The sequence below is a fragment of the Mesorhizobium sp. Arg314 genome, assembly GCF_053714275.1.
Genome location: NZ_JBSKBP010000034.1, coordinates 1 through 55,477, shown reverse-complemented (window position 1 = coordinate 55,477; position 55,477 = coordinate 1). Strand labels below are relative to the sequence as shown.

At 63.9% G+C, this 55,477-nt stretch carries 55 protein-coding genes and 1 tRNA gene (1 of these 56 cut by a window edge); 35 read left to right on the top strand and 21 right to left on the bottom strand.

Translation table 11 applies throughout. From position 1 onward, the window contains the following. Nucleotides 1–609, top strand: partial view of a YihY/virulence factor BrkB family protein gene (locus ACWGS9_RS26765; protein ID WP_454508064.1) — the 3' portion only. It extends 243 nt beyond the left edge of the window; the window shows 609 of its 852 coding nt (coding positions 244–852); its start codon lies off the left edge, out of view; the stop codon is at nucleotides 607–609. Nucleotides 610–813: 204 nt separating this feature from the next. On the opposite strand, the gene ACWGS9_RS26760 is transcribed toward ACWGS9_RS26765, so the two are convergent. Further along, nucleotides 814–1,707, bottom strand: coding sequence for a DMT family transporter (locus ACWGS9_RS26760; protein WP_454508063.1), 894 nt, complete (start codon nucleotides 1,705–1,707; stop codon nucleotides 814–816). 156 nt (nucleotides 1,708–1,863) lie between these two features. On the opposite strand from ACWGS9_RS26760, the gene ACWGS9_RS26755 reads away from it, so the two are divergent. Then, on the top strand, nucleotides 1,864–2,151 hold the full coding sequence (locus ACWGS9_RS26755; RefSeq protein WP_454508062.1) for a hypothetical protein: 288 nt from the start codon (nucleotides 1,864–1,866) through the stop codon (nucleotides 2,149–2,151). A 183-nt stretch (nucleotides 2,152–2,334) separates the two neighbouring features. On the opposite strand, the gene gluQRS is transcribed toward ACWGS9_RS26755, so the two are convergent. After that, a complete protein-coding gene (gene gluQRS, locus ACWGS9_RS26750; protein WP_454508061.1) occupies nucleotides 2,335–3,210 on the bottom strand; it encodes a tRNA glutamyl-Q(34) synthetase GluQRS in 876 nt (291 codons plus the stop codon). A 148-nt stretch (nucleotides 3,211–3,358) separates the two neighbouring features. On the opposite strand from gluQRS, the gene ACWGS9_RS26745 reads away from it, so the two are divergent. Then, nucleotides 3,359–4,018, top strand: a complete 660-nt coding sequence (locus tag ACWGS9_RS26745) for a DNA-3-methyladenine glycosylase family protein (RefSeq protein WP_454508060.1) — start codon at nucleotides 3,359–3,361, stop codon at nucleotides 4,016–4,018. 111 nt (nucleotides 4,019–4,129) lie between these two features. Then, on the top strand, nucleotides 4,130–4,687 hold the full coding sequence (locus ACWGS9_RS26740; protein WP_140809359.1) for an HNH endonuclease: 558 nt from the start codon (nucleotides 4,130–4,132) through the stop codon (nucleotides 4,685–4,687). A 230-nt stretch (nucleotides 4,688–4,917) separates the two neighbouring features. On the opposite strand, the gene ACWGS9_RS26735 is transcribed toward ACWGS9_RS26740, so the two are convergent. Together ACWGS9_RS26735 and ACWGS9_RS26730 are read right to left on the bottom strand one after the other, a co-directional pair. Continuing rightward, a complete protein-coding gene (locus ACWGS9_RS26735) occupies nucleotides 4,918–5,436 on the bottom strand; it encodes a disulfide bond formation protein B (protein ID WP_454508059.1) in 519 nt (172 codons plus the stop codon). Nucleotides 5,437–5,460: 24 nt separating this feature from the next. Further along, complete coding sequence (locus ACWGS9_RS26730) at nucleotides 5,461–6,051, bottom strand: YqaA family protein (protein ID WP_454508058.1); 591 nt, start codon at nucleotides 6,049–6,051, stop codon at nucleotides 5,461–5,463. A gap of 337 nt (nucleotides 6,052–6,388) precedes the next feature. Between ACWGS9_RS26730 and ACWGS9_RS26725 the strand changes: the two genes are divergently transcribed. The 3 genes from ACWGS9_RS26725 (at nucleotide 6,389) to ACWGS9_RS26715 (ending at nucleotide 8,843) form a co-directional block, all read left to right on the top strand. Further along, a tRNA-Leu gene (locus ACWGS9_RS26725) sits at nucleotides 6,389–6,473 on the top strand. Nucleotides 6,474–6,563: 90 nt separating this feature from the next. Then, complete coding sequence (locus tag ACWGS9_RS26720) at nucleotides 6,564–8,027, top strand: tyrosine-type recombinase/integrase (protein WP_454508057.1); 1,464 nt, start codon at nucleotides 6,564–6,566, stop codon at nucleotides 8,025–8,027. A gap of 72 nt (nucleotides 8,028–8,099) precedes the next feature. Continuing rightward, entirely contained in the window at nucleotides 8,100–8,843 is a 744-nt protein-coding gene (locus tag ACWGS9_RS26715; protein ID WP_454508056.1) for a hypothetical protein, read from the top strand. Nucleotides 8,844–8,849: 6 nt separating this feature from the next. On the opposite strand, the gene ACWGS9_RS26710 is transcribed toward ACWGS9_RS26715, so the two are convergent. Both ACWGS9_RS26710 and ACWGS9_RS26705 read right to left on the bottom strand, forming a co-directional pair. Beyond that, nucleotides 8,850–9,065: a DUF982 domain-containing protein gene (locus ACWGS9_RS26710; protein ID WP_454508055.1), complete on the bottom strand. Its 216-nt coding sequence runs from the start codon at nucleotides 9,063–9,065 to the stop codon at nucleotides 8,850–8,852. 16 nt (nucleotides 9,066–9,081) lie between these two features. Next, nucleotides 9,082–9,246 carry a hypothetical protein gene (locus tag ACWGS9_RS26705; protein WP_454508054.1) on the bottom strand — a complete coding sequence of 55 codons (165 nt, stop codon included), beginning with the start codon at nucleotides 9,244–9,246 and terminating at the stop codon, nucleotides 9,082–9,084. A 259-nt stretch (nucleotides 9,247–9,505) separates the two neighbouring features. Between ACWGS9_RS26705 and ACWGS9_RS26700 the strand changes: the two genes are divergently transcribed. From ACWGS9_RS26700 to ACWGS9_RS26675, 6 genes are all read left to right on the top strand, one after another. After that, on the top strand, nucleotides 9,506–10,063 hold the full coding sequence (locus ACWGS9_RS26700; protein ID WP_454508053.1) for a recombinase family protein: 558 nt from the start codon (nucleotides 9,506–9,508) through the stop codon (nucleotides 10,061–10,063). Between the two features lie 508 nt (nucleotides 10,064–10,571). After that, entirely contained in the window at nucleotides 10,572–11,378 is an 807-nt protein-coding gene (locus ACWGS9_RS26695) for a ParB/RepB/Spo0J family partition protein (RefSeq protein ID WP_454508052.1), read from the top strand. Between the two features lie 89 nt (nucleotides 11,379–11,467). After that, nucleotides 11,468–12,250 carry a hypothetical protein gene (locus ACWGS9_RS26690; RefSeq protein WP_454508051.1) on the top strand — a complete coding sequence of 261 codons (783 nt, stop codon included), beginning with the start codon at nucleotides 11,468–11,470 and terminating at the stop codon, nucleotides 12,248–12,250. A 470-nt stretch (nucleotides 12,251–12,720) separates the two neighbouring features. After that, the gene (locus tag ACWGS9_RS26685) at nucleotides 12,721–13,161 is read left to right on the top strand and encodes a hypothetical protein (RefSeq protein ID WP_454508050.1); all 441 of its coding nucleotides are present in this window, start codon (nucleotides 12,721–12,723) and stop codon (nucleotides 13,159–13,161) included. A gap of 101 nt (nucleotides 13,162–13,262) precedes the next feature. Then, nucleotides 13,263–13,619, top strand: coding sequence for a hypothetical protein (locus ACWGS9_RS26680; RefSeq protein WP_454508049.1), 357 nt, complete (start codon nucleotides 13,263–13,265; stop codon nucleotides 13,617–13,619). Nucleotide 13,620: 1 nt separating this feature from the next. Next, the gene (locus ACWGS9_RS26675) at nucleotides 13,621–13,875 is read left to right on the top strand and encodes a hypothetical protein (RefSeq protein ID WP_454508048.1); all 255 of its coding nucleotides are present in this window, start codon (nucleotides 13,621–13,623) and stop codon (nucleotides 13,873–13,875) included. Between the two features lie 388 nt (nucleotides 13,876–14,263). Here the strand turns inward: ACWGS9_RS26675 and ACWGS9_RS26670 are convergent, their stop codons facing one another. The 7 genes from ACWGS9_RS26670 to ACWGS9_RS26640 all read right to left on the bottom strand — a co-directional run bounded on the left by ACWGS9_RS26670 (nucleotide 14,264) and on the right by ACWGS9_RS26640 (nucleotide 20,437). Next, nucleotides 14,264–15,427, bottom strand: a complete 1,164-nt coding sequence (locus ACWGS9_RS26670; protein WP_454508047.1) for a YVTN family beta-propeller repeat protein — start codon at nucleotides 15,425–15,427, stop codon at nucleotides 14,264–14,266. After that, nucleotides 15,424–16,257, bottom strand: a complete 834-nt coding sequence (locus tag ACWGS9_RS26665; RefSeq protein WP_454508046.1) for a creatininase family protein — start codon at nucleotides 16,255–16,257, stop codon at nucleotides 15,424–15,426. Before ACWGS9_RS26665 ends, ACWGS9_RS26670 begins: the two co-directional genes overlap by 4 nt. 23 nt (nucleotides 16,258–16,280) lie before the next feature. Continuing rightward, entirely contained in the window at nucleotides 16,281–17,561 is a 1,281-nt protein-coding gene (locus ACWGS9_RS26660; protein WP_454508045.1) for a GNAT family N-acetyltransferase, read from the bottom strand. Continuing rightward, a complete protein-coding gene (locus ACWGS9_RS26655) occupies nucleotides 17,561–18,964 on the bottom strand; it encodes a lipopolysaccharide biosynthesis protein (protein WP_454508044.1) in 1,404 nt (467 codons plus the stop codon). The genes ACWGS9_RS26660 and ACWGS9_RS26655 overlap by 1 nt, the downstream gene beginning before the upstream one ends. Nucleotides 18,965–19,275: 311 nt before the next feature. Next, nucleotides 19,276–19,728 (bottom strand): hypothetical protein, encoded by a 453-nt coding sequence (locus tag ACWGS9_RS26650; protein ID WP_454508069.1) that lies wholly within the window; start codon nucleotides 19,726–19,728, stop codon nucleotides 19,276–19,278. A 174-nt stretch (nucleotides 19,729–19,902) separates the two neighbouring features. After that, a complete protein-coding gene (locus ACWGS9_RS26645; RefSeq protein WP_454508043.1) occupies nucleotides 19,903–20,112 on the bottom strand; it encodes a hypothetical protein in 210 nt (69 codons plus the stop codon). A 52-nt stretch (nucleotides 20,113–20,164) separates the two neighbouring features. Beyond that, complete coding sequence (locus tag ACWGS9_RS26640) at nucleotides 20,165–20,437, bottom strand: DUF4242 domain-containing protein (protein ID WP_454508042.1); 273 nt, start codon at nucleotides 20,435–20,437, stop codon at nucleotides 20,165–20,167. A 242-nt stretch (nucleotides 20,438–20,679) separates the two neighbouring features. Here ACWGS9_RS26640 and ACWGS9_RS26635 point away from each other — a divergent pair, with 242 nt between their 5' ends. Beyond that, a complete protein-coding gene (locus ACWGS9_RS26635) occupies nucleotides 20,680–23,265 on the top strand; it encodes a helix-turn-helix transcriptional regulator (RefSeq protein WP_454508041.1) in 2,586 nt (861 codons plus the stop codon). A 122-nt stretch (nucleotides 23,266–23,387) separates the two neighbouring features. On the opposite strand, the gene secA is transcribed toward ACWGS9_RS26635, so the two are convergent. Beyond that, entirely contained in the window at nucleotides 23,388–26,120 is a 2,733-nt protein-coding gene (secA, locus tag ACWGS9_RS26630; protein ID WP_454508040.1) for a preprotein translocase subunit SecA, read from the bottom strand. Nucleotides 26,121–26,383: 263 nt separating this feature from the next. Between secA and ACWGS9_RS26625 the strand changes: the two genes are divergently transcribed. Then, nucleotides 26,384–27,310, top strand: coding sequence for a peptidylprolyl isomerase (locus ACWGS9_RS26625; protein WP_454508068.1), 927 nt, complete (start codon nucleotides 26,384–26,386; stop codon nucleotides 27,308–27,310). Between the two features lie 60 nt (nucleotides 27,311–27,370). Here the strand turns inward: ACWGS9_RS26625 and ACWGS9_RS26620 are convergent, their stop codons facing one another. Further along, complete coding sequence (locus tag ACWGS9_RS26620; RefSeq protein WP_454508039.1) at nucleotides 27,371–27,964, bottom strand: TetR/AcrR family transcriptional regulator; 594 nt, start codon at nucleotides 27,962–27,964, stop codon at nucleotides 27,371–27,373. Nucleotides 27,965–28,152: 188 nt separating this feature from the next. Between ACWGS9_RS26620 and argJ the strand changes: the two genes are divergently transcribed. The 5 genes from argJ to ACWGS9_RS26595 all read left to right on the top strand — a co-directional run bounded on the left by argJ (nucleotide 28,153) and on the right by ACWGS9_RS26595 (nucleotide 31,367). Next, entirely contained in the window at nucleotides 28,153–29,394 is a 1,242-nt protein-coding gene (gene argJ, locus ACWGS9_RS26615) for a bifunctional glutamate N-acetyltransferase/amino-acid acetyltransferase ArgJ (RefSeq protein ID WP_454508038.1), read from the top strand. Then, complete coding sequence (locus ACWGS9_RS26610; RefSeq protein WP_454508037.1) at nucleotides 29,394–30,173, top strand: GNAT family N-acetyltransferase; 780 nt, start codon at nucleotides 29,394–29,396, stop codon at nucleotides 30,171–30,173. The genes argJ and ACWGS9_RS26610 overlap by 1 nt, the downstream gene beginning before the upstream one ends. Further along, nucleotides 30,170–30,592, top strand: a complete 423-nt coding sequence (gene mutT, locus ACWGS9_RS26605) for an 8-oxo-dGTP diphosphatase MutT (RefSeq protein WP_454508036.1) — start codon at nucleotides 30,170–30,172, stop codon at nucleotides 30,590–30,592. Before ACWGS9_RS26610 ends, mutT begins: the two co-directional genes overlap by 4 nt. Nucleotides 30,593–30,758: 166 nt before the next feature. Then, complete coding sequence (locus ACWGS9_RS26600) at nucleotides 30,759–31,076, top strand: hypothetical protein (protein WP_454508035.1); 318 nt, start codon at nucleotides 30,759–30,761, stop codon at nucleotides 31,074–31,076. Nucleotides 31,077–31,187: 111 nt separating this feature from the next. Next, complete coding sequence (locus ACWGS9_RS26595) at nucleotides 31,188–31,367, top strand: Flp family type IVb pilin (RefSeq protein WP_454508034.1); 180 nt, start codon at nucleotides 31,188–31,190, stop codon at nucleotides 31,365–31,367. Nucleotides 31,368–31,399: 32 nt separating this feature from the next. Here ACWGS9_RS26595 and ACWGS9_RS26590 read toward each other — a convergent pair whose 3' ends face one another. Beyond that, nucleotides 31,400–32,272, bottom strand: coding sequence for a methyltransferase domain-containing protein (locus ACWGS9_RS26590; RefSeq protein WP_454508033.1), 873 nt, complete (start codon nucleotides 32,270–32,272; stop codon nucleotides 31,400–31,402). A 65-nt stretch (nucleotides 32,273–32,337) separates the two neighbouring features. Between ACWGS9_RS26590 and ACWGS9_RS26585 the strand changes: the two genes are divergently transcribed. The 4 genes from ACWGS9_RS26585 to ACWGS9_RS26570 all read left to right on the top strand — a co-directional run bounded on the left by ACWGS9_RS26585 (nucleotide 32,338) and on the right by ACWGS9_RS26570 (nucleotide 34,765). After that, nucleotides 32,338–33,138: a ComF family protein gene (locus ACWGS9_RS26585; protein ID WP_454508032.1), complete on the top strand. Its 801-nt coding sequence runs from the start codon at nucleotides 32,338–32,340 to the stop codon at nucleotides 33,136–33,138. A gap of 72 nt (nucleotides 33,139–33,210) precedes the next feature. Then, on the top strand, nucleotides 33,211–33,474 hold the full coding sequence (gene grxC, locus ACWGS9_RS26580; protein WP_320214125.1) for a glutaredoxin 3: 264 nt from the start codon (nucleotides 33,211–33,213) through the stop codon (nucleotides 33,472–33,474). Between the two features lie 2 nt (nucleotides 33,475–33,476). Continuing rightward, nucleotides 33,477–34,343 carry a carbon-nitrogen hydrolase family protein gene (locus ACWGS9_RS26575; RefSeq protein WP_454508031.1) on the top strand — a complete coding sequence of 289 codons (867 nt, stop codon included), beginning with the start codon at nucleotides 33,477–33,479 and terminating at the stop codon, nucleotides 34,341–34,343. Beyond that, a complete protein-coding gene (locus tag ACWGS9_RS26570; RefSeq protein WP_454508030.1) occupies nucleotides 34,340–34,765 on the top strand; it encodes a DUF1178 family protein in 426 nt (141 codons plus the stop codon). Before ACWGS9_RS26575 ends, ACWGS9_RS26570 begins: the two co-directional genes overlap by 4 nt. A gap of 161 nt (nucleotides 34,766–34,926) precedes the next feature. Here the strand turns inward: ACWGS9_RS26570 and ACWGS9_RS26565 are convergent, their stop codons facing one another. Then, a complete protein-coding gene (locus tag ACWGS9_RS26565; protein WP_454508029.1) occupies nucleotides 34,927–35,412 on the bottom strand; it encodes a MarR family winged helix-turn-helix transcriptional regulator in 486 nt (161 codons plus the stop codon). A gap of 93 nt (nucleotides 35,413–35,505) precedes the next feature. Between ACWGS9_RS26565 and ACWGS9_RS26560 the strand changes: the two genes are divergently transcribed. Together ACWGS9_RS26560 and ACWGS9_RS26555 are read left to right on the top strand one after the other, a co-directional pair. Next, complete coding sequence (locus ACWGS9_RS26560) at nucleotides 35,506–36,438, top strand: DMT family transporter (protein WP_454508028.1); 933 nt, start codon at nucleotides 35,506–35,508, stop codon at nucleotides 36,436–36,438. 214 nt (nucleotides 36,439–36,652) lie between these two features. Continuing rightward, nucleotides 36,653–37,156, top strand: a complete 504-nt coding sequence (locus ACWGS9_RS26555; RefSeq protein WP_454508027.1) for a flavin reductase family protein — start codon at nucleotides 36,653–36,655, stop codon at nucleotides 37,154–37,156. A gap of 23 nt (nucleotides 37,157–37,179) precedes the next feature. Here ACWGS9_RS26555 and ubiG read toward each other — a convergent pair whose 3' ends face one another. Next, on the bottom strand, nucleotides 37,180–37,929 hold the full coding sequence (gene ubiG, locus ACWGS9_RS26550) for a bifunctional 2-polyprenyl-6-hydroxyphenol methylase/3-demethylubiquinol 3-O-methyltransferase UbiG (RefSeq protein WP_454508026.1): 750 nt from the start codon (nucleotides 37,927–37,929) through the stop codon (nucleotides 37,180–37,182). Nucleotides 37,930–38,073: 144 nt separating this feature from the next. Continuing rightward, entirely contained in the window at nucleotides 38,074–38,244 is a 171-nt protein-coding gene (locus ACWGS9_RS26545) for a hypothetical protein (RefSeq protein WP_454508025.1), read from the bottom strand. 204 nt (nucleotides 38,245–38,448) lie between these two features. Here ACWGS9_RS26545 and ACWGS9_RS26540 point away from each other — a divergent pair, with 204 nt between their 5' ends. From ACWGS9_RS26540 to ACWGS9_RS26505, 8 genes are all read left to right on the top strand, one after another. Beyond that, on the top strand, nucleotides 38,449–39,702 hold the full coding sequence (locus ACWGS9_RS26540) for an aspartate kinase (RefSeq protein WP_320214116.1): 1,254 nt from the start codon (nucleotides 38,449–38,451) through the stop codon (nucleotides 39,700–39,702). A gap of 83 nt (nucleotides 39,703–39,785) precedes the next feature. Beyond that, entirely contained in the window at nucleotides 39,786–42,056 is a 2,271-nt protein-coding gene (gene ptsP / locus ACWGS9_RS26535) for a phosphoenolpyruvate--protein phosphotransferase (RefSeq protein ID WP_454508024.1), read from the top strand. 10 nt (nucleotides 42,057–42,066) lie between these two features. Further along, a complete protein-coding gene (gene prfA, locus ACWGS9_RS26530) occupies nucleotides 42,067–43,146 on the top strand; it encodes a peptide chain release factor 1 (RefSeq protein WP_454508023.1) in 1,080 nt (359 codons plus the stop codon). Then, nucleotides 43,139–44,008, top strand: coding sequence for a peptide chain release factor N(5)-glutamine methyltransferase (prmC, locus tag ACWGS9_RS26525; RefSeq protein ID WP_454508022.1), 870 nt, complete (start codon nucleotides 43,139–43,141; stop codon nucleotides 44,006–44,008). The genes prfA and prmC overlap by 8 nt, the downstream gene beginning before the upstream one ends. A gap of 340 nt (nucleotides 44,009–44,348) precedes the next feature. After that, nucleotides 44,349–45,356, top strand: a complete 1,008-nt coding sequence (locus ACWGS9_RS26520) for a DUF4167 domain-containing protein (protein WP_454508021.1) — start codon at nucleotides 44,349–44,351, stop codon at nucleotides 45,354–45,356. A gap of 225 nt (nucleotides 45,357–45,581) precedes the next feature. Further along, nucleotides 45,582–48,188 (top strand): ATP-dependent chaperone ClpB, encoded by a 2,607-nt coding sequence (gene clpB, locus ACWGS9_RS26515; RefSeq protein ID WP_454508020.1) that lies wholly within the window; start codon nucleotides 45,582–45,584, stop codon nucleotides 48,186–48,188. A gap of 167 nt (nucleotides 48,189–48,355) precedes the next feature. After that, nucleotides 48,356–48,721 carry an MmcQ/YjbR family DNA-binding protein gene (locus ACWGS9_RS26510; protein WP_320310404.1) on the top strand — a complete coding sequence of 122 codons (366 nt, stop codon included), beginning with the start codon at nucleotides 48,356–48,358 and terminating at the stop codon, nucleotides 48,719–48,721. Between the two features lie 134 nt (nucleotides 48,722–48,855). Next, nucleotides 48,856–50,394 carry a L,D-transpeptidase family protein gene (locus tag ACWGS9_RS26505; protein ID WP_454508019.1) on the top strand — a complete coding sequence of 513 codons (1,539 nt, stop codon included), beginning with the start codon at nucleotides 48,856–48,858 and terminating at the stop codon, nucleotides 50,392–50,394. Here ACWGS9_RS26505 and ACWGS9_RS26500 read toward each other — a convergent pair. Beyond that, nucleotides 50,368–51,000 (bottom strand): TMEM175 family protein, encoded by a 633-nt coding sequence (locus tag ACWGS9_RS26500; protein ID WP_454508018.1) that lies wholly within the window; start codon nucleotides 50,998–51,000, stop codon nucleotides 50,368–50,370. The genes ACWGS9_RS26505 and ACWGS9_RS26500 overlap by 27 nt on opposite strands. Before the next feature lie 414 nt (nucleotides 51,001–51,414). Here ACWGS9_RS26500 and ACWGS9_RS26495 point away from each other — a divergent pair, with 414 nt between their 5' ends. Further along, a complete protein-coding gene (locus tag ACWGS9_RS26495; protein ID WP_454508017.1) occupies nucleotides 51,415–52,968 on the top strand; it encodes an MFS transporter in 1,554 nt (517 codons plus the stop codon). 98 nt (nucleotides 52,969–53,066) lie between these two features. Here ACWGS9_RS26495 and ACWGS9_RS26490 read toward each other — a convergent pair whose 3' ends face one another. Next, entirely contained in the window at nucleotides 53,067–55,046 is a 1,980-nt protein-coding gene (locus ACWGS9_RS26490) for a peptidoglycan DD-metalloendopeptidase family protein (protein ID WP_454508016.1), read from the bottom strand. Nucleotides 55,047–55,477: the final 431 nt, after the last annotated feature.

Genomic DNA, 55,477 nt, shown 5'->3' with positions numbered 1-55,477 from the left:
GTGCAGAACGTGCTGACCGTGCGGCGCACCGACCTTCTGACCTATGGCGTGCTGCTTGCAGCCTATTTCGCGTCGAACGGCATCGAGGCACTGCGCACGTCGCTCAACCGCGCCTACCGGGTCACCGAGACGCGCGGCATCATCCACCGCAGGGTGCAGAGCATCATCTTCGTCCTGATCGCCACCGCCTGCTTCCTTGCCGTCAGCGTGCTTCTGGTGTTTGCGCCGCTCTTGGCGCGGCTCGCGGAAGCGCAACTGGAATGGATCAAGCCCTATATGGGCACAATCACCATCTGGCGCTACGTGGTCGCCTCGACGGTCATCGTCATCGGGCTGTTCTCGGTGCATATCTGGCTGCCGGCCGGCAAGCGCCGCTTCGTCTCGATCATACCGGGCATCGTCTTCACGCTGATCGCCTGGCTGGTAGGGTCGACGATCTTCGCCACCTATCTCGACCATTTCTCGTCCTATGTGACGACCTATGCCGGACTCGCCTCGATCATGATCGCGGTCGTCTTCCTCTACATCATCTCGGCGATTTTCATCCTGGGCGGCGAGCTCAATGCCTCGATCAGCCGCTATCTGGAGGCGCGGGCGCGCGTCGGTTGAGATGTGTCGATATTCAGGTGAGGCCGGTCTGCAAACGGCGGCTTCCTGCGCTTCCGGTGCTCACGTACCTCAGTAGGCTCCGCTCCGGCCTTCGCCGGCCGAAGCCCTCATAAGTGTTTCCGCCCTATGAAGGCTACGGCCGGCGTAGGCCGGTTCTCGGACGCCACCCTTTTCGACACGGCCTGACCTGAATCTCAACACATCTCAGGTGGAGATCTTCTCGGATATGGTCTTAGGCCGAGCGGTCGCGAGAGCCACGCCAAGCGTGGCGATCGCCATGCCGGCGATCTGCAGCAGATTGAGCTGCTCGTTGAAAAGCACCCAGGCAATGATCGCGGTAACGGCCGGCACGAGGTAGAACAGGGAAGCGACCTTCGACATCTCGCCGTCCCGGATCATCACCATCAACAAAAATATGGCGCCGATCGACAGCACCAGGACCAGCCAGGCCATGGCAAAGATCAGCTCGCCGTTGACGGTGATGATGCGTGTCTCGAAGGCGAGCGAGCCCAGGATCATCACGGCGGAGCCGCCGACATACTGCCACATCGTTGCCGACACCAGATCGCCGCCGGAGGCATAGCGCTTCTGCCAGATGGTGCCGGCGCTCATGCCGAGCACGGAGACCAGCGAAGCCGTCAGCGTCGCCGGCGTAACGCCGCCGCCCAGCATCCCGAGCTTTGGCCACAGCACGATGACGACGCCAAGCAGCCCGACGGCAAGGCCGGCCCAATGGCGCGGCAGGATCGCCTCGCCGAGGTACTTTCCGGCGAGCACGGCGGTGACCAGCGGCTGCAGGCCGACGATCAGCGCCGAGAGGCCGGCCGGCATGCCTCTGTGGATCGCCCAGAAGACGGCGCCGAGATAGACGCCATGCATGAGGACGCCGGCCACCGTCGCGTGCAACGCCTCTTCGCGCGTCGCCTTGCGCGAGCCAAGCAGCACGGCGAGGCCGGCAAACAGGATCGCCGCCATCACGAAGCGAATGGCAAGAAAGGTGAAGGGCTCCGCCCAGGGCATGGCGTAGCGCGCGCCGATGAAGCCTGTCGCCCACAGAACGACGAAGGAGGCGGGAATGAACCGCTTGATGCTCTGCATTGGGGGAGGCTGCCGGGGTGAACGGTTGATGACGGCAATTGCTCTAATGCCGTTCAATCCCGCAAGCAAAACGAAACGGTTGATCCATAAGCTAAGTCGAATTCAACAAACCGTGCCAAGAGGGGCATGGCGCATCGCCGCGCCATGGTGTGAGGCATGTTTTTGCATCTCGACACGACCTGGCTCTTGTTCGCCTTCGCGATCATTGCCGCTTTCGGCTTCTTCTTCGGCACTGCGCTCGACGCGATCATGAAGGAGAGCGGCTTCGGCCCGACCGGCAACACGCTGTTGTTCATCTCCGGTTTTTTTGTCGCGGTGGTGGTCGCCAACAAGCATGGCATCAGCCTGAACGATCCCAAGCTGGCGGTTGCCTATGGGCTCGGCGGCGCATTTGCCTTCATCAGCGTGCTGGCGCTGATCAAGGCCGGGATGGCGCGCCTCTAGCCAGTGCGTCGATATTCAGGTGAGGCAGGCCTGCAAATGGCGGTCTCCTCCGCTTCCGGCCTTCGCCGGCCGAAGCCCTCGTAAGGGTCTCCGCCCTATGAAGGCTACGGCCGGCGTAGGCCGGTTCTCGGAACCCACCGTTTTCGACTCGGCCTGACCTGAATCTCAACGCACAGGAACCGGCTAAAAACCAATCAATCTTCTGATGTCCCGCTGTGGCATGCCAGCCTGCCTCAGCGCGGCAAGACCGGTGTCCTTGAAGCTTTTGGACAGTTTCCTGCCGTCCGGGCCAAGAATCAGGCGGTGGTGGAAATAGCGTGGCTGCGCAAGGCCGAGCAGTTCCTGCAACAAGCGCTGCACCCCGGTCGCCGAATAGAGGTCCTGGCCGCGCACGACATGGCTGACGCCCTGCAGCGCGTCGTCGACGACGACGGCGAGATGGTAGCTGGTCGGGATGTCGCGGCGGGCGACGATGACGTCGCCCCAGGCCTGCGGTTGTGCTTCGATTGCTCGCGTCGCCGACATCGTCTCGTCGGTGAATTCGGCCCATGACAGGCCGGCCGAGACGCGCGCCATCGCCGTCTCGATATCAAGCCGCCAGGCGAAGGGCATGTTCTCGGCGATCCGCCGCTTGCGCTCCCTGGCCGGCAGGGCCTTGTCGAGCGACGGGTAGAGCGGCACGCCGTCCGGATCGTGAGGCCAGTCGCGGCCGCGTTTCCCGGTCTCGGCGATGAAGGCGCGGATTTCGCCCCGGCTCATGAAGGCCGGATAGACGAGTTCCTCGGCGATCAGCCGGTCAAGCACCGCCCGGTATTCGGCAAAATGTTCGGACTGGCGGCGCACCGGCCGTTCCCAGTGCAATCCCAGCCATTCGAGGTCGCGCAAAATGCCGGCTTCGAATTCGGGCGTGCAGCGGGTGATATCGATATCCTCGATGCGCAACAGCATCCGTCCGCCTGTTTGCGCCGCCATCTGCCGGTTGAGCAGGGCCGAGTAGGCATGGCCGAGATGCAATTCGCCGTTGGGGCTCGGCGCGAAGCGGAATGTCAGGAGCGTCATCTCTCAAGCGGCATTCGGGTTGAAAGGCGCTTCCGCCGGTTGATAGTTAGAGACGTTTGGAAATTCTGCTCCGGCCGCCAGAGCGAATTTCCAAACAATCTCGTTAGCCATCAATTGCCACTTCGCGGGCGCCCTGGGAACAAGCAACGTGCAACGCATCGCCTCGCTCGACGACATTGCGGCAGGGCTCGACGCGCTCTGCCGGATCGATCCGCGGCTGGCGACCGTGCGCGGCAGGGCGGGCGAGGTGCCGCTGCGGCTGTCGGAACCAGGGTTTCAAAGCCTTGCCTCGATCATCGTTTCACAGCAGGTGTCGCGTGCGAGCGCCGACGCCATCTTCGGCCGGCTGGTCAGACTGGTCGATCCGCTGACGCCGGAAGGGATCCTTGCCGCCGGCGAGGACATATTTCGCGAGGCCGGGCTGTCGCGGCCGAAGCAGCGCGGGCTGATTGCGGTCGCCGAAGCGGTTGCCGGCGGGCTCGATCTCGATCACCTCTGTACGCTGGACGCCGGCGAGGCGATCGCTGCGATGACCGCCGTGCCCGGCATCGGCCCATGGACGGCGGAGTGCTATCTGCTGTTTGCCGCCGGCCATCCCGACGTGTTCCCTGCGCGCGACGTCGCGCTGCAGACGGCGGTCGGCCATGCACTCGGCATCGACCCACGTCCGCCCGAGAAAGTGCTTATCCGGCTGGCCGAATCATGGAGCCCCTGGCGGGGTGTCGCGTCGCGGCTTTTCTGGGCCTACTATCGGGAATTGAAGGGCAGGGACGCGGCGCCTCCCGCCGAAATGGTCGAAAAAGCATGAAAATCATGCGTTTTTAGAGGTTTCGGCGAGAGACAATCCGCTTCACATCCCTGTCATGTCGGGCTTACAGTATCCGCGCCGATCGGTTCTGGAACGAAGGAGGCAAAGGACGTGACGGTCGCCGTATCTCCGGATGGGCTTCCCGCGCTGGTGCTGAATGCGGACTACCGTCCGCTCAGCTATTACCCCCTGTCGCTCTGGTCGTGGCAGGACGCCATCAAGGCTGTCTTCCTCGACCGGGTCAACATCGTCGCCGAATACGAGCACGCCGTCTCCTCGCCGACCTTCTCGATGAAGCTGCCGAGCGTGGTCAGCCTCAAGGCCTATGTGAAGCCGTCGCGGCATCCCGCCTTCACGCGCTTCAACGTCTTCCTGCGCGACCGCTTCCAGTGCCAGTATTGCGGCACGCCTGAGGATTTGACATTTGACCACGTCGTCCCGCGCCATCGCGGCGGGGCGACGACCTGGGAGAATGTCGTCGCCGCCTGTTCGCCTTGCAATCTGAGGAAGGGCGGCATGATGCCGGCCCAAGCCAAGATGTGGCCGCTGCAAAAACCCTATCAGCCGACGGTGCACGACCTGCACAACAACGGCCGGCTGTTCCCGCCCAACCATCTGCATGAAAGCTGGATGGATTATCTCTACTGGGATGTCGAACTCGAACCTTGAGATCGTTCGAGAATTCGTGAGGCTGGCCGTCTGGAGCGATTGTCTGCGCTTCCGGCCTTCGCCGGCCGAAGCCCTCATGAGTGGCGTGGTAATAAATTAAGGCTACGGCCGGCGTAGGCCGGTGCTCACGGACCTGAATGTCCGCTGCGCTTCGGTTCTCGACAATCACTCCATACGACTCAGCCTGACGAATTCTTTGAACGATCTCGCGGCGGCGCGCTGGTGCTGGCTCAATCGCGCGACAACGCGCTGCGGAAGGCGACGGCGGCGAGGACGAGGCTGGCGATGGCGTTCCAGCCGGCGAGCGACAGGCCGAGGATGCGAAGAGCGGCCTTGTCGCAGGAGGGCGGCACGAACTTGTCGAGCGCGTCGAGCACGCCCTTGCCGCCGGTGTCGACCGGACCGGCGCCGGCGGTGCAGTCGGCCGGGCCCTGCCACCAGGCCCATTCGACGCCTGAGTGGTAGACGCCGAGATAAAGGCCGTAGAGCATCAAAAGGCCGCCGATCGCCAGCAGGCCGCGCGTCACCCAGGCCGGCGCGCGCAGCATCGAGGCGATCACCGCCAGCAGCATAAGCGGCACGCCGATGTAGTAGGGCGTGCGCTGCTCGAGGCAGAGATGGCAGGGGATGTAGCCGCCGATATACTGGAAGGCGAGCGCCGAGCCGACCGTCGCGGCCATGGCGACGGCAAGAAAGAGCGCCGCGCGCGTGCGCTGGCGTCCGGTGTCGGCATTCATGGTCGCGGTCATCGATGGGGATCCGTTGTTGCGTCGCTATCCGTGGGCGTATCTGACGAGGATATAGAGCAAAATCAGGGCAGCGGCGCCGGCGCCGACAATCAGTCCCAAGCGCTTTTCGATGAACTCCTTGATCTCTTCGCCATAGCGGCGCAGCAGCCAGGCAAGCAGCAGGAAACGGGCGCCGCGCGCTACGATCGCTAGCCCGATGAAGAGCAAGAGATTGACGCCGATGACGCCGGACAGAATCGTCACCACCTTGATCGGCGGCAGATGGGCCGCGCCCGAGGTGATGAGCATCAGGATGATGAAGCCGACGCCGGACGAGGTGCGCAGCGCCTCGAACTCGTCATACTTGCCGTAGAATTCGAGAATCGGCTTGGCTACCGCCTCATAGGCATAGTGGCCGATGAACCAGCCGGCGATGCCGCCGAGCACTGAGGCGACTGTGGCAATCAGCGCGTAGCGATAGGCGCGCTGGGGTTTCGCCAGTGCCATCGGCAAAAAGAGCACGTCGGCCGGAACGAGGAAGACCGAGCTTTCGACGAAGGCGATGAAGGCCAGCCACCATTCGGCCGACTTCCTCGCCGCTAGCGACAGGGTCCAGTCGTAAAGTCCGCGAAGCATCGGCTCTCCTAGTGCGGTTGACGCAATTCCAGACGGAAAACCGCTGCGCATTTTTCCTGGAATTGCTCTAGTGCATATCGCCCAAACGACGCAGCGGTTTTCGGCCACCGGCAAGCACGAAACAAGCACCCAAAGCGCCGCAGCCGTGGTTTTCTTGGCCGGGCGGCTAAAACTCTCGCCTCTCTAGAAAGATTTTCCGCGCCGCACAATGGCAGCGGCCCTTACGAAACCGTAAGACGCTGTTTGGCCGAAGCGGCGCCGGCAAATCGGCAACAGGCCAGTTGACGAAAGCCCGTCCGACCGTATAGTCCGCGCCCATCCAGGCCGCCCGGCCTGAGCCCCTATGGCGGAATTGGTAGACGCGCTCGACTCAAAATCGAGTTCCGCAAGGAGTGCTGGTTCGATCCCGGCTAGGGGCACCACTGGACCCTCTTCGGGCCAGGAAATTCAACAGCAGCAAGGGCTTAGAAGTCCCCTGAGGTACGACGCAAGGTACCGAGAGAGGGACAGTTATGGTCAACGTGACGATGAAGTATTTGCAGGAGCGGCAGGGCAAGAAGCGCGGGACGCTGTCCTACCGATACCGCCGCCCGGTACCGGGGGCGCTCAAAGAGCATCTTGGAAAGGGCGAGTTGGTCGTGCCTCTGGGCAAGACGCTTGTCGCCGCGACGAAGGCCTACGGCAAGGTCGATAAAGAAGTTGAGAAGGCGCTCGCCGAAGCGTGGGACGCCGTAAACGGCAAGACCAAGGCGGCGGCGAAGGCTCAGCAGAACAAGACGGCTCGCGAGTTGTTCAACGACGCGATGGACAGGGCACGTGACCTTGGCATCAACCCGTATCGCCATGATGATGACGACAGCGACGATGCCGACGATGAGGTGCGGGAACTGATAGCCGATAGCGTCGCGAAGCAGTATCGCCCCGGCTACCGGGCGGAGGGCGGGGCCTATGCGACCGATGTTGGTGAGCCAGACGAGCCGGCAGGGTTGACGAAGGCGGACGCGACACTGCTCCGAGTGGTGATGACGCCCGACCCCAAGGCCCCTCCCGTGACCATCGTGGACGCCAAGAAGCGCTATCTTGAGGACCGCTTTGCGTTGAGGGAGCCGGGCGAGCTGGAGCGTAAAAAGGACGAGCAGCGCGCAGAACGGGCGGCGGACGCCATCGTCGAGGCGCTGGGAAGGGTACCGACTGTCGCAAGTATCTCTCGTGAAGAGGCCCGCAAGGTGCAAGCGTACCTCAAGGGCAAGGTGGCTGCCGGGACGGTGGACCGCTATCTCAACGACATCCGGTCGATCATCAACCACGCGATTGCCGAGTTCCCCGACCTCCATGAGTTGAAGAACCATTTCACTGGACTGCCGATCCTCGCGGGTGGTCGCTATGGCGGACCCACGGCAGATGAAGAAGGAAGGCCCCTGACGGTCGAGGAGGCGAAGGCAATCCGTGACAGGATCGAGAGGCTGTCCAGACAACCCGACCTCATCCTTATTTGGAGGATGTTGGAGGGCACGGGCTGCCGTCTTGCGGAAGTGACCGGCCTGCGGGTTGTGGACGTCGTGGCGGACGGCGAGATGCCCTACCTCGACATCAGGCCCCATGATCGGCGGGGTCTCAAGACCTTGGCGTCAATCCGCAGGGTGCCGCTTGTGGGTGACGCCCTCGACGCGACCCGTGCCGCCCTCAAGTTGGTAGGCGAAAGTGACTTGCTGTTCCCGCGCTACGGCGTCGAAGGCGGCAACACGTCAGCCTCAGGGGCGCTCATGAAGCACGTTCGGGAGATCACCGATGACAAGTTGGCGAGGGTGCATTCGCTTCGGCACAACATGGCCGACAAGCTCAAGATTGCAGGGGTCGAAGAGGCCGACCGAAAGCTGGTTCTTGGCCACGCACTGGGCGGCGAGGGGAAGCGTTACGGTGGACCCGAGGGGCGGCTTGTGGCGGCGACGAGGGCGCTACGGAAGGCTCTGGGATAGCTGCGAACCCACCACTGGAAGAACGCCTGTTTCGCAAATACATTAGAGGTGGATTTCGGGCAGGAGGCTGATTTGGACTTGGTTTCGCCAGAGGACTACGGATCACTCCCTGAAGAGCCGTTGGCGAAGTTCGCGGCCTTTGAGGAAATCTGTCGGCGCAACTTAAACCGCTACATTACTGCCGAAACTCAGCCTGAGTTCGACCATATGATCAGGCTGCAGTACATGACCATGGTATCCGCTGCCGCTGAGGAGTGCGGTGTTGATGGGCTCGAGTTTCCTTGGAATTTGGAGAGACCCTACGATGGGTTCCAAGACTTCCTGTTGAGGGCCACAGGCGTGGCAACGCGGTTCCGCCTTCGTAGCATCAGCAAAGCCGATGAGTATTCCGTCCGCCTCGCCAACAAGACCCGAGGGCGCATCGAACAGCAGATTGCGAAGCTGCGAGACATCATCACCAGCAGCGACCTCCCAAAACGCGAGCGCGATAGGCTAATGGACAAGCTGAACGAATTGTCGGTCGAGCTGTCCCAGCCGCGCGTCCAGTACCGCAAAGTCATGGCGGTCTTGGCTTTTTTTTGCGCGACACTGGGCGGAACGACGTCCTTCCCGGCCGACGCCCCCAACGCGGTGGCGACGATCACCAGTCTGCTTGGCGCCGATAAGATTGCCGAGGACGCCGAGGTCGAGAGGCTTGGCCCCCAGCCGAAGCCGAAGGTGCTTCCTCCAAAGCCCAGAGCCCTGCCCGCGCCGGATGAGTTTGGCCTTCCCCCTCAGAAGGGACGGCGCGAACTGGACGATGAGATACCGTTCTGATGTCGGTCAGAGATCGGACATCAAGACCCCTTCCTCCTTGGCTGCCAGCCTGAAGGTGCGCCTGACGTCCTGTACGGATGCATGCCGCTCACCGAAGGCGACACAGCACTCGACCGCTCGTCGCCAATGACGGCCCTTCTTGGTGAACTTCAGGAGTTCCTCGGCGGCTGCCTCGACCGAGGCTACGTTGAGGCAGATGCCGGGGCCGTCCCTCACAGGCACCCGAGGGCCGAACCAGCTAAGGCTTGTACGATGTGACCTCGGGAATTTGACCAAGCAAAAAAAACACCACAGCGATAGCTGCGAGCGCAGTAAGAAAATAGGCGTATTTCCTGCTTCTCTTCTCTTTCATTCCAAAAAGTTCCACTAACGTATCAAATATGCCTGCAATGATTTCGAGCATGGTCTTCCCGTACCTGATGGTTGCCATGGAGGAGATTTAGGGAGGCGTCGGAATATTTGGTAGAAAAATCTGAGCGGGTGATCGGATAACTGGCACGCGCGAAGACCCCCCGTGCCCCCGTCGGCTCCATAAGGCCACCACTAGGACAAGCCATCGCCGCTGTCCACAAACCTATACCTTCGTGAACATCGCGCTTGACTTGTACACTATTCGTCCACTAAGTGTTGTTCACCAACAGCCTTAGAGGAAAGTGAACACTATGATCATCGGCTACGCCCGCGTCAGCACCACGGGCCAAGACCTCGACACCCAGCTTGAGAAGCTGACGGCAGCCGGGGCCGAGAAGGTCTTCAGCGAGAAGCGGTCGGGCTTGGACGAGACCAGGCCAGAGCTTGATAAGGCGCTGGAGTTCGCCCGTGAGGGTGACGTGTTCGTGGTTACCAAGGTGGACCGTCTGGCGAGGTCAGCGGCGCACCTCCACCAGATCGTGCGAGACCTCGACAAGAAGGGGGTCGGCTTCAAGGTGCTGGACGACGCCTCGCTTGATACGACCACTCGGACCGGGAAGCTGGTGTTCGGCATCCTCGCCAGCATTGCCGAGTTTGAGACCGCCCTGCGGAAGGAGCGGCAGATGGAAGGCATCGCCAAGGCGAAGGCCAAGGCAGAGGCCCAAGGCGAGCCGTGGAAGACCGGCAGGCCGGTGACCCTCGACCATGACCGGATCAAGGCCCTGAAGGCTGAGGGACGCTCTGTGAGGCAGATTGCCAAGGAGGCAGGGTGTTCACCCTCAGCGGTCCAGAAGGTGCTGACAGCGTAGACCCACAAAGGTGACCACTAGGTCTACGAAGGGCCATATGGCCACCACTAGGACTATGAAGGCGACTAGCCCCTCCACTAGCACTACCGAGGGGCATAACCCCCCCCTAGCTGAGGTGGCGATAAAGGCCCCTACTAGGTCTAGGAAGGCGACTTTATATCCCACCAGCTAGGAAGGTGATCTCCCCTTCCACTAGCACTACCAAGGCGACAAGCCACACCACTGGCACTACGCAGGCGACAAACCGGACCACTAGCACTACCCAACGCAAGGCCATCAGGCCGAGCCCCCCGCTCTTCACCCAGATCGACCATCCTGTGCAGACCCGACAGGCACCCTTGTCTCCTTCCGGGGGCGCTTGAAGGTGTCGCCGGGGTGGTCGGTCTTGGTGAGGTGCGGGCCTGAGAATGTTCAGGCGCGTGTCTGCTTATCCGTGCATTTCAAGGTGGACAGCCTGAAACCCGTAGCTGCCGTGACGCAGCGAAAGACCACAACAGAAGGAGCGAGAATGAGTGCTGGAGATCACCTCCAGGAATTGACCGAGCAGTTCACCACAGGACCAACATCTGGTGCCACTACAGGTCCCCCAGCGTTGCGCCTTGGGGACATCGAGAAGGTGCCCGACTTATTCCAGCCCAGGGGTGGCATCAGCGAGCGGCATGTGTGCGAGCTGGTCAAGGCAATCAAGGTAGTTGGAGCCCTCGACCCCGTGACCATCATGGTGGTCGGTCAGCGGTTCATCCTGATCGACGGACACCACCGCATTGAGGCCTACAGGGCCGTGAGGTGGGCCGATCCTGTGCCTGTCAGGTACTTCGAGGGGACACCTGAAGAGGCCGTTCTGGTGGCTGGTGAGGCCAACTCCAAGGCCAAGCTGCCGATGGACAACACCGACCGTCAGAACTTCGCGTGGCGGCTGGTACTGATCGACCGGCACAGCAAGGCAGCCGTGGCGAAGGCCTCCGGCATCTCGGAAGGGCAAGTGGCCATCATGAGGCGCGCTAAGAGGACCCTAGGCGAACAGGCGGGGGACTATGTGTCGTGGTTCAGGGCTCGCCTCGCGGCCAACGGCCATGACCTTGTTTGCACCAGAGACAACGACGAAAGGGAGCAATGGATGTATCAACTCGCTGACAGGTACGCTGATGAGCTGGCCAAGAAGTTCTCGACCAAGCTGGCCCTGAACCCAGAGGTCGCGGCCATGGCATTGGCAAGCTACTTCGGGCGGAAGCTACCGGAGGTCTATGGGTTCCTCAGGGAGCATCTGGACGAGGACGAGCGGCTGGCGATAGAGAGCGTGAACGAGGACTTTTGAGGCCCCGTCTGTGTAATCACTACGGGGTGCAATTTATACAGGGCGCTCCGCATCGGGGCGCTCTTTCCACATCATCACGAAAGGAGACAATGAGCCCAGAAGAGAAGGCGTTGGTCACGCTACGGTTGCCCGGACGGGACCCGAACGACCTAGTAGACCGATATGTCACCCATGAGGCCGTGACGGCGTTCATGGCGCAATACCTCGACCAGCACCCCGACGGACGCCCGCTGTATCAGAAGAGCAGCTCCGTGGAACCATGGACCGGGCCAAGGAATGCCGCAGGCGATCAAACCTACCTCCCATCGCTGTGGGCCATCCTCGACACCGTGATCGACCCCGGTGACCTGACACCCCCACAGGTGGTGCATCTGGTCATGACCTCGACCGATCATGAGGGCTACACCCCCCACGACTGGGACGCGATGGTTGAGGGCAAGAGGCTCGCAGCCAGGGTCCGCCAGGACGAAGAACGGCGAAGCAAGCGGCAAAGGCTGGACCTGGACGATCGGGCAGAGCGGGGGGGCCGGGAACGGCTCGCGCTCGACCACCTACCGGGTCAGCGAGTGATCCCCGACGAGGCCCTGCCTCACCGCACGAAGATGCGCCGGACGAAATCACTGAAGGAAGCCAAGGCGCGGCGGGACCTGAGGCGGAAGACTGCCGAAGGTGTCGTGATCCAGATCAAGAAGGAGGAATGGCGGGCCATGAGCCCCGAACAAGTGAAGCAATACCACATCACCCTCGACCAGTTGGTGGCCAAGGGGGCGCTCGATCCATTCACGGTCGACGATGAGCGGGACCCCGAAGGTTCACCGATGGCGTATCTCTACCGGATGGGCCGGATGACCTCGAAGGGTGACCGGGTATGACCCCGGATTGGATCAGGCGGCGGGACTGGGTCGCGACCTACCCGACGCGGGAGGCAGCCCTGACCCTGATCGAGTGGCTGAAGGCTGACGACTGGGAAATCTCATCAGAGCTTGACCGGAGGTTGCCGGGTATCGGCATCGGCTGGACCAGCAGTTTTTCTATGGCAGCCGAGCGGTGCTTTGAGGTCTACGGCTACCCCGAACTGGGGGCTGTGGCGGTTGCCCGGAGAGTTGCCGAGGTGTGGATGCGGCCCACCCGCTCAGCGCTACAGGAAGGGGTCACCGGAGGCGGCACCGGCCTTTCCCGCCCAGCCACCCCAGCCGCACCTTGCGCGCGTCCTGAGAGCCCTGAGGCGATGACCTACGGGTTCCAGCCTCGGCGCTGACCAAGCACCACCACCACCATAACAAGCGGACCAAGCCTCGGGGCAATTCCGCTCCGGGGCCGAACCCACTGAAGGAACCAAACAATGACCGACTACATCGACAACCCGAACAAGTACCAGACCGACCAGACCACGCTCGGGCAGGCCATGATGCGGGCTCAAGCCGCACAAGCTGAAGCTGACCGGGCCAAACAAGACGCACTTGCCGCCGAGGCGACAGAGCGAGCCAAGCAGGAAGAGATTGACCGTGCTGTCGAGCTGTCTGTTCGGAACAATGCACAGCTCCAGGCCCAGCGCATGGGTGTGAAGACCCCAGGGGCGATCAGGTCTCAGGAAGTAGGCTTTGTGCCGCCTATGGCAGAGGTCGAGAAGACGACCGTCAGGGTTCTTGGTGGCATCGAGGTCTCTTACCGGCAGGCCAAGGACATGGCCGAGGTCGGGCAGATCACGCAGGCCGAGTTCAACAAGGCCGTGGTCGCTGGACTGGCTGCCCGTGGCTACGCTGCACCGAAGTCTTTCGGGTAACCGCAGCGACCGAGACTGGCGGGGAGGGTGACGCCCCCTCGCTGTCGACTGCGGATGACGAAGAACAGACCGACAAGGCCGACACACTCGACCTAGGCGCTATGGAACCCGCCGAGATTGAGGCCATCGCTGATAAGGCAATCACCCAGTTCAACGAGACCGTAGACCGTGACACGGCGGAAGTGATCGTGGCCAAGTTCACCTTCGACGGCACCCTCGACGCCAACGTGATCGGGGTCGATCAGCAGACCCTCCACGCGACCGTGAAGGCATTTGAGAACCGCATGACGGGCGAATGCTTGGCACCTGTTGGGCTCACCCTCAGCGACTACCTCGACTGCTGTGACGAGGCCGACCTTCCGGCAATCCGCTTGCTTGTGGTCAAGGGTGACTGGAAGACCATCGCAGAACACGCAAGCCGCATTCGGGCGGCACTCAATCCCCAAGGAGACGAATGACATGAACATCAGCACACCCAACACCTTCACTGACCCCGTCCTGATCCAACGCGGGAAGCCCTTCGACATCTCCATTCGTGGTACCTTTGTCGCGACCGTCACCGTCCAGCGGTCCAAGGATGGCTCCACCGCTTGGAAGGACGTCGAGAGCACCGTCGCACCGGTTGAGAAGACGGGTCAGGCAGGCTCGGCTTGGTTCTGGCGTGTGGGCGTCACAGCCTACACCTCAGGGACTGTGGTGGCCGACCTCTACTGACTACCTCTCCCGCCGCCGATGCACCGCCCCAAGAGGTGTGTCGGGGATGGGCCTTTCCAATACGCCGGGTGTTGTTATACCGTAAGGGCTTGACCTGAGGTACGACGAACACTACCCATTGAGGTACGACGCAGCTTAAGACCCTCAGGGGGTGACTTTCCTTAAGTTGTTGAATTTCCGACTGAATACCGCGCTGAAATGCCCGGTTCGATTTGGTCGATCAAGCCCGGCTAGGGGCACCATCCTTCGCTCTTCGAGCTTCGGATGGCAGGCCATCCAAGCGCCCTACGAGCTTCGGATGGCAGGCCATCCAAGCGCCCTACGAGCTTCGGACGGCAGGCCACCAAGGCGCCCTACGAGCTTCGGATGGCAGGCCATCCAAAGCACGCTACCGCATATTCCCCGTATGGCCCTGCGAATACCGCCCCGGCTGCGGCCACACCGTCAGGCCATGCGGCTCGACGCCGACGCGGATCCTGGTCACGGCGCCGCTTGTGGTGTCGATCATGTAGACCTCGCTGTCGAAGCGGCCGGAGAGCCAGAGCTGCTTGCCGTCGGCGCTGACGTTGCCCATGTCGGGGCTGCCGCCGCCGGGGATGGGCCATTGCGCGACCACGGCGCGGGTGGCGAAGTCGATCACCGTCACGCTGCCCGGACCCTTGGCCTTGCCCTCTTCCATCTTGTGCGAGCCGCGGTTCGAGACGTAGAGCCGCTTGCTGTCGCGGCTGACGACGAAACCATGCGTGCCGATGCCGGTCGCGATGAAGCCGATTTCCCTGAAACTGTCGCCGTCGACCAGGAACACGCCGTCATTCACCATGTCGGCCACGTAGAAGACCTTGCCGTCGGGCGACAGGCGGATGTCCTGCGGCATGCCCATCTTGGAGAGGTCGAGGTGGCCGAGGACCTTCTGGTTCTTCAGATCGATCTTGGCCAGGCCGCCCTCGCCGTATTCGCAGGTGAAGACCGCATAGGAGCCGTCGCCTGAGAAATCGGCATGGTTGATACCGGGGCAGGTCGGCGTCGGCAGGCTCGATTTCAATGCCATGGTGTGCGGGTCGCGGAAATCGAGCCGCTTCATCGCCTCGTCGACAACAATGGCGGCGCTGCCGTCCGGCATGAAATACAGATTGTAGGGGTCGTCGACCGGGACCTGCGGGCCGGGCTTGGCCGTCATCGGGTCGATCGGTGTCAGGCTGCCGTTCTTGCCGGTGCCGTTGTTGGCTACCCACAGCGTCTTCAGATCCCAGGACGGCACGACGTGTTGCGGCTTGCTGCCGACCGGGAAGCGGTCGACCTCCTTCAGGGTGACGGTGTCGATCACCGAGACACTGTTGGAGGAGCGGTTCGGTACGTACACGCGGGGCAGCGCGCCGGTCGTGGCAGGGCTCAGATGGCCGGCCTTGGTCTGGCCATAGATGTCGACCGGGGGAGGCGCCGGATCGCTGCAATCCTCCGGGCAGGAGCCCGCGTGCGACGTGCCGGGCTGCAGCGAGACAAGCAGCGCAAGCGGTACGCAAAGACGGATGAAGCGCAGAAAAGTCCCGATCATTTTGGCTGACTTGCGATGAAGGCGCGGATCGCATCCGTCGTCCCGTTGACGATGAGATCCACGCCGAGCTGCCCGAATTCCGCGGAAGACCTTGCCGGATCGCCGCCGTAAACGCCATCCCCGGCGCCGAGCTTCGGCGGGCCGGCAAGACGATCCTTGCGCACCAGGGAAGGATCGATGGCGAGCATCAGCGAGGTGTCGGCCAAGCCGGCATGGGTCCCGATTTCGGCGCGGGTGGCTCCGGCGGCCAGCAGCTTGTCGGTGTAGGGCTCTTGCGCGAACCGATAGTAATCGACAGCGGCAAAGACCCGCGCCGGCGTCTGTTTCCATTCGGCATTGAGCCGGTCGGCCACGTGGCGCTCGTCGGCCTGATAGCCGCCGTGGTCGCCGATCAGGACGATGGTCCTGAAGCCGGCATGCCTGAAGCTGCGCGCCGCGGACTCCAGCAATTGCTCGAAAGTCTTGTCGCTGATGGTGATGGTCCCCGGAAAACGCATGTGGGACGTAGGCGGATCGATAGCGCCTTCCGGCACGTAGGCGATGACCGGCGCGACCAGCGCATTGCCGAGTTTCGCGGCAATCGTTGCCGCGAGGAACTTCACCCGCACATTGTGCTTGCCCAGCGCCATTGCGGGGCCGCTCTGCTCGGTGCCGCCGATCGGAATGATGATTGTGGTCGTCCCTGCCGCGACGAGGTCGCGCAACTCGGTCCAGGTCTGGTCTTCCAGGAAGACCGAAGCGTTTGCCGGATTCGCTGCCGGCAAAAACAGCAGCAACGCGGCGCCAGCCAAGATGTGCCGCAGCGCGCGCCTTCCGATCTCGACAAGCATGCCCTGGTTTTCCTGGAATTGCTCTAGCGACGCTTCAGCAGGCTGCGCATGCGGTTGCGCAGGATGCGCGCCATGTTGCGGGTCTCGCGGTAGAGGTGCAATTGCGAGGCTGTCTGGCGGGCCAGCCGGTCGGCATCCGGCGTCAGCCCGACCACCAGCGTGCCCATCGGCTTGCGCTCGCTCCACAGGCGGCTCATCACCGGATGGTCCGGAACCGCGCAGGAATCGGTCATCACGATGTTCGGATCGTCGAGATGCTGCCTGGTCACCTCGATCATCAGGAGCGTGCCCGGCGAATAGGCGGCCAGTGCCTCGTCATAGGCCGTCTTCCAGGTGTAGGCGACGCCGGCCTCGACGAAGACGACCAGGCAGGCGACGGTGCGGCCGTCGAGCGTCAGCAAATGGATGCGGCACATGTCCTGCTCGGCCAGCCTGTGCACGGCCTCGCGAGCGAAGGCGGCGCGGTAGCGGTCGATCGCCATCGCGGTGCGTTCGCGGCCTTTCCAGCCGGCTGCTTCCAGCGTCAGGAAGCTTTCGATGGCGTGGCGGATCTCGTCGGGCCCGCGCGCCACGACGTGCTCGATCTTGCCGAGGTCGGCGAGGCGCCGCTTGAGCCGGCGGAATTCGCGATAGTGATGCGCGCGCAGCGAGGCCTTGAGGTAGTCCTCGCCGTCGGCATCGCTTTCAAGCACCGGACGCTCGGCCTTGCCGGTGGTCACCATGGTCAAGCCACGGCTGTCGGCAAAGGAGGTCAGCAGGCTCGCCACCGGACCGTCGAGCTTGATGTCGGGCAGCACGAAGACCCTGGGCAGCTTGAGATGCGGCCGCGACAGCATCGAGAAGAAATCCTCGATGACGCCGATCGGATCGTCGCGGTCGACCAGCGGCGTGCCGAGCGGGCCGAACGGGCTCGACCATGTGCGCATCACGGCAACGCCGAGCGGGATCGCCGGCCGCTCGACCGAGAACGGCACCAGAAGCCGCAGCCGGTTGCGGTACTCGTCGCCGTCGCGGATCACGGCAAGCCGCACCTCGCGGTCTTCCAGCCGCGGCATTGCCGGCGCCAGGAAGCGCGGGTTGAAGAAGACATTGGGCTCGATCGTGCGGGCGCTGAGATAGTCGAGTTCCTCGACAAGGTCGAAGCCGGCCGAGGCCGGGTAGATGGCGAGCTTGCGTTCCGGCCGGTTGCTGGCGAACAGCTCGATATGGGCAGGGTCGACCTCACGAGCCAGGCCGGCAAGGTTCGAGACCATGGCGCCGGCAGGGCCGCCGCTGGTCTCCTCGAGCAACGGGACGGCGGCCATCAGGCGATTTCCTTCTTTGCGGGCACGAAGATCGCCATCACGATGCCGAGCTTGCGCCAGACGGTGAAGGAGAGCGCGCTGGCCTCGAACACCATGGCGAGGCTGGTGGCGATTGCCGCGCCCCACAGGCCGAAATGCGGGATCAACAGCACGTTGAGGCCGACATTCAAGGCGAGCGTCATGGCATAGACGGCGGCGCAGATGTTCTGGTTGCCGCTCATGGTGAGCAGGCTTTCGCAGGGGCCGACGGCGGCGCGCGCCACGACGCCCAGCACCAGCAGGAAGAGCAGCGGGTAGCCGGCGGTGAATTCGGGACCGAACAGCACCAGCATCGGCTCGCCCAGCGCCAGCACCAGCAGCGCCATCAGCAAGGAGGGCCAGAAGGTCCAGGAGACGGTCTCGCGGGCGAAGGCGGCAAGCTTATGCGGCTCGCCATGGGTGAACTTCGCGTAGCGCTGGGCAACGCCGGCCTTGACCGCGAAATAGACGAAATGCACCAGCGCCAGGGTCTTCACCGTCGCGAAATAGACGGCGACGTCATTGGGCTCCAGATAGGCGCCGACCATCAGCACATCGGCATTGGTGAGCAGGAAGAAGAAGCTCTCGACCAGGAAGATCGGCAGCGAGACGAGGATCCATGGGCCGAAATGTACCGCCATCGGCCCGGCCGGGATCTTCTTCTCCATGCGCGAGGTGACGGCCATCAACTGGCCGAGCGTGGTGACATAGGTTGCGGCGATCGAGGCGAAGATCGCGGTTTTCGCGTCGGGCACGTAGTGCATGGCCAGCATCAGAGCCATGAACGCCAGGATCAGCACCGGCCGCACCAGATAGGTTGGCGACAGCGCCAGCAGCGCCCAGGAATTGGCGCGCGCCAGTCCTTGCAGGAGATCGCCGAGCGCGATCATCGGCAGGCAGATGACGCCGAGGATGAAGGGGATGACGTAGTAGTTCTCGATCCAGTCCGAGGCCAGCCAGACGCCAAGCGCGCCGAGGCCCGCGATCAGCGTCGAGGCGACGAGCACGAACAGGCGGCTGGCGAGCACGATGCCGCGCAACTCGGCCAGCATGCCGCGCTCGCGATATTCGGGAATGAAACGGATGACCGAGGTGTGGAAGCCGAGGCAGGCAAGGTTGCCGACGATGACCATCGTCACCCAGACCAGCACCGAGATGCCGTATTCGAACGAGCCCATCCAGCGCGCCATCAGCACCTGGCTGACAAAGGCGATGAAGGCGCTGACGATGCGGATGGAGAAGGCGATCAGCGACATGCGCCCGGCTTCGCCGCGCTCGTCGGCGGTGGAGAGGACGGCATCGATGCGGCCAAGCAGCGGCCGCACGCGCAGCGCCCAGCGCTGCGGCAGGAACCGCCCGGCAGTCGTTGCCGCGGAAAAGCGCACCCCGAATACTCTCCGTCTTCCGCCTTTTTCCAAGGTTTCGGTCTATCCGAAACACCTTAAGAAAGGGTGGGCGGGGGGTGCTTCCTTCTCCACGTCACTATACGGGGAGAAGGTGCCGGCAGGCGGATGAGGGGCGGCGCGGACTTTCGAAAATTTGCGCCGAGGCGTTCTTTGCGGAAGGGTTTCCTCAACAGGAGCCATCTCCTGTCAGGTGCGAGCGGGGCCAATCGCAAACGTAGGCGCCGCCCCTCGTCCGGCCCTTCGGGCCACCTTCTCCCTGTATAGTGACGGGGAGAAGGAAGAGGCGCCCCTCACATCCCCTGCATCGCGTCGCACGACACGTTGGGGTTCATGTCGGCGAAGGCGCCGGTCGGGTTCTGCTTCCAGGCCCAGACATGCAGCTCGTAGAACGGGCCGAGACCGTAGCGGTTGGGCGCGGTGTTGAAGTTGAACAGATGGCCTTCGAGCGAGGCCGGGCCGTTCGCGGTGATGTATTCGACGGCGATCAGCTTCAGCGTGCCGTCGGCCATCGGCTCGTACATCACCGCTTCCGGCTTGGCGACGTCGACGGCGTCGTCCTTCAGATAGGCTGCGTTGACGTAGTGGATGCCCATGGCGCCGCCGGTGAGGCCGCTGGCGCAGGGGATCGGCGCATAGCCCTCGGCCTTGGCAAGCGCGACGTCCTCGAAGCGGCTGTCGAGCGCCCGCACCTTTTCGGCGAGCGGATTGACGGTTTCGGCCGTGGCTGCGCCCGCCATCAGCATGATGATCGAGGCGGAAGCGCCGATGAAGCATCTGGTAGAAGTATGAATGCCCATTTGTCTCTCCAATTCAGTTGCGGCGCGCAAGCGGCGGCAGTCGGCCGGTCAAGGCCAACTCCGCACACCGGCGGTGCCTGTCGGTAAGAAGGGATGGTCGCTGATCCCGACCAGGCGGGATCAGCGTTGATGCCACCAATATTCCCAATATTCGCGCGGGTTCTCCCGCTCATGCAGGCCGATATCGCGTCTCAGGTAATCGTCCCGCGGCGGCAGAAGGCGGCGCCGGTTTCGCCAGGGTGACAGCAGCGCCGACACGACCCGTTGCATGTAGCCGCGCCGTGTCGGGACGTTATCCGCCGCGGCGGATGAACTTTCGCCGCCTTGCACGGCATCAGGTCCGCCGGCGACGGGTATGATCTGCCCGACACGATCCGCCCGGTCAGCGATAAAAGTAGGGGTCGAGGACCCGTACCTCCGTGATCTTGTCGACGGGAAGCGCGTTCTTCTGCGCGGTGCCGCGGATCGCCTCCGGGGAGGGCGCATCATAGATACAGAAGCTCTTGCTCTTGTCGGGCGAGACGAAGGATTGCACCCAGGTGACGCCCTTCTCCGCATTGCGGGCGATGACGCCGCCCATCGCGGTTGCGCCGGCATCGTTCATCGGTACGTTCAGGCCTTCCGGGAAGGTACGTTCAACGAGATAACGTGGCACGATTGTCTTTCCTTTCGTGATCGGATTGCGCTCGTTTCGAGCGGGGCGGATCCCACCATGTCCGGAAACGCCGCGCATCGGAGCGATTCCCCATTTTGGCCGGGACGATTCCCCATGCTTGAGACGTTTTATGTGGAAGATGGCACTTCAATGTGTGGAGGGTCACATTGTCGGGCCGTTTCCCAGGCTATCGCGGCGGCGATCCGCCACGATGGAAATTCCGATTTCGCGAGAGAGTGACGATGCTTCTGGAACGGCAGACGCAGCTGCGGCAAATGGACGTTTTGTTGGCGGATGCAACAAGGGGGCGCGGCCGCGTTGTGGTGCTGTCGGGAGAGGCTGGCGCCGGCAAGACGGCGCTGGTCGAGGCGTTCGCGAGCCGGCTAGACGAGGGTTCGGCCGTACTTCGCAGCGCCTGCGAGGATCTGTCCATTCCGGATCCGCTGGGGCCGCTTTACGATCTGGCCCGCGAAGCGCAATGGGAGCTGCCACGGGCGATCGACGACCGCCAGGTGCAGCGGCTGCCGCTGTTTTGCGAGGCGCTCGACGTCTTCGAGGCGAAAGGCTCGAGCCTGCTCGTCATCGAAGACCTGCACTGGGCCGATGACGCGACGCTCGATTTCGTGCGCTTCCTCGGCCGGCGTATTGCAAACACCCACATCCTGCTTCTGATCACGGCGCGGACCGACCGCAGCGACGGGCAGATGCGGGTGCGCCGGGCGCTCGGCGAGATCCCTGCCGGCAATGTCCAGCGCATCGAAGTGCCGCTGCTCAGCGAAAGCGCCGTGCTCTCGCTTGCCGCGGCCGCCGAGCGCGACGGCGACGCAATCTACCGGGCGACCGCCGGCAACGCTTTCTTCGTCACCGAGCTGCTTGCCGCCGAAGGAAATGGCGCGCTGCCGGCGAGCGTGCGCGACGCCGCGCTGGCGCGCGCCGAAAAATTGTCGCCGGGCGCCCGCTCGATGCTCGACGCGGTCTCGGTGTTTCCGCGCCGCGCCGATGCGTGGGCGCTCAGCGGGCTTTGCGGAACTGCCGCCGCCGGCCAACTCGCCGAGTGCGTCTCCAACGGCCTGCTCGAGGATTTCGGCGACGGCTACGCCTTCCGGCACGAGATCGCGCGCAGCGCCATCGAGATGGCGCTGACACCGAGCCGCCGGCTTGAATACAACCAGCGCGCACTTACAGCGCTGCAGGAAAATCCGCAGGTCGCCACCGCGAGACTGGTGCACCACGCCGTCGAGGCGCAGAATCTCGCGGCGGTGCGCGAGTTGGCGCCGCTCGCGGCGCGCGAGGCCTCCCGCATCGGCGCGCATCGAGACGCGGCCGGGCACTACGAAGTCGCCTTGCGATATGGAGATGCCCTCCCAATCGCGGAGCGGGCGGAACTTTATGAAGGGCATGCGTTCGAGTGCCACCTGATTGGCCGCATCGACGCGGCCATGGAGGCGCAGGGAAAGGCGCGCCAGTTGCGCCAGACGCTGGGCGACCGGGTCAAGGAGGGTGATGGTCTCAGATGCCTCTCGCGCTTTGCCTACCTGCTCGGCGACCGCGAGGCCGCGGACCGGTTTGCAGGACAGGCCGTGGAGCTTCTGGAAACGGCCCCCGACTGCCCCGAACTCGCGATGGCCTATTCCAACCTGTCGCAGCTCGCAATGCTGGCCGAGCGGCTCGAGGACACGCTCGTGTTCGGCGGGAAGGCCGTCGAGCTGGCGGAGCGGCTCAATCGGCCCGACATCCTTTGTCACGCCCTCAACAATGTCGGGGCGGCCGGGCAATGGCTGGACTTCGCCAAGGGGCGGCGCGATCTCGCCCGCAGCCTTGGAATTGCCCTTACGGGCAACTTTCAGGAGCATGCGGCGCGCGCTTTCACGAACCGCGCCTGTGTCGAGATGAACAGGTTCAACCTCAACGAGGCGGCGTCATTCCTGAATCGCGGCATAGGCTATTGTGTCGAGAACGATCTCGCTACCTGGCGCGATTACATGCGCGGCGTGCAGGCGCAACTGCTGCTCCGGCTCGGCCTTTGGGATGACGCCGCGGCAATGGCGCATGAGGTTGTCGACGATGAGGCAACGACGCCATTGGTACGCTATCCGTCGCTCGTCGCGCTGGCACGATTGCGCATCCGCCGGGGAGATCCATCGGCCGAGCCGGTTCTGGACGAGATGAAGTTGTTCCTGGACAAGGGCATGGAGTTGCAACGGCTTGTGCCCTTTGCCGAGGTGATGGCCGAACTGGCCTGGCTGGGTGAAGGCGACAGGGGTGAAGCGCTGCGCTTGATCGCCCTTGCCGAAAGCCTTTCGCCGACGCGGGCGGTGTTTGGCGAACTGGCGACGTGGCGGCAGTTGCTGTTGCCTGAAAGCGATCCCGGCGAGACCGACGGCATGGCTGAGCCGCATCGCCTGCAATTGACTGGCGACTGGCGCGCCGCCGCCGCGCTCTGGGCGAAAATGGACGCCCCCTTCGAGCGGGCGCTCTCCTTGCTGCAGGGCGACGAGACGGCGCAGCGCGAGGCGCTCGATATTTTCGAGGCGCTCGGCGCAAGGCCGGTGGCGCAGCATGTGCGCGGCCTCATGCGGCAGAGCGGTGTAAGCCACATTGCAAGGGGGCCGAGGCAGGCGACGCGCGCCAACCAGGCGGGGCTGACGCAGCGCCAGATGGAAGTCCTGCAGCTTATCGAACGAGGCTTCTCCAACAAGAAGATCGCCGCGCATCTGACCATCTCGCCGAAGACGGTCGATCACCACGTCTCGGCAGTGCTGGAGAAGCTGGAGGCCGTCTCGCGCGGCGAAGCGGCGGCCGCGGCGCGTGCGTCGGGGCTGGTGTGACCGTCAGTCGATAGGAAACCTGGATAAGTCGGGCGTTTCTGCTGGTTCGCGGAACGCCGGCGCTGCCCCTCATCCGCCCTTCGGGCACCTTCTCCCCGCAAGCGGGGAGAAGGAAAGAAGGGTCAGGCGAAGGTGCCGTGGCAGTGCTTGTACTTCTTGCCGGAGCCGCAGGGGCAGAGCTCGTTGCGGCCGACCTTGCCCCATGTCGAGGGATTTTTCGGGTCGCGGTTCTCCGGCGTGACGACGGCGTTGGTGTCCTGACGCATCAGAAGCGCGGTCTCGCCGCCCTGGAAATCGTCTTCGCCGGTGGATCCGTCGATATGGCTGCCGAACATCTCGGGGGTTTCGGGCGGCGGGGCGTCCGCTGCCTCGCGCACCAGCTCGACGCGCATCAACTGCGCGGTGACGGCCTGGCGCAGATTGCCGAGCATGCCCTGGAACAGCTCGAAGGCTTCGCCCTTGTATTCCTGCAGCGGGTCGCGTTGGGCATAGCCGCGGAAGCCGACGACCGAACGCAGGTGGTCGAGATTGACGATGTGCTCGCGCCACAGATGGTCGAGCGTCTGCAGCACCACCGAACGTTCGACATAGTTCATCACGTCGGGGCCGAAGCGATCGGCGCGCTCCTTGGCGGCGGCGTCGGCGGCAGTCGTGATGCGCTCGCGGATGTCGTCCTCGGCAATGCCCTCTTCCTTGACCCATTCCTCGATCGGCAGGTCGAGGTTCAGGTACTGCGCCATTTCCTCCTTGAGGCCGGCGACGTTCCACTGCTCGGCATAGGCGTTTTCGGGGATGTTCTTGGCGACGATCTCCTCGACGACGCCTTCGCGCATCTCGGCGATCGTCTCCGACAGGCCTTCGCCGTCCATGAGTTCGATGCGCTGCTCGAACACCACCTTGCGCTGGTCGTTGGCGACATCGTCATATTTCAACAGGTTCTTGCGGATGTCGAAGTTGCGCGCCTCGACCTTCTTCTGCGCCTTCTCCAGCGCCTTGTTGATCCAGGGATGGATGATCGCCTCGTCTTCCTTGAGGCCGAGCTTCTGCAGCATGCCGTCCATGCGCTCGGAGCCGAAGATGCGCATCAGATCGTCCTGCAGCGACAGGAAGAACTTCGAGCGGCCGGGGTCGCCTTGTCTTCCTGAACGACCTCTAAGCTGATTGTCGATGCGGCGCGATTCGTGGCGTTCGGTGGCCAAAACGTAGAGGCCGCCGGCGGCCAGCGCCTTTTCCTTCAGGCGCTCGACATCGGCATTGATTTCCTTTTCCCGGGCCTCGCGCTCGGGGCCCTCGGGCATGTCGCCGAGTTCCTCGGCGATGCGCATCTCGGCGTTGCCGCCAAGCTTGATGTCGGTACCGCGGCCGGCCATGTTGGTGGCGATGGTGATGGCGCCGGGCTTGCCGGCCTGGGCGACGATGGACGCCTCGCGCTCATGATGGCGGGCGTTCAGCACCTCGAAGTCCTTGAAGCCGTCCTTGCGCAGGCGCTCGGCCAGCTGCTCGGACTTCTCGATCGAGGTGGTGCCGACCAGCGTCGGCTGGCCCTTGGCGCTGGCTTCGCGGATCTCCTTGACGATGGCCTTGTACTTCTCCTCGACGGTCCGGTAGACCTCGTCGTCCTCGTCCTTGCGGATGACCGGCAGGTTGGTCGGGATTTCGGTGACCTCGAGGCCGTAGATGTTGCCGAATTCCTCGGCCTCCGTCAGCGCCGTGCCGGTCATGCCGGAGAGCTTCTTGTAGAGGCGGAAATAATTCTGGAATGTGACGGAGGCCAGCGTCTGGTTCTCCGGCTGGATCTGCACATGCTCCTTGGCTTCAAGGGCCTGGTGCAGGCCTTCCGAATAGCGGCGTCCAGGCATCATGCGGCCGGTGAACTCGTCGATGATGACGATCTCGCCGTTGCGCACGATGTAATCCCTGTCCTTCTGGAACAACAGATGCGCCTTCAGCGCATTGTTGACGTGGTGGACGATGGCGACGTTCTCGACGTCGTAGAGCGACTCGCCCTTCAACAGGCCGGCGTCGCGCAGCATGTTTTCGAGCCGCTCGGTGCCTTCCTCGGTGAAGATCGTCGTCTTCTGCTTCTCGTCGACCTCGTAGTCGGTCGGGCCGAGCTTCAGCATGAAGGCGTCGATGGTGTTGTACATTTCCGAACGGTCCTCGAGCGGACCGGAGATGATCAGCGGCGTGCGCGCCTCATCGACCAGAATGGAATCGACCTCATCGACGATCGCGTAGGAATGTCCACGCTGCACCATCTGCGCGCGCTCATACTTCATGTTGTCGCGCAGATAGTCGAAGCCGAGCTCGTTGTTGGTGGCGTAGGTGACGTCGCAGGCGTAGGCCTCGCGGCGCTCGTCATCGGAAAGGCCGTGGACGATGATGCCAACGGTCAGGCCGAGGAACTTGTAGACGCGGCCCATCCATTCGGCGTCGCGCTTGGCGAGGTAGTCGTTGACGGTGACGACATGCACGCCCTTGCTGGCGAGCGCGTTGAGATAGACCGGCAGGGTGGCGACCAGCGTCTTGCCCTCGCCGGTGCGCATCTCGGCGATGCCGCCATTGTGCAGCACCATGCCGCCGATCAACTGGACGTCAAAAGGCCGCATGCCCAGCACGCGGCGGGCAGCTTCGCGCACCGTGGCGAAGGCAGGGATCAGCAGATCGTCGAGCGAAGCGCCGTTGGCGAGATCCTGGCGGAACTTTTCCGTGCGGCCGGCAAGCTCGGCATCGGAAAGCGCCCGCATCTCGTTTTCCATGGCGTTGATGGCTTCGACCCTGGGCCGGGTCGACTTGACGCGGCGGTCGTTGGAGGAACCGAAAACCTTACGGGCGAGACCGCCGAGACTGACCATCCAAGGTCCTTTCGATAGCATTTTTGGTCGTTTGCGACAGACACCTGGCGGGCCCATCAAATCCGCGTGAATGCGGACAAACGCAAAAAGCGCCCGGAAAACGGTTCTGGACGCCAAGTCGTTGGACAGATAAGAGGGGGCTCAATCGATGTCAACGCCGCGTTAGCCCTATGGGCAGCGCCAAATTCCGCCACAATCCGACTGATCTGGAACCCTTTCGCTCACGCGATCCTCATTGGCAATCCCCATTGGAGTTTATCTTGATGCCCCTGTCGTTCCGCCGCGCCTCGCTCGCCAGTCTCGGTCTGGCCTTCGGGCTCTCGGCTCTTTGCCTGTCGCCGCTGATGGCGCAGGAGACCGCGCCCGCCCAGCCGGACGCCGCCGCGCCTGCCGCTGCTCCCGCGGCGCCGGTCGATCCCAATGCCGTGATTGCCACCGTCAATGGCGAGAAGCTGACCGAGGCCGATCTTCAGCTCGCCGAAGGCGAACTTTCGCAGCAGTTCGCGCAACTGCCGCCGGAACAGCGTCGTGCCGCGGCCCTTTCGGCGGCGATCGAAATCCGCGTCATGGCCAAGAAGGCGGTCGACAGCGGTCTCGACAAGGATGCCGACTTCCAGCGCCGCATGGCTTTCCTGCAGGCGCGCGCCCTGCATGGCGAGGTCGTCGAGAAGGAAGTGGTCGACAAGGTGACGGACGCCGAAGTGCGCGCCCGCTACGACCAGGAAATCGCCAACACGCCGCCGGTCAATGAGATCCACGCTCGTCACATCCTCGTGAAGACGAAGGAAGAGGCCGAGGCGATCATCAAGCAGCTCGATGGCGGCGCCGACTTCCAGAAGCTCGCCAACGAGCACACCAGCGATCCGAGCGGCAAGACCAATGGCGGCGATCTCGGCTGGTTCGGCCCGGGGCAGATGGTGCCGGAATTCGACAAGGCGGCCCTTGCGCTCGAAGTCGGCAAATATTCGAAGGAGCCGGTGCAGTCGCAGTTCGGCTGGCACGTCATCAAGGTCGAGGACAAGCGCGCCAAGCAGCCGCCGGCATTTGACGACGTCAAGGACCAGGCCAAGCAGGCGGTGATCCGCGACAAGTATTTCGCCATGGTCAAGGACCTGCGCGCCGCTGCCAAGGTCGAGATCCCGGACGAGAAGCTCAAGAAGGCCATCGACGCGCTGGAAGGCAGCAAGTAATCCGTCACCAGCTGGATATCCTGCAAGGGGCGCCTCCGGGCGCCCTTTCGCTTTTCGCGGTCAGGCGGTCATTATTCCCCGCGTGATGTAGCGCACGGCGGCGCGGATCGCCGCTTCGTCCTCGTCGAGCCGTTTGGTCAGCAGATGACGCCAGGCGAAGGAAGCGATCAGGTCGGCGACGATCTCGGCATCGACATCGGCCGCCACCTCGCCACGCGCCTTGGCGCGCTCGATCATCCGGCCGGTATGGGCGCTGCGCCCCTTTGAATATTCGGCAAGCGCGGCCGCGGCTGTCTCGTCCGACTGCGCCTCGGCGATCAGCGAGCGGAAGATGTTGCCTGACGGGCTTTCGCGCCAATGCGCGAACAGATTCTTGAGGAAGCCGGCCAAATCATCCTCGATGTTTCCGGTGTCGGGCGTCTCGACGCGCTTCTGCCGCCGGTAGACCTCGATCAGCAGTGCCGCCTTGCTCGGCCACCAGCGATAGATGGTCGGCTTTCCCGCCCGCGCCCGCCGGGCGACGGCCTCGATCGAAAAGCCGGCATAGCCTGCCTCGCGCAGCACCGCTTCGGCCGCCTCGATAATGGCGTCGGCGCTCTCAGGATTGCGTTTTGCGCCGATCGACTTGCGCCCGCGGGCGGCGGCCTCGCCCATTTAGGTCTTCCTTAGCCGGTGAATCTGTCGCCAATCATATTGGCTTCGCGGGTGAAACGAAACGATCCGTTTTAGGTTGCGAAACGGCTGGTCCGGTCGACGGGGCGCGGCCAGAACGCCCCTTGCGCCGGGGCGCGCTATCGGGCAAACCGGCCTTCCTTTCGCGTTCTTGCCGCTCCGGGGTCATGATGTCCGCTACGATTTCGCCGCTCGCACCGAAGAAATATCCGAAGATGCCGGTCATCGAAGGCGTCCGCATCGCTACCGCCGAAGCCGGCATCAAATACAGGAACCGTACAGACCTGCTCGCCATGGTCTTCGATCCGGGCACGGCCGTCGCCGGTGTGTTCACCAGGTCGAAATGCCCCTCGGCTCCGGTCGACTTTTGCCGCCAGAACCTGCCCGCCGGCAAGGCGCGCGTGCTGGTGGTCAATTCCGGCAATGCCAACGCCTTCACCGGCAAGAAGGGCAAGGCTTCGACCGCGCTGACCGGCGAGGCGGCGGCCAAGGCCGCCGGTTGCCTAGAGAGCGAAGTGTTCCTGGCCTCGACCGGCGTTATCGGCGAACCGCTCGACACCACCAAGTTCAGCCATCTGCTCGCCGGCCTGGTCAAGGACGGAAAGCCCGATCTTTGGACCGACGCGGCCAAGGCCATCATGACCACCGACACCTATCCGAAGGTGGCGACGGCGACGGTCATGCTCGGCGACGCCGACGTCACCATCAACGGCATCGCCAAGGGCGCCGGCATGATCGCCCCCGACATGGCAACGATGCTCTCCTTCATCGCCACCGACGCGCCGATCGCCGCACCCGTGCTGCAGGACCTGTTGTCGCGCGGTACGGCCAAGACCTTCAATGCGGTGACCGTCGACAGCGACACCTCGACCAGCGACACGCTGCTTTTGTTTGCCACCGGCAAGGCCGCCGCGCGCGGCGCGCCGGCGATCAGCGATCCCAGGGATGCGCGGCTCGGCGCGTTCCGCCGGGCGCTCGGCAAGGTGCTGAAGTCGCTGGCGCTGCAGGTGGTGCGCGACGGCGAGGGCGCGCGCAAGCAGGTCGAGGTCACGGTGACCGGCGCCAAGTCGGCGCGTTCGGCCAAGCGCATCGCGCTCTCGATCGCCAACTCGCCGCTGGTCAAGACGGCGGTCGCCGGCGAGGACGCCAATTGGGGCCGCGTCGTCATGGCCGTCGGCAAGGCCGGCGAGCCGGCCGACCGCGACCGGCTGTCGATCTGGTTCGGCGACAATCGTCTGGCACATGAGGGCGAGCGCGATCCTGGATATTCGGAGGAAGCGACCTCGGCCTATATGAAGCGCGACGATATCCGCATCCGGGCCGATCTCGGCATCGGCCGCGGCAAGGCAACGGTGTGGACCTGCGACCTCACCAAGGAATATGTCGCCATCAATGGCGATTACCGGAGCTGATGGCGCCGGTGTCCAGGCATCCGGCAAGCGTGCTGGCGGTCGTGCGCCGCTACGAGGCGGCGGGCTTTCGCGCCTGGCCGGCGGCGGCGGTCCACTATGACGGGACCTGGGTCGTGCGGCTCACGGCCGGGCACCCTGCCAAGCGCCTGAACTCGGTCAATCCGCTCGATCCCGGCGATACGCACGCCATTGAAGAGCGGATTGGGCGCGCTGCACGACGCTTCGATGCCTATGGCCGGCCGCTGACCTTTCGCATGTCACCGCTGTCGGGGCAGGTGCTGTCCACGCATCTCGACAAGACCGGCTGGAACAGGTTCGACGAATCGCTGGTCATGCGGCTGCCGCTGAAAGAGGTCGAGCTCGGCGCGGCCATGGACCAGATTCCGCTCAAGGACATCAGCCGCTTCATCGGCGCGTCGCTCAGGACCAGCGGCTCGGACGCCTCGCTGCGGCCCGGCCTGTCCGAGGTCATCGGCGCCATCCAGCCGGAAGCGGGGCTGTTCGCGCTGGAGGACGGCAATGAGCCGCTGGCGACGCTGATCTGCGTTCATGACGGCGATCTTGCCGGACTGTTCGAGGTCGCCACCGAAAAGTCTTCGCGCAACAAGGGCCATGGCCGCGATCTCATCCTGTCGGCGCTGAAATGGGCCCGGTTGCGCGGCGCGCGCGAGGCCTGGTTGCAGGTCGAGGCCGGCAATGCGCCGGCCCTGGCACTCTACCGGTCGCTCGGCTTCGAGGAAGTCTATCGCTACCACTATCGAAGGCCGCCGGGCGCATGAGCGAGAGCAAGCCAAGCGGAAAGCGCCTGCTGCTGGTCGCTGCCTGCGCGCTGGTCGACACCGACCGGCGCGTGCTTCTGGCACAGCGCCCGCAGGGCAAGCAGCTTGCCGGCCTGTGGGAGTTTCCGGGCGGCAAGGTCGAGCCCGGCGAGACGCCGGAGGAATGCCTGGTCCGCGAGCTGCAAGAGGAACTCGGCATCGAGACCGAGATTCCGTGCCTGGCGCCGCTCACCTTCGCCAGCCACTCCTATGAGGATTTCCATCTCTTGATGCCGCTTTATGTCTGCCGCCGCTTTCGCGGTATCGCGCAGGCGAGGGAGGGGCAGGGGCTCAAGTGGGTCAGGCCGCGGCAGATGCGTGACTATCCGATGCCGCCGGCCGACGCGCCGCTGATCCAGTTCCTCATCGACCTTTTGTAAGGTCGCGGCGTGCCCTTCGTGGCAGTTCACCGTTTCCCGGAACGGTGACGTTTCACACTTTTCCTGGAGCTGCTTTAGCCAGCGTTAATGGAAGATTTATCTCGACGTGAAAAATTGCGCGAAGCCGATTCGCGCGGCGATATCGTCGATGACGGGGAAACGCGGCATGAGCCTTGAAAGAGAGTGGGACTCGATCCGGCCCGACCGAGGCTTCCGCGCGGTGGACGCCGGCATGGGCATCCTGCGGATCACGCTTCTCTTCGGCTCGGCCGCGGTGGCGCTGGCGCTGATCGCGACGCCTTTCCTGGATAACCAGACCCGGCCGCAAAGCGCCCGCGACGGCTTCGCCGGGCTCGACATGGCCGCGACCGGATCGATCGGCCATCGCACCAATATATATACGGTGCGGCGCAGCGTCCTGCAGCCATTGCCCAGTTCAATCTGCGTCATCCGCAACGACGGCAGCCGCAGTGGCGAGTGCTGACGTGGTTAATGATTTTGACGGGCAGGGGCGTTTCACTCGCTGTTAAGCTTTTACCGTTAACCTTTCTTAACAGGTAGGACATTAGAATTTCTGCATAAGGGATGGATGACCATGAAAAACCTGCTGCAGCAATTCATTGAAGATGAAACGGGCGCCACAGCCATCGAATATGGCCTGATCGTTGCCGTGCTGTCGCTTGCAATCGTCGGCGGCGTCGGCAGGGTCATGGATGCGCTCCAGTGGCTGTTCAGCGACAATAACAGCAGGCTGGTCCAGGCCTTCTCCCCCTGACAAAGCCGATCAGGCAATCAGAGACGCAGCAGTCAACGCCTCCGCGGGTCCTCCAGGACAGTTTTCAGCGAGACCTTGGCCGATCCGGGCTCGAGGGGCCTTTGCTGCGAGGCGTCGGGCGCCCAGCCGGACATCCAGACAATCGGAAAGCTTGCACGGATACGGCCGTCCGGGTCCGAGAACCGTTCGGCGTAGATTTCGGCGGCGCGGGCAAACAAGCGTCTGCTTCCTGGCCGCCGGCTGCGATCGATGAGCGCACTGCTTTCGCCCATGGCGCGCAGATCGGCGGCAAGATCGAACAGCGTATCGTAGCGCACCGTGACCGTTTCGACATCGGCGACGGGCAATGCCAGGCCTGCGCGCTGCAGCAGCGCACCCGCGTCGCGCACGTCGGTAAACGGAAGGACACGCGGGCTCGCGCCGCCGTAGAGCTCCGTCTCGGCCGCAAGCATGCTCTCGCGCAATTCCGCGAGGGTGCCCGCGCCGGCGAGGGCGCCGAGGAACAGCCCGTCCGGCTTCAGCGTCCGGCGGATTTGCGCCAGCACGCCGGGAACGTCGTTCATCGCGTGCAGCGAGAGCAGGCAGACGACGAGATCGAGGCTGCCCTCCTCGAACGGCACGGTCTCCGGCGGCACTACCAGGCCGGGGCTGCCGGCCAGAAGCGCTTCTTCCATCTCGACGCGCACGATTTCGCCGACCTTGCCGCTGCCGGCGAGCACGTCCGCCGCCGCTGAAGTCTGACAGAACAGCGCGGCCGCCTTGCTGAAGCGGCGCTCGACCGCATCCAGCCGGTCGGCAAGATCCTCCGCCGCCCGCCGCATCAGGAAATCGGCGCCTTCGACGGGGCGGGCGAGAGCCCGGCGCTTGCGCGCGAGCCAGAGCTCAGTGTCGATCAAGGGCTGCAATGACAAGCTTCCTGTTGTCCGCGCATACTCAAGTGGTGTTAAGGTGGCGCGGGGGTTCCAATCACGTGGCCGATCCGGTGCACAAGATCAAGACCAGCGCGGTCCAGGATATGGCGCGGCAGGCACTGGCCTGGCCGGCGCGCCTGTTGTTTCCGCCGGTTTGCGCCGGCTGCCGTCGCCATGTGTCGCAGCCTGGCGTTTTGTGCGGTGGCTGCTGGCCGAAGCTGAGGCTATTGGAGAAGCCCTGGTGCCCGGTGATGGGCACCCCCTTCGCCCATGACATGGGCGACGGGTTTCTTTCCGCGGAGGCGATCGCCGATCCGCCGCCCTTCGAGCGGGCACGGGCCGCCGTCGTCTATTCGGGTGTCGCGCGGCAGATGGTGCAGGGGCTGAAATATCAGGATCGCACCGACCTCGCGCCGTGGATGGCGAACTGGATGATGCGGGCCGGTGCGGAACTGATTGCCGAGGCCGATCTGGTCGTGCCGGTGCCGTTGCACTGGCGGCGCTTCTTCCGCCGGCAGTTCAACCAGTCGGCGGAACTCGGACGAGCCGTGTCAAAGCTCAGCGGGCTGCCCTTCTCGTCATCCGCGGTCAGGCGCGTGAAGCTGACGCGCCAGCAGGTCGGGCTCGAACGGCATGAGCGCGAGGAGAATGTGCGCGCCGCTTTCCGCGTTCCGCCCGACGCTGAAATCGAAATCTCCGGCCGCCGGGTGCTTGTCGTCGACGATGTCTACACCACCGGTGCCACGGTGAGGGCGGTCGCCAAGGCGCTGAAGAGAGGCGGCGCCGGAGCGGTCGACATTCTCACTTTCGCCCGCGTCCTGCCTGGGGACTTTCGGCCCGATGAGTCCGCGACTATATAGGTTCGAGTTGTTGTTTTGCCGTATGTCGTTTTCGTATCCTCATTGGACGGCATGCGCGAGGATTGCCGGCCAATGGCTGATGTGACGATCTATACCCGCATGATGTGCGGCTACTGCAGCGCCGCCAAGCGGCTGCTCGACCGCAAGGGCGTAGCCTATACCGAGCATGATGCCTCGTTCTCGCCGGAACTGCGCCAGGAAATGATTTCCAAGGCGCATGGGCGAGCGACCTTTCCGCAGATTTTCATCGGCGACACGCATGTCGGCGGCTGCGACGACCTCCACGAGCTGGAGTCGCAGGGCCGACTGGATGCGATGCTCGTCAACGGGAGATGATCATGGGTACTTTCAAGGCCGCCGCCGTGCAGATGCGTTCGGGCACGAGCCCCGAGCGCAACGCCGCCGACATGGAGGTTTTGGTCCGCCAGGCCGCCGGCCAGGGCGCGACCTACGTCCAGACACCGGAAATGACCGGTGCGCTGGTGCGGGACAAGGAAGCGGGTGCGGCCGCTTTTACCACTGAGGACAAGGACATTGTCGTCGCCACGGCGCGCAGCTTGGCGAAGGAGCTCGGCATCTATCTGCATGTAGGCTCGACGGCGATTCGTCGCGCCGACGGCAAGCTGGCCAACCGCGCCTTCCTGTTTTCGCCCGACGGCGCCGCGATCGCCGGCTATGACAAGGTCCATATGTTCGATGTCGATCTCGACAATGGCGAGAGCTGGCGCGAATCCGCTGCCTACGAGCCGGGAACCGAAGCGGTGGTGACCGATGTCAACGGGACGAGGCTGGGCTTTGCCGTCTGCTACGACCTGCGCTTCCCGCAGCTGTTCCGTACCGAGGCGATGGCTGGGGCCGAGGTGCTGACGGTGCCTGCCGCCTTCACGCGCCAGACCGGCGAGGCGCATTGGCATGTGCTGCTGCGCGCCCGCGCCATCGAGAACGGCGCCTATGTGATCGCCGCCGCGCAGGGCGGCCTGCATGAGGACGGGCGCGAGACCTACGGCCATTCGCTGATCGTCGACCCGTGGGGGCGCATCATCGCCGAGGCCGCGCATAGCGAGCCAGGCGTGATCGTCGCCGAGATCGATCCGGCCCTGTCGCTGACCGCGCGCCGCAAGATCCCCAATCTGAAGAACGCGCGGGATTTCACCGTCAATGCCGGCGCAGGCGAAGCGCCGCGCCTGAGGGGTGCAGCCTCTTGATCCGTTTTTCCCTGATCTGCGAGCACGAGCACGAATTCGAGGCGTGGTTCCGCAGCAATGACGACTTCGATGCCCAGAAGAAGCGCGGCTTCGTCGATTGCCCGAGCTGCGGATCGCACAAGATAGAGAAGGCGCTGATGGCGCCGGCCGTCTCCACGTCCCGCAGCCGAGAGAAGGTCGCTTTAGCCATGGGCGAGGCGCAGAAGCAGGCGCTGGCGCAACTGAAGGCGCTGGCCGAGAAGGTGCGCGAGAATGCCGACTATGTCGGCGACAAGTTCGCCGAGGAAGCGCGCAAGATCCATTTCGGCGAGACCGATGCGCGCGGCATCTATGGCGAAGCGACGCCGGAAGAGGCGCAGAGCCTCGCCGAGGACGGCGTCGAGTTCATGCCGATCCCAAGCTTTCCGGACGACCGGAACTGAGATGTATTGATATTCAGGTGATGCCGGCCTGCAAACGGTGGCTTACTGCGCTTCCGGTGCTCACGTGCTTCAAGCACGCTCCGCTCCGGTTCTCGGAAGCCACCGTTTTCGACTCGGCCTGACCTGAATCTCAACACATCTTGGCGCAAGCTCACAACGGTCTACCCTAAGGTTCCGATCAGTTTTTCGAGGAGCTTCGCCAGCATTTCCCGGTCTTCGCGCGTCAGGCCGGCGAGGATTTTGTGCTCGTTGGCGACATGGGCGGTGAGCGCCTCGTCGACGAGTTCACGGCCTTTCGCGGTGAGCTCGACGACAACGCCGCGCCTGTCGCTGGGGTGCGGCGCGCGCTGGGTGAGCCCCGCCTTCTCCAGGCGGTCGAGGCGGGCGGTCATGGCGCCCGACGTCACCATCGTCGCCTCATAGAGCTCGGTCGGCGTCAGCGCGTAGGGCGCGCCGGAGCGGCGCAGCGTCGCCAGGACATCGAATTCGCCGGACTGCACACCGAAGCGGGCGAAGACCGGCGCGAGCCGATCGCGCGCGATCAGCGCCGAAGCCTCGTTCAGGCGCCCGATGACGCCCATCGGCGACACGTCGAGATCTGGCCGCTCGCGTCGCCACTGTTCCATGGCCCTGCCGGCTCGATCCATATGATTCACCATAAAGTATCTTGATATAAAGAATCTTTACGCTATCTTACTGCAAGAAGAACCGGCCGCCAAGCGGTCACGCAGGACAGCCCGATGAGATTTCTCTGGGATTCGGCGATTGGCCTTCTGGTGGTGACGGGCGGGCTGCTCGGCATGACGTTGCCGTTCGGCAAGCTCGCCACCGCCGCCGGCGTGCCGGCCATGGTCTGGGCATTCGTCATTTCGCTGGGCGCCGGCGGTGTGCTGTTTCTGGCGCTTCTGCTGCGCAGCGAGCGCATCCGGCTGACGCCGCACAAGCTGCGCTATTTCTTCATCACCGCGGCGATTTCCTACGCCATCCCCAATCTTTTGATGTTTTCGGCCATTCCGCATCTCGGCGCCGGCTACACCGGCATCATGTTCACGCTGTCGCCGGTCATCACGCTGGTGTTCTCGATCCTGCTCGGTGTCAGGCGCCCCAATCTGCTTGGCGTCATCGGCATCGCCGTCGGCTTCGTCGGTGCGGTGATGGTCGCGCTGACGCGCGGCGAGGCCGGCCAGCCAGCTGATTATTTCTGGGTGGCGATCGGTCTGCTCATCCCGGTCAGCCTTGCCGCCGGCAACATCTACCGCACCGTCGACTGGCCGGAAGGCACCGGCCCGATCGAGCTTGCCGTCGGCAGCCACCTGGCTTCCGCCACACTGCTTCTCATAGGCATCCTCAGCCTTCTGGGCACGCATGCCTTCGTCCCGCTCGGCGGCGTGCCGCTGGTGGTGGTCGGCCAGGTTGCATCGGCCTCGGCGATGTTCGCCTTCTTCTTTCGCCTGCAGGCCGTCGGCGGCCCTGTCTATCTCAGCCAGATCGGCTATGTGGCGGCGGCCGTTGGCCTGTTCGCCGGCACTCTCTTCCTCGGCGAGCATTACCAGCTTCTGACCTGGCTGGGTGCCGCCATCATCACCGCCGGCGTTTTCATCACGACGAAAGCGCAAAGCCAGACAGGCGCGCCGGCAATGGTTCGGATCGAGCAAGCGCCCTCCCGGAGCTAATCGTCCTGGCCGCCGGCGGGCTCCGGCTCGGGTGGCTTCAAGTCCTTGTTCCAGTGTATGTCGTTCCCCCCCAAACGGCTGCGCACTTTTGAGCGACATGCATTAAGGCGGCTCGGCTTTGCTGACCCACTCTTAAGTTCGTCTTGACGCTATTGCGGACGGAAAACCGCTGCGCAGTGTTCCTGCAAATGCTTGGGCGAAGGAGGAGACGGCCATGTTCACGCCAGAAGGTACAGTCAGCGTCGCAGACTTCCGCGCCGCGATGCGGCTCATGGTCGGCAATGTCAGCGTCATCACCGCCGGCGTCGGCGATGACCGGTCTGGCCTCGTCGTCATCTCCGTGGTGTCGCTTTCGGCCGAGCCGCCGAAGGTGATCGCCTGCGTCAACCGCTCCTCGTCGACCTGGCCGATCATCGAGCGCTACCGGCATTTCGGCGTCAACTCGCTCGGGCCCCAGCATCAGCGGGTCGCCGAGCGCTTTTCCGGCTTCGGCGGCATCAAGGGCAAGGACCGCTACGACGGCGCCGAATGGACGACGCTGAAGACGGGCGCATCGCTGCTCACCGATGCGGTCGCCGCTTTCGACTGCAGCCTGGACGAGATGATCGACCGCGGCACGCATTCGATCGTCATCGGCTCGGTCGAAGCGGTCAGGACCCAGGATGCCGGCCAGGCGTTGATCTACTGGCGGGGTGGCTATAGGCCGCTCGATGCGTGAGATGAGCGGCCGGCCGTTGCCGCTCAGACCGACGCTTTCTCGGCCAGCACCATGTAGTTGACGTCCATGTCCTTCGAGCGTTGCCAGCGGTCGGCCAATGGATGATAGATGACGCCGGTGCGGTCGATCACCGTGAGACCGGCAGCACCCAGCGCCTTTCCAAGCTCCTCCGGTCGCACCAGCTTGCCGAACTGATGCGTGCCGCGCGGCAGCCAGCGCAGAACATATTCGGCGCCGATGATGGCCAGGCCGAGCGCTTTCAGCGTGCGGTTGATGGTGGCGACGAACATGATGCCGCCGGGGCGGACCATCTGGCCGCATTTGGCGACGAAGAGGTCGACATCGGCGACATGCTCGACCACTTCCATGTTCAAGATGACATCGAAGGTTTCGCCGGCATCCGCCAGCGCCTCGGCCGTGGTGGCGCGATAGTCGATGCTGACGCCGGCTTCCGCCGCATGCAGCTTCGCGACTTCGATGTTGGTGGCGGAAGCGTCGGCGCCGACGACATCCGCGCCAAGCCGGGCCATCGGCTCGCACAGCAAACCGCCGCCGCAACCGATATCGAGGAAGCGCAAGGCCTCGAAAGGCCGCGCCGCGCGCGGATCACGGCCAAAGCGCGCCGCCACCTGGTCGCGGATATAGGCAAGCCGCACCGGATTGAATTTGTGCAGCGGACGGAACTTGCCGTTCGGATTCCACCATTCGGCGGCAAGGGCGGAGAAGCGCTCGACTTCTCCGGCATCGATGGTCGATCGGCGGGGCTCTGGCATAGGCGGCTCTCCTCGAACGCCAAGAAGTCGGGGACGCTAGGAAGTCGGGTCCCGAGCGTAGAAAGTCAAGGCAAGTTTTTTCGACTGCTGCCAGGGCGCGCCGGCGAAGCCGGCGATGCCGTCAGGCCGCGGCCCGCCTTTTTGTCAGCACCTGGCAGCTCGGTTGTCGCGTGGTCGAAACAAATCGCTAACGCGAACGAAAAAGCTGACATGGGCGACACTGTCCTGACGGTCTCGTCGGTCGGCTTCGTTCTCAAAGCCGGCTTCGCTGCCTGGTTTGAGGCGGAAAGTGACGATTTCCAGGGTCTCGGTCATGAGAATCTCCAAAAATGGCTTTGCCTGTCTAATGGCATGGCTGGAATCCGCCAGGACAAGCGGTGCCGGGCCGGCTATAGCCGCGCTCGCTTGCGAAGCCGTGCTGTTTTGGCTAAGGAGGCCGCGCGTTTCCGCGCTCGGTCACCCTGGCGTTTCCTCTCGTTCCGGCCTTGAGCCGGCTTCAGTCAAAGGCATTTCGCTTCCATGGCGCGTATCGTGATGAAATTCGGCGGAACCTCGGTCGCCGACATCGCCCGCATCCGCAATGTGGCGCGCCATGTCAAACGCGAGGTCGATGCCGGCCACGACGTTGCCGTGGTGGTTTCGGCCATGGCCGGCAAGACCAACGAGCTGGTCGCCTGGACACGCGAGGCATCGCCCATGCACGACGCGCGCGAATATGACGCCGTGGTTGCTTCGGGTGAGCAGATCACCGCCGGCCTTTTGGCGATCACGCTGCAGAACATGGGCATCCATGCCCGCTCCTGGCAGGGCTGGCAGATTCCGATCAAGACCGACAATGCCCATGGCGCGGCGCGCATCCTCGACATCGACGGCGCCTTCCTGATCAAGCGCTTCGGCGAGGGCCAGGTGGCCGTCATTGCCGGTTTCCAGGGCATCGGACCCGACAACCGCATCGCGACGCTCGGCCGCGGCGGCTCCGACACCAGCGCCGTGGCGATCGCCGCGGCGGTCAAGGCCGACCGCTGCGACATCTACACCGATGTCGACGGCGTCTATACGACCGATCCTCGCATCGAGCCGAAAGCCCGCCGCCTGGCCAAGATTTCCTTCGAGGAAATGCTCGAAATGGCTTCGCTCGGCGCCAAGGTGCTGCAGGTGCGCTCGGTCGAGCTTGCCATGGTACACAGGGTGCGTACCTTCGTGCGGTCGTCCTTCGACGATCCCGATGCGCCCGGAATGGGGGATTTGCTCAATCCGCCCGGAACGCTCATTTGCGACGAGGAAGAGATCGTGGAACAGCAGGTCGTCACCGGAATTGCCTACGCCAAGGACGAAGCGCAGATTTCGCTGCGCCGCGTCGGCGACCGTCCAGGCGTTGCCGCCGGCATCTTCGGCCCGCTGGCCGAGGCCAACATCAATGTCGACATGATCGTCCAGAACATCTCCGAGGACGGCAAGTTCACCGACATGACCTTCACCGTGCCGTCCGGCGACGTCGACAAGGCGCTTGCCGTGCTGGAGAGGCTGAAACCCGATGTCGGCTACGATGTCGTGCAGTCGGAAGCCGGCATGTCGAAGGTCTCGGTCATCGGCATCGGCATGCGCAGCCATGCCGGCGTCGCGGCCACCGCATTCAAGGCGCTGGCCGACAAGGCGATCAACATCCGCGCCATCACCACCTCCGAGATCAAAATCTCGATACTGATCGACGGTCCCTATACCGAACTGGCGGTTCGCACTTTGCATTCCGTCTACGGTCTGGATAAGCAATAGCAAGAACTGAGTCAGTTGTTGCGTGAACGCCGGCCGCGGGAGAAACTGCGGCGGGCGAGATGCCCATTGGAGAACAAGCCGCGATGCGTGATACGGCCAGTGGCCCGCGCGTTCTGCTCAAACGGCTTCGCGAGCTCATGCAGGAGCCGCTGGAGCCGCAGGAGCGGCTCGACCGCATCGTGCGCGACATCGCCTCCAACATGGTCGCCGAAGTCTGCTCGCTCTATGTGCTGCGCGCCGACTCGGTGCTCGAGCTCTACGCCACCGAGGGTCTGAACCCGAACGCCGTCCACCTGGCGCAGTTGCGACTCGGGCAGGGCCTGGTCGGCACGATTGCCGCCAGCGCGCGGCCGCTCAATCTATCCAACGCGCAGGAGCACCCGGCCTTCGCCTACCTGCCGGAGACGGGCGAAGAGATCTATAATTCCTTCCTCGGCGTGCCGGTGCTGAGGGCAGGGCGCACGCTGGGCGTCCTGGTGGTGCAGAACAAGACCATGCGCCACTATCGCGACGACGAGGTCGAGGCGCTGGAAACGACGGCGATGGTAATCGCCGAGATGATCGCCACCGGCGATCTCGCCCGCCTGACCAAGCCGGGGCTGGAGCTCGACCTGCGCCGCCCGGTGAGCTTCACCGGCGTATCCTTCAATGACGGCGTCGGCCTCGGCCATGTCGTGCTGCACGAGCCGCGCATCGTCGTCACCAACCTGTTCAACGAGGACAGCGAGGAGGAGGTGCGCCGGCTCGACCGCTCGCTCGGCTCGCTGAGGCTCTCGATCGACGACATGCTGGAGCGCCGCGACGTCGCCTTCGAGGGCGAGCATCGCGAGGTGCTCGAGGCCTACCGCATGTTCGCCAACGATCGCGGCTGGGTGCGGCGGCTGGAAGAGGCGATCCGCAACGGCCTGACGGCGGAAGCGGCGGTGGAAAAGGTGCAGAGCGACATGCGCGCGCGCATGCTGCACATGACCGACCCCTATCTACGCGAGCGGATGAGCGATTTCGACGACCTCGCCAACCGGCTCTTACGCCAGCTGATGGGGCGTGGTCCGGAGGATGTCGCGGCCTCGCTGCCCAAGGACGCCATCCTGATCGCCCGCTCGATGGGCGCGGCCGAACTGCTCGACTATCCGCGAGACAAGCTGCGCGGCCTGGTGCTGGAGGACGGCGCCGCGACCAGCCATGTCGTCATCGTCGCGCGCGCCATGGGCATCCCGGTCGCCGGACAGGTGAAGGGCGCCGTTTCCATGGCGGAAAACGGCGACGCCATCATCGTCGACGGCGAAGAAGGCACCATCCATCTACGGCCGCAGTCCGACCTGGAAGCCGCCTACGCCGAAAAAGTCCGGTTCCGGGCGCGGCGGCAGGAGGTCTACCGCGAGCTGCGCAAGAAGCCGTCGCTGACCAGGGACGGGGTTGCGGTCGATCTCCTGATGAATGCGGGCCTTGCCGTCGACCTGCCGCAGCTGACGGAGTCTGGTGCCGCCGGCATCGGCCTGTTCCGCACCGAGCTGCAGTTCATGGTCGCCTCGACCTTCCCACGCGCCGAGGCGCAGGAGCGGCTCTATCGCGACGTGCTCGACGCCGCGCGCGGCAAACCGGTGACCTTCCGCACCATCGACATCGGCGGCGACAAGGTGCTGCCTTACTTCAAGGGCGCGATCCAGGAAGAAAACCCGGCGCTCGGCTGGCGAGCGATCCGGTTGACGCTTGATCGTCCCGGCCTGCTCAGGACGCAGATCCGGGCGCTGCTGAAGGCCAGCGGCGGCCGCGAGCTGAAGTTGATGCTGCCGATGGTGACCGAGCTGTCGGAAATCGCGCAGGCGCGCGAGATCATCGACCGCGAGGTCCGGCATTTGTCGCGCTTTGCGCATCATTTGCCCACCAGCCTCAAGCTCGGCGCGATGCTGGAAGTGCCGTCGCTCTTGTTCCAGCTCGACGAATTGATGAAGGCGGTGGATTTCGTCTCGGTCGGCTCCAACGACCTCTTCCAGTTCGTCATGGCCGTCGATCGCGGCAATACCCAGCTTGCCGACCGCTTCGACAATCTGTCGACGCCGTTCCTCAGGGTGCTGAAGATGATTGCCGATGCCGGCGCGCGCAACCATACGCCGGTGACGCTCTGCGGCGAACTCGCCGGCAAGCCGATCTCGGCCATGGCGCTGATCGGCCTCGGTTTCCGCTCGATCTCGATGTCGCCGGCATCGATCGGCCCGGTCAAGGCGATGCTGACCGAACTGCCGCTGCAGGAGCTGGAGGGCTTCTTCAACGACAATCTGATGGCACCCAGCCAGAAGCTGCCGATGCGCGCGCTGCTGCAAGCCTTTGCCGACGACCGCTCGATTCCGTTATAGCATTTTCACCATGATCAACCTGCCCCGCGACCGTATGGATCAAGTCGTCAAGCGCTTCGACATGCTCGAAGCGCAGATGTCGGCCGGCCCCGCCGCCGATGCCTATGTCAAGATGGCGTCGGAATATGCCGACATCCAGGAGATGGTGGGCAAGATCCGGGCGCTGCGCGTCGCCGAACAGGAGCAGGCGGACCTCGAGGCGATGCTCGCCGACAAGGCGACCGACGCCGACATGCGGGCGCTGGCCGAGGCGGACCTGCCGGAGGTCGAGGAGCGTATCGAGGCGCTGCAGAAGGACATCCAGATACTGCTTCTGCCCAAGGACGCGGCTGACGAGAGGAACGCCATCCTCGAAATCCGCGCCGGCACCGGCGGCGACGAGGCGGCCTTGTTCGCTGGCGATCTCTTTCGCATGTATGAGCGCTATGCCGCCTCGCGCGGCTGGCGCTTCGAGGTGGTGTCGGCCAGCGATGGCGATGCCGGCGGCTACAAGGAAATCATCGCCTCGGTGTCGGGCAAGGGCGTGTTCGCGCATCTGAAGTTCGAATCCGGTGCGCATCGCGTCCAGCGCGTGCCGGAAACCGAAGCCAGCGGACGTATCCACACCTCAGCCGCCACGGTTGCCGTGTTGCCGGAAGCCGAAGAGGTCGACATCGAAATCCGCGCCGAAGACATCCGCATCGACACGATGCGCGCCTCGGGTTCGGGTGGCCAGCACGTCAACACCACCGATTCGGCGGTCCGCATCACCCATTTGCCGACTGGTATCATGGTGGTGCAGGCGGAGAAGTCGCAGCACCAGAACCGAGCAAAAGCCATGCAGATCCTGCGGGCGCGGCTCTACGACCTGGAGCGCAGCCGGGCGGATGAAGAACGCTCGGAGTCGCGCAAATCGCAGGTCGGCTCGGGCGATCGTTCAGAGCGCATCCGCACCTATAATTTCCCGCAAGGGCGCGTCACCGACCACCGCATCAATCTCACGCTCTACAAGCTCGACCGGGTTATGATGGGCGAACTCGACGAGGTGATCGACGCGCTGATCGCCGACCATCAGTCGAAGCTGCTTGCCGATATGAGCCTCGATGGCTGATCAACTGCCAGCCGCGCTCGGGCCGCTGCTCAGGGCGGCGCGCATGCATCTGGCCGCAGCCGGCATTGACGATCCGGTGCTCGATTCGCGGCTGATCGTCGAACATTTCTCCGGCACGACCCGCACCCAGGCCATTGCCGAACCGCGACAAGAGGTGGGTGCCGCGGCGCTTTCTGCCATCGAAGCGGCCCTGAGGCGTCGCGTCGCAGGCGAGCCGGCGCACCGTATTCTCGGCTACCGCGAATTCTATGGTTTGCGGCTATCGCTTTCGCCGGAGACGCTGGAGCCCCGGCCGGACACCGAGACGCTGGTCGACGCCGTCCTGCCCTTCGCCAGGGCAATCGCGGAAAGGCTGGGCGAATGCCGCATTCTCGACCTCGGCACGGGCACCGGCGCCATCGCGCTGGCGTTGCTCAATGCTGTTCCGGCGGCGGCTGCGACAGGCGTCGACATCTCGCTCGAGGCATTGGCGACAGCGGCCGGAAACGCCCGGGATCTGGGGCTCGGCGGGCGCTTCAAAGCCTTGCATTCCAACTGGTTCGAAAAAGTTTCGGGCCGCTACCATGTAATTGCCTCGAACCCTCCCTATATACCCAGTCGAGACATCGGAAATCTGCAGGACGAAGTCCGCGATTTCGACCCGCACAAGGCCCTTGATGGCGGTGTGGATGGTTTGGACCCCTATAGGGTCATTGCCGCTGAAGCGGCAGAATTTCTGGAAGCGCAAGGCAAGGTAGCGGTCGAGATCGGCCACACGCAGAAAAACGAGGTAACCGGGATATTCGCGGCAGCCGGCTACGGGCTTGCAAGTGCCTATCGCGACCTCGGCGGCAATGACAGAGTTCTGGTGTTCGAGCGTTGAAAGCCCTGATGCAGTGCGAAAAAACCGCTTGGCAACATCGGGGAATGCAGTTAGGGTCCGGCTCAACCGGATGAGACGAAGCAGGCAGTGCTCCCAGCGATTCGGTTTTCCTTGGAAATAGCTGCCTTCTTGCGCAAACGACGCCAAGCTTCGTGCGGGAATCGTCCGGCAAGTGATGTAACCGGAACAGGATGGCACGTGGCGCCAACGCAATTGATGCGGGCGAACGCCGGTGAAGAAACGAAACGGCTGGCTGCATGAGCGCCTCCGTTCGTGAAGAGTTTTTTCGAAAATTCACTATGAAGAGAGTCTAATGAGGCCACAACAGCAGAACAGGCGCATGCGCGGTCGCAACAACAATGGCGGCGGCGGTGGCAACAATAACAACCGCAAGGGGCCAAATCCCCTGACCCGCACCTACGAGAGCAACGGTCCGGACGTGAAGATCCGCGGATCGGCTCAACAGATCGCCGAAAAATACGCCACACTCGCCCGTGACGCGCAGAGTTCCGGCGACAGGGTGATGGCGGAGAACTATCTCCAGCACGCCGAACACTACAATCGCATCATTGCCGCCGCGCAGGCGCAGATGCCGATCCAGAACGCCCAGCAAAACCGCGACGACTTCGACGACGATCTCGATGAAGATCGTGACGAGTTCGATCCTGTCGGCAACAACAACGGCAACGGCGCCGAGGCGCCGGCCGCGGCGAACGGCTCGGGGCCGCAGCCTGTGATCGAAGGTACGCCGGCGGAACTTGCCTACAACCAGGAAAACGGTCGCGACAACAACAACCGCCGCGACAACAACCAGCGCGACAATCGCGACAACAACGGCCGCGACCGGCATCGTGACCGCCGCAACGGCGGCTATGGCCAGAACGCCCAGCGTGGCGAAAACGGCCAGCGTGGCGAGCACGGCGGCCAGCAGTTCGACCAGAACCGCCGCAATGAGACGCAGGTGCAGCCCGAAGCCACCGGCGAGGCCGAACCCCAGGCCGAGCAGGCGCCGCAGTTCGACAGTTTCTCGCCGGCAGCGCTCGCCGCCCAGGCCGAGCTCAATGAAGCCGCCGTGGACAATGGCGCTCGCCGGCCGCGTCGTCCGCGCCGCCCGCGCGGCAACTACGCCGACCAGGCCGGCAATGGCGAGCAGGGCGGCCAGCCGGAGGGCTCGAGCCCCGAAAGTTCAGGCGAAATGCACAACGCGGCGAACAACAGCGATGACGTCGCGCCCAAGCCCGCCAAAGAGGCGAAGCCGGCGAGCGAGCCTGTCGCCAGCGAGCCGGCGCCGGTCGCCAGCGAAGCCGCGGCTCCGAGCGAGCCCGTGACCGCCGACGCGGACAACTGATCCAAACGCCATTTCAGGCAATGCGGACGGCGGAGAGCAATCTCCGCCGTTTTCGTTCGTGCGCGCCCGGAATATTCTGCCTTGATCGACATCAATGCGTCTTGAGGGACCGCGGCCCATACACCATATCTCGCGAGGAAACAGGGCTCGGCTCTCATGGGCGAGCCCGTCACCGCAATCTGATCCGGTGCCGCAAAGCGGGCCGGTGACGGAAGGAGACAGAGAATGAATCTTGAAAAATACTCGGAGCGCGTGCGCGGCTTCATCCAGTCCGCGCAGACCATGGCGCTCTCGCGCAACCACCAGCAATTCACCCCCGAACATATGCTGAAGGTGCTCGTCGACGATGACGAGGGGCTTGCCGCATCCTTGATCGAGCGCGCCGGAGGCCGTGCCCGTGACGTCAAGCTCGGCGTCGAGGCGGCGCTCGAAGCCATGCCTAAGGTCGAAGGCGGCAACGGCCAGCTCTACCTTGCCCAGCCGCTCGCCAAGGTGTTTTCAACCGCCGAGGACCTGGCCAAGAAGGCCGGCGACAGCTTCGTCACCGTCGAACGGCTGCTGCAGGCGCTTGTCATGGAGAAGTCGGCCAAGACCGCCGACATCCTGTCCAAGGCAGGCGTCACCGCGCAGGCGCTCAACCAGGCCATCAACGATATCCGCAAGGGCCGCACCGCCGACTCGGCCGGCGCTGAGCAGGGCTATGACGCGCTGAAGAAGTATGCGCGCGATCTCACGGCTGATGCCCGCGCCGGCAAGCTCGATCCGGTCATCGGCCGCGACGACGAGATCCGCCGCACCATCCAGGTGCTGTCGCGGCGCACCAAGAACAATCCGGTGCTGATCGGTGAGCCGGGCGTCGGCAAGACGGCGATTGCCGAGGGCCTGGCGCTGCGCATCGTCAATGGCGACGTGCCGGAATCTTTGAAGGACAAGCAATTGATGGCGCTCGACATGGGCGCGCTGATTGCCGGCGCCAAGTATCGCGGCGAGTTCGAGGAGCGGCTGAAGGCCGTGCTCAACGAAGTCACGTCGGCCAACGGCAACATCATCCTGTTCATCGACGAGATGCACACGCTGGTCGGTGCCGGCAAGGCGGATGGTGCGATGGACGCGTCGAACCTGTTGAAGCCCGCGCTGGCGCGCGGCGAGCTGCACTGCGTCGGCGCGACCACGCTCGACGAATACCGCAAGCATGTCGAAAAGGATCCAGCGCTTGCCCGCCGTTTCCAGCCCGTCTTCGTCGACGAGCCGACGGTGGAAGACACGGTTTCGATCCTGCGCGGCCTGAAGGAGAAGTACGAGCAGCACCACAAGGTGCGCATCTCCGATTCCGCACTGGTGTCGGCGGCGACGCTTTCCAACCGCTACATCGCCGACCGCTTCCTGCCCGACAAGGCGATCGACCTGGTCGATGAGGCGGCGTCCAGGCTGCGCATGCAGGTCGATTCCAAGCCTGAGGCGCTGGACGAGATCGACCGCCGCATCATGCAGCTCAAGATCGAGCGCGAGGCGCTGAAGGTCGAGAAGGACGAGGCCTCGAAGGACCGGCTTTCCCGGCTGGAGAAGGAACTCGCCGGCCTAGAGGAAGAATCGACCGAGCTGACCACGAAGTGGCAGGCCGAAAAGCAGAAGCTCGGCCTTGCCGCCGACCTCAAGAAGCAGCTCGACGAAACGCGCAACGAGCTGGCGATCGCGCAACGCAAGGGCGAGTTCCAGCGCGCCGGAGAGCTTGCCTATGGCAGGATCCCGGAGCTCGAGAAGAAGCTGAAGGAAGCCGAAGCGCAGGACGGCAAGACCGGCATGGTGGAAGAGGTGGTCACGCCCGACCACGTCGCCCATATCGTGTCGCGCTGGACCGGCATTCCGGTCGACAAGATGCTGGAAGGCGAGCGCGAGAAGCTGTTGCGCATGGAAGACGAGATCGGCAAGCGCGTCGTCGGCCAGGGCGAAGCCGTGCAGGCGGTGTCGAAGGCCGTGCGGCGCGCCCGCGCCGGGCTGCAGGACCCGAACCGGCCGATCGGCTCGTTCATGTTCCTCGGGCCGACCGGCGTCGGCAAGACCGAGCTCACCAAGGCGCTGGCCAACTTCCTGTTCGACGACGAGACGGCGCTGGTGCGCATCGACATGTCGGAGTTCATGGAGAAGCACTCGGTCGCCCGGCTGATCGGCGCGCCTCCCGGCTATGTCGGCTATGAGGAAGGCGGCGCGCTGACCGAAGCGGTGCGGCGCCGGCCCTATCAGGTCGTGCTGTTCGACGAGATCGAGAAGGCGCATCCGGACGTGTTCAACGTGCTCCTGCAGGTGCTCGATGACGGCCGCCTGACCGATGGTCAGGGCCGCACGGTCGATTTCCGCAACACGCTGATCATCATGACGTCGAATCTCGGCGCCGAATATCTGGTCGGTCTCAACGACGACCAGGATGTCGATGCCGTGCGCGACGAGGTGATGGCCGTGGTGAAGGCCTCGTTCCGGCCGGAGTTTCTCAACCGCGTCGACGAGGTGATCCTGTTCCACCGGCTGCGCCGGCAGGACATGGACCGCATCGTAGAGATCCAGCTCAAGCGACTGGAGAACCTGCTCGTCGACCGCAAGATCACGCTGTCGCTGGATCATGACGCGATCGAGTGGCTGGCCTCGAAGGGCTACGACCCGGCCTATGGCGCCAGGCCGCTGAAGCGGGTGATGCAGAAGGAACTGCAGGACCCGCTGGCGGAGAAGATCCTGCTCGGCGAGATCCTCGACGGTTCGACGGTCAAGGTCACGGCGGGCTCCGATCGCCTGAACTTCCGCTCGAAGCCGACCATGGTGGCGACGGAGGCCGCCGCCTGATCTCGGGCAGTTGGAATGAACTTGAAGCGCGTCGCATCGGACTGGTGCGGCGCGCTTTAAGTCTTTGTTTTGATGCATGTCGTTGTCCCAGAACCGCTGCACACTTCTGGGCGACATGCATTAGGCATAATCAACTGCCGATTCAGAAATGGCTGGGGAGGGCCTCGATGAAACTCGACGACTATAATGGCTTCTGCGCTTCACTGCCCGCGACGACGCATGTGGTGCAGTGGGGCGGCGCGCATGTCTGGAAGGTCGGCGGCAAGGTGTTTGCCATTGGCGGCTGGAACGACGGCGGGCAGCTGTTCGTCACCTTCAAATGTTCCGAGATGGGCTATGACGTGCTGAAGGATCAGCCGGGTTGCCGGCCGGCGCCCTACCTCGCCTCGCGCGGCATGAAATGGATCCAGCGTCAGACAAGCCAAAGCGTGGATGATGCGGCGCTCGAGGACTATCTGCGCGAGAGCCATCGCCTGGTCGTCCTCAAGCTGACCAAACAAGCACGCAAGGAATTGGGGCTTGCCGCAAGCTAGCTTAGATTCCTCAAGGTACCCGGAAAACCGCCATCTTCATGCCCGGTTCATGTTGGAACCTTAATCTGGGTAACTGGTTTGCTGGCGAAGGTTCGCCCGCCAGAAGCCCGAGTCGACCGGAGAGCTTGACCCCCATGCTGCGCTTGATCTTTTCCCTTTCGGCACTCGCGGCCGGGCTGGTGTCTTCCAGTGCGTTCGCCGCGCCGAGCGTGGATGGCGCGCAAAGTGCGCGTCCGGCCGAGCGCGGCGCGCTGATGCTGGCCCAGGAAGGCAATATCGATATCTACTACGACGCCAGGGGCAACCGCGTGCTGGTCGATGCCGACACCGGCAAGGTGATCGCCATCCAACCGCCGGGGAGCAGGCTCGACCGCCGCGCGCTTCGCCGGCAGATGCGCATGCAAGAACTCGGCCGCGCGCCGGCCGAGGGTGACGACCGTTATTATCTCGACAATCCCGAAGACATGGCTCGGTTCCGCCGGCGGCAGCTGGAGGAAAACGGCCGGGTCATCCCGCCGCCGGTCGACGAATATGATCCGAACGGCGTCGACAATTCCGTCGATGCCTATCCGCCGGCGCCGCCCAATAATGATGAAGGCTCCGCGACCACCTATCCGGAGGCGCCGAACACAATCAAGCGCCAGCCGCTGAACGAGGCATCGATCGATCCGGAGCAGCCGGGCCGCCAGGGCGAAGTGCTGCAGACCAATCCGGATGCGTCATTGCCGCCGAACACGGGCGGCAAGGCGACCGTCGATCCATCGCTGTCGCTTGGCGTGCGCCAGGACGTGGCGGCGCTGCAGGTGCTGCTCGACCGCGGCGGCGCTTCGCCGGGCGTGATCGACGGGCGCTTCGGCTCGAATGTCGACAAGGCGCTGGCCGCCTACAATGAGATAAACGGCACCAATTTGAAATCGACCGATGCCGTCGGCATCCAGGCAGCACTTGCCCAGTCCGGCGGCGACGCCTTTGCCTCCTACACGATCACGCCGGAAGATGTGGCCGGCCACTACGTCGCCTCGATCCCGGAGGACTACAGCCAGAAGGCCAGACTCGACTGCATGTGCTACACCTCGGTCACCGAGGCGCTGGGCGAACGCTTCCACATGGACGAGACCTATCTGAAGTCGATCAACAAGGGGGTCGACTTCAATCGCCCCGGCACCATGATCAAGGTCGCCAATTTCGGCAAGCTGGTGTCGACGCCGGTGGCGCGTATCGTGGCCGACAAGACCGAGAAGGAAGTCTACGCCTATGATGCCGGCGGCAAGCTGGTCGCGGCCTATCCGGCTACGATCGGATCGGCCGACACGCCATCGCCGACCGGCGTCCATGCCGTGTCGCGCATCGCGCTCGACCCCAACTACACCTACAACCCGAACATCAATTTCAAGCAGGGCCAGAACGACAAGATCCTGACCGTGCCGCCAGGCCCGAACGGGCCGGTCGGCTCGGTGTGGATCGCGCTCGACAAGCCGACCTACGGCATCCACGGCACGCCCGAACCCTCTAAGATCGGCAAGACCGAAAGCCATGGCTGCGTGCGCCTGACCAATTGGGATGCGCGCGAGCTTGCCAAGCTGGTGTCACCGGGCGTCACGGTGGAATTCGTTGGCGGACCAACAATCGCGGATGTCGGCGGGACCTCAACCGATGAGTTTACGCAGCAGTGAGGCGCGCGGCGCGGCGGCATAGATGAGCTGCACCAGCAGGATGAAACCGATGCTGAGCAGCGGCGTGATCAGGCACAGCGCTGCGCCGACCGCCCACAGAATCTGTGCCTTGACGATACGATTGTAGATCGTGCGCCGCGTTTCAGCATCGACATCCGCGGCGATCATGCCGTTCCTGTCGGCATACCACCAGCTGGCGAATAGCGTCGCGCCCAGCATCAGCAGGTTCAGCCAGTAGACGACGACCGCGATCCTGAACTCAAGGAAATCGGCAAGGAGGTCGGTCGAGAAGGGCAGCAGCGCGATGAAGGCGAGAAAGCACAGGTTCAATGTCGCGAGCCTGCGGTCCGACTTCGCGATCAGGCCATGCTGCGCCTGCTGGCCGAACCAGAAGATGGTCAGCGTCAGGAAGCTCAGCGCATAGGTCAGGAAGCGCGACGCCAGCGCCAGGATCGCAGCAAGCAGCTCGCTTTCCGAATGCACCGCTTCATGCGACGGCACCCTGATCTCCAGCACGATCAAGGTCAGCGCAATGGCGAAGACGCCGTCGGTTATGCCGACGATGCGTCCGCGTCCTTCCGCCGATGGTTCGAGCGGCCGCTTCATGGATCCCCCCTTCAAGTACAATGGTCGAACCTAGCACGCGATTGGCGGTTTGCATCAGGATTGGTGTCCGCCTCGCCATGCGGCTAAAGCGCGTCGCGCTGAACCGGACTCAGGCGACGCTTTTAAGTCTTTGTTTTGCTGCATGTCGTTGACCCAGAACCGCTGCACACTTCTGGGCGACATGCATTAGATTAGAGCCGGATGATTTCAGGCCGGGTCGACCTGAAATCTGAACCCGTCTCTAAAGCGCGTCGCGCTGAAACGGATTCAGTCGACGCGCTAGGTCTTTGTTTTGATGCATGTCGCCCGAAACCGCTTCACACTTTTCGGCATCATGCTCCGGTCATCTGGTTTCAAGGACAGCGATGCTCTGGCTTGTTGTTGCGCGCACGCCAGAAGCCTAAGCAGAGATCCATGTCATCGGCGAACGAAACCACCACCGATCCGCGTTCGCCCGTGCGCGCGAACGGTACGTTCTGTCCCGACACGCAGCGAAAATTCGTTTTGGTCGCGGCGATCCTTGCCTCGGCGCTCGGCTTCATCGACGGTTCGATTCTGGCGATCGCCATGCCGGCGCTGCGCGTGGATCTCGGCGCCAGCCTGGCGGAAGCGCAGTGGATTTCCAATGCCTACGCGCTGACGCTCTCGGCGCTCATCCTGGCGGGGGGTGCTGCCGGCGACCGGTTTGGGCTGCGGCGCGCCTTCGTCACCGGGATCGCGCTGTTCATCGCGGCTTCGCTCGCCTGCGCGGTAGCGCCCGACCCTACGGTGCTGATTGCCTTTCGCGCCATCCAGGGCATCGGTGCCGCGATCATGGTGCCGGGCAGCCTCGCCATTATCGCCAAAGCCTATCCGAAGAAGGAGCGCGGTCGGGCGATCGGCATCTGGGCTGCCGCATCGGCGCTGACCACGGCGCTTGGGCCGGTGCTGGGCGGCTTTGTCCTGTCGACTTTCGGCAACGGGGTCTGGCGCGCGATCTTCGCCATCAACCTGCCGCTTGGGCTGATTTCGATCTACCTGCTTTTGGCCAAGGTCCCGGCCGACAAGCCCACCGAAAAGCGCAGCCTCGATCTCGGGGGCGCCGCGCTGGCGACGCTCGCTTTCGGCTCGCTGGCTTATGGATTGACGGCGATGAATGCCGAAGGCGCCGGGTTGATGTCGGGTCCGGCGATCGTCGCCGGCGTGATCCTGCTTTTTGTGTTCATCTTCTATGAGCTGCGGCGGCGCGACCCGATGATCGATCTCGGCCTGTTCCGGATCAGGGCCTTTGCCGGCGCCAATCTGGCGACATTCTTCCTTTACTTCGCGCTGTCGGCCAACCTGTTCTACCTGCCGATGCTTTTGATCGCCGGCTGGAGACTGAGCGAGGCCGAGGTCGGTTTCATCTTCCTGCCACTGTCGGCGTCGATCGCGCTTTTGTCCGGACCGGTCGGCCAGTGGTCGGATCGGATCGGTCCGCGCTTTCCGATCGCCAGCGGCAGCATGGTCGTCGCCATCGCCTTCGCCGGCCTCGCTTTGCTCACCCATTTCGGCATCCACAATTTCTGGACCGGCACCTTTCCGCTGATGGCTCTGATGGGGCTCGGCATGGCGCAGGTCGTGTCGCCGCTGTCGACCGCGGTCATGACTTCCGTCGAGGACAAGGATACCGGGGCTGCGTCCGGCATCAACAACGCGGTCTCGCGCGTCGGCGGCCTGATTGCGGTGGCGGCGATGGGCTCGCTAGCGGCCTGGGTTTACGCGCGAATGACCGGCAATGCTGCCGGGATGCCCGGTTTCGGCGAGCCGCCCGCCTCCGGTCTCGCCGCCAATCTCGAGGCGGCCAGCATTGCCGCAAGCGATTCAGCTTTCGCCGCGGTCGCGGCGATCACGGCGCTGCTTTGCGTGCTCTCTTCTCTCACCGCCTGGTTCACGGTTCCCGGACAGGCATCGCCCTGGCCGCGACAGTCAAACGATTCGCGTGATTAAAGCGCGTCGCGCTGAAACGGGTTCAGTCGACGCGCTTTAGGTCTTTGTTTTGATGCATGTCGTTCCCCCAAACCGCTGCGCACTTGCGGCGACATGCATTAGTTCGGAAGCTGCGAATCGGTCTTGGCGCTGGCAACCTTCAGCGAGTTGCCGTCTTCCTGCTTCAAAAGATCGTCGATGCGCTCGCGCTCGCGCTTGAAGGCGACGAGATCGTCGCCCTTAAGGACCTTGCCGACCGGCAGGCGCACACGCATCGAATCGACCTTGGTGCCGTTGACGATCAGCTCGTAGTGAAGGTGCGGGCCGGTGGAGAGGCCGGTCTGGCCGAGATAGCCGATGGTCTGACCCTGGCGAACATGAACGCCAACCTCGATGCCTTTGGCGAAAGCGCTCTGGTGATTGTAGGAGGTCTCGTAGCCATTGGCGTGGCGTATCATGATCTGCTTGCCATAGCCGCCGGCCCAGCCGGCCTTCTCGATGACGCCGTTGCCGGCGGCGATAATCGGTGTGCCGATCGGCGCCGCCCAGTCGGTGCCGGTATGCATGCGGACATAGCCGAGGATCGGGTGCCGCCGCGCGCCGAAGCCGGAGGTGAAACGCCCGTTTGGCAGCGGGTTGCGCAATAGGAACTGCTTGGCGCTACTGCCGTTCTCGTCGAAATAGTCGGTGCCGCCGTCCTGCATCTGGAAGCGATAGAAATTGCGCGTCTGCCCGCCGAAGTTCGACGAGACATAGAGAAGCTCGGAACCGTCGGAGGTCTGATCGTCGCCGTCGGGCTGTGAGAACAGGACCTCGAGGCGGTCGGACGGCGAAAGCCGCGACTGGAAATCGACGTCGGAGGCGAGAAGCTTGATCAGCTTCTGCGTCATCGCTTTCGACATGCCGTAGGAATAGGCGGCGCGATAGATGCCGTCATAGACATTGGGCAGGTTGCCGCGAACCACGACGGGCTGCGAATCGTCGAACGCCGTCAAAAGCTCGGGATTGGGTTCCGGCTCCTGCGCCGGCACATACTGGCCATGATCGTCGAGCGCTATGGTGACGATATGCGTGGTCTTGTCGTAGACGCTGGTGCGCACGACCTTGGCGATGTCGCCGCGCACTTCGAGGCCGACGCGCAACACGGTTCCGGCCTTCAGCGCCGGGGCATTCAAGAGCTTGCTGATCGCCTCCGCCATGCCGGTGGCATCGTCGCCGGTGTAACCCGAATCGGCATAGGCCTCGGCGATATCGGTATCCTTGGTGAAGGGAATGATTTCCTCGGCGAAGGCTGGCGCCTGGTCGTCCAGCGTGGCGCGCGGCGCCACCGAAACGTTTTCCTGCGTGATCTTCACGTCATAGGAGCCGGCCATCGATTCGGCGAAGGCATCGCCGAATCGTTGCGGGTCTATATAGTGCAGAGCGGCCACCTGGACGGCGCCGTCGCTCAAGCCGTTGCTGGCGTCCCGCACGACCTTTTCCACCTCGTCGGCGGAAAGATCGCTTTTTTCGTCGAAGGAGGCCGTCTCGATCGGGAAATCGACCGTCTTCAGGCTCATCTCGCTCTCGACCTTGGCGCCGTAGATCTGGCCGGCGACCGCGGTGGCCGTTGCCGGCTGGGCATTGTCGTCGCTGTCGTCGCCGAAGACCTGCATCGGGTCGAATGGCGGGTAGGGTCGGTTGGTGGTGTGGCCGGCGGCCAGGGCCATCTTGATCTGCACGAAAGGCATGGTGTGGATAACGTCGCGGTCGCCGACCTTGGTGACCATCGACACTTCCATGCGCCGCCGGTCTTTTGCCCGGGCGATCTGGCGCGGCGCGACCAGCCTTGTGGTCTTTGCCTGCTCGCCGGAATCATCGCCGCTACTGGCCAGACCGATGAGCTCGGCGATTTCAGGCGGCGTGGCCAGTTGCTGGCGCCCGTCCAGCGCCGCGAACAGCGCCACGCCCATCAACACGCTCGAGGTCACGCCGGTGAGAAAAGTGCCCGACAGCCAGCGCGCCGAAACCTCGCGGCGGTCAGGCGGACCGCTGCGGCCGTCCGCGATCAGCGGCGGCTCGTTGCCGAGTTCGGCTATGACCTCTTCGGTGTCTGGCATCCAGAAAGGCTGCTTCTTCCCCAGGCGAAACGGCTTGTCGTTGTCGTTGCGGCCATGACAATTGCCTGTCACGGCGGTTGAAGTCAACGAAGCGGCAAGCCGGGGCCGATATCCCCAATCACGCGCCCTTGCGCAGGGCGCCCCTGTCGTCTGTCACCGGCGCGCCTCGTAGGTACGCGCGCGCCTTCCTTATATGGGCCGGTTTCACGCCTCAATGCGGCGGCAATAGGGCCTCGTTGTGGATGACCCCAGGGCTGCCGCAGGGACAGTCGGCTATCGAAAATGACGACCGAAAAATTCGTCGCAAAAAATTCAAAAAAGTTCGAAATCGGTGTTGACGCGTCGCATGGGGTCCGACTATATACGCCCCACGAACGAGGGCGGTGCGCCGCTGGCGACGAAGAAGTTTGCTTCTAAATCTGCCCTCTGTG

Excerpts from the sequence above, each read along its gene's own strand:
- ACWGS9_RS26690 (WP_454508051.1), top strand. The coding sequence starts at position 11,468 with ATGAGCCCAGAAGAGAAGGCGTTGGTCACGCTACGGTTGCCCGGACGG.
- ACWGS9_RS26635 (WP_454508041.1), top strand. The coding sequence starts at position 20,680 with ATGCTTCTGGAACGGCAGACGCAGCTGCGGCAAATGGACGTTTTGTTG.
- ACWGS9_RS26600 (WP_454508035.1), top strand. The coding sequence starts at position 30,759 with ATGAGCCTTGAAAGAGAGTGGGACTCGATCCGGCCCGACCGAGGCTTC.
- ACWGS9_RS26650 (WP_454508069.1), bottom strand. The coding sequence starts at position 19,728 with ATGCTGATGGCGGGCGCAGCCACGGCCGAAACCGTCAATCCGCTCGCC.
- ACWGS9_RS26660 (WP_454508045.1), bottom strand. The coding sequence starts at position 17,561 with ATGGCCGCCGTCCCGTTGCTCGAGGAGACCAGCGGCGGCCCTGCCGGC.
- ACWGS9_RS26495 (WP_454508017.1), top strand. The coding sequence starts at position 51,415 with ATGTCATCGGCGAACGAAACCACCACCGATCCGCGTTCGCCCGTGCGC.
- ACWGS9_RS26670 (WP_454508047.1), bottom strand. The coding sequence starts at position 15,427 with ATGATCGGGACTTTTCTGCGCTTCATCCGTCTTTGCGTACCGCTTGCG.
- ACWGS9_RS26760 (WP_454508063.1), bottom strand. The coding sequence starts at position 1,707 with ATGCAGAGCATCAAGCGGTTCATTCCCGCCTCCTTCGTCGTTCTGTGG.
- prfA (WP_454508023.1), top strand. The coding sequence starts at position 42,067 with ATGATCAACCTGCCCCGCGACCGTATGGATCAAGTCGTCAAGCGCTTC.
- ACWGS9_RS26545 (WP_454508025.1), bottom strand. The coding sequence starts at position 38,244 with ATGACCGAGACCCTGGAAATCGTCACTTTCCGCCTCAAACCAGGCAGC.
- ACWGS9_RS26685 (WP_454508050.1), top strand. The coding sequence starts at position 12,721 with ATGACCGACTACATCGACAACCCGAACAAGTACCAGACCGACCAGACC.
- ACWGS9_RS26500 (WP_454508018.1), bottom strand. The coding sequence starts at position 51,000 with ATGAAGCGGCCGCTCGAACCATCGGCGGAAGGACGCGGACGCATCGTC.
- secA (WP_454508040.1), bottom strand. The coding sequence starts at position 26,120 with ATGGTCAGTCTCGGCGGTCTCGCCCGTAAGGTTTTCGGTTCCTCCAAC.
- ACWGS9_RS26755 (WP_454508062.1), top strand. The coding sequence starts at position 1,864 with ATGTTTTTGCATCTCGACACGACCTGGCTCTTGTTCGCCTTCGCGATC.
- ACWGS9_RS26565 (WP_454508029.1), bottom strand. The coding sequence starts at position 35,412 with ATGGATCGAGCCGGCAGGGCCATGGAACAGTGGCGACGCGAGCGGCCA.
- ACWGS9_RS26720 (WP_454508057.1), top strand. The coding sequence starts at position 6,564 with ATGGTCAACGTGACGATGAAGTATTTGCAGGAGCGGCAGGGCAAGAAG.
- argJ (WP_454508038.1), top strand. The coding sequence starts at position 28,153 with ATGTCCGCTACGATTTCGCCGCTCGCACCGAAGAAATATCCGAAGATG.
- ACWGS9_RS26510 (WP_320310404.1), top strand. The coding sequence starts at position 48,356 with ATGAAACTCGACGACTATAATGGCTTCTGCGCTTCACTGCCCGCGACG.
- ACWGS9_RS26700 (WP_454508053.1), top strand. The coding sequence starts at position 9,506 with ATGATCATCGGCTACGCCCGCGTCAGCACCACGGGCCAAGACCTCGAC.
- ACWGS9_RS26665 (WP_454508046.1), bottom strand. The coding sequence starts at position 16,257 with ATGCTTGTCGAGATCGGAAGGCGCGCGCTGCGGCACATCTTGGCTGGC.
- ACWGS9_RS26575 (WP_454508031.1), top strand. The coding sequence starts at position 33,477 with ATGGGTACTTTCAAGGCCGCCGCCGTGCAGATGCGTTCGGGCACGAGC.
- ACWGS9_RS26555 (WP_454508027.1), top strand. The coding sequence starts at position 36,653 with ATGTTCACGCCAGAAGGTACAGTCAGCGTCGCAGACTTCCGCGCCGCG.
- gluQRS (WP_454508061.1), bottom strand. The coding sequence starts at position 3,210 with ATGACGCTCCTGACATTCCGCTTCGCGCCGAGCCCCAACGGCGAATTG.
- clpB (WP_454508020.1), top strand. The coding sequence starts at position 45,582 with ATGAATCTTGAAAAATACTCGGAGCGCGTGCGCGGCTTCATCCAGTCC.
- ptsP (WP_454508024.1), top strand. The coding sequence starts at position 39,786 with ATGCGTGATACGGCCAGTGGCCCGCGCGTTCTGCTCAAACGGCTTCGC.
- grxC (WP_320214125.1), top strand. The coding sequence starts at position 33,211 with ATGGCTGATGTGACGATCTATACCCGCATGATGTGCGGCTACTGCAGC.
- ACWGS9_RS26520 (WP_454508021.1), top strand. The coding sequence starts at position 44,349 with ATGCGCGGTCGCAACAACAATGGCGGCGGCGGTGGCAACAATAACAAC.
- ACWGS9_RS26695 (WP_454508052.1), top strand. The coding sequence starts at position 10,572 with ATGAGTGCTGGAGATCACCTCCAGGAATTGACCGAGCAGTTCACCACA.
- ACWGS9_RS26505 (WP_454508019.1), top strand. The coding sequence starts at position 48,856 with ATGCTGCGCTTGATCTTTTCCCTTTCGGCACTCGCGGCCGGGCTGGTG.
- ACWGS9_RS26625 (WP_454508068.1), top strand. The coding sequence starts at position 26,384 with ATGCCCCTGTCGTTCCGCCGCGCCTCGCTCGCCAGTCTCGGTCTGGCC.
- ACWGS9_RS26680 (WP_454508049.1), top strand. The coding sequence starts at position 13,263 with ATGGAACCCGCCGAGATTGAGGCCATCGCTGATAAGGCAATCACCCAG.
- prmC (WP_454508022.1), top strand. The coding sequence starts at position 43,139 with ATGGCTGATCAACTGCCAGCCGCGCTCGGGCCGCTGCTCAGGGCGGCG.
- ACWGS9_RS26540 (WP_320214116.1), top strand. The coding sequence starts at position 38,449 with ATGGCGCGTATCGTGATGAAATTCGGCGGAACCTCGGTCGCCGACATC.
- ACWGS9_RS26705 (WP_454508054.1), bottom strand. The coding sequence starts at position 9,246 with ATGCTCGAAATCATTGCAGGCATATTTGATACGTTAGTGGAACTTTTT.
- ACWGS9_RS26735 (WP_454508059.1), bottom strand. The coding sequence starts at position 5,436 with ATGACCGCGACCATGAATGCCGACACCGGACGCCAGCGCACGCGCGCG.
- ACWGS9_RS26595 (WP_454508034.1), top strand. The coding sequence starts at position 31,188 with ATGAAAAACCTGCTGCAGCAATTCATTGAAGATGAAACGGGCGCCACA.
- ACWGS9_RS26610 (WP_454508037.1), top strand. The coding sequence starts at position 29,394 with ATGGCGCCGGTGTCCAGGCATCCGGCAAGCGTGCTGGCGGTCGTGCGC.
- ACWGS9_RS26730 (WP_454508058.1), bottom strand. The coding sequence starts at position 6,051 with ATGCTTCGCGGACTTTACGACTGGACCCTGTCGCTAGCGGCGAGGAAG.
- ACWGS9_RS26675 (WP_454508048.1), top strand. The coding sequence starts at position 13,621 with ATGAACATCAGCACACCCAACACCTTCACTGACCCCGTCCTGATCCAA.
- ACWGS9_RS26620 (WP_454508039.1), bottom strand. The coding sequence starts at position 27,964 with ATGGGCGAGGCCGCCGCCCGCGGGCGCAAGTCGATCGGCGCAAAACGC.
- mutT (WP_454508036.1), top strand. The coding sequence starts at position 30,170 with ATGAGCGAGAGCAAGCCAAGCGGAAAGCGCCTGCTGCTGGTCGCTGCC.
- ACWGS9_RS26490 (WP_454508016.1), bottom strand. The coding sequence starts at position 55,046 with ATGCCAGACACCGAAGAGGTCATAGCCGAACTCGGCAACGAGCCGCCG.
- ubiG (WP_454508026.1), bottom strand. The coding sequence starts at position 37,929 with ATGCCAGAGCCCCGCCGATCGACCATCGATGCCGGAGAAGTCGAGCGC.
- ACWGS9_RS26560 (WP_454508028.1), top strand. The coding sequence starts at position 35,506 with ATGAGATTTCTCTGGGATTCGGCGATTGGCCTTCTGGTGGTGACGGGC.